Origin of the sequence: Streptomyces sp. NPDC006235 (assembly GCF_040613735.1) — a bacterium.
GTDB lineage: Bacteria > Actinomycetota > Actinomycetes > Streptomycetales > Streptomycetaceae > Streptomyces.
Genome location: NZ_JBEXSR010000046.1, coordinates 1 through 54,689 on the forward strand (window position 1 = coordinate 1; position 54,689 = coordinate 54,689).

The 54,689-nt window shown below is 68.6% G+C and carries 59 protein-coding genes, 1 tRNA gene, 3 pseudogenes and 1 riboswitch (1 of these 64 running past the window's edge); of the genes and pseudogenes, 34 read left to right on the plus strand and 29 right to left on the minus strand.

The window, feature by feature from the left end; translation table 11 throughout:
• Positions 1–91 precede the first annotated feature (91 nt).
• A pseudogene (locus ABZ192_RS36030) lies at positions 92–841 on the plus strand (RDD family protein); the annotation flags it as partial.
• Between the two features lie 118 nt (positions 842–959).
• A complete protein-coding gene (locus ABZ192_RS36035; protein WP_356928688.1) occupies positions 960–1,673 on the plus strand; it encodes an RDD family protein in 714 nt (237 codons plus the stop codon).
• A gap of 50 nt (positions 1,674–1,723) precedes the next feature.
• Here the strand turns inward: ABZ192_RS36035 and ABZ192_RS36040 are convergent, their stop codons facing one another.
• Positions 1,724–2,002 carry a hypothetical protein gene (locus tag ABZ192_RS36040; RefSeq protein WP_356928754.1) on the minus strand — a complete coding sequence of 93 codons (279 nt, stop codon included), beginning with the start codon at positions 2,000–2,002 and terminating at the stop codon, positions 1,724–1,726.
• Positions 2,003–2,439: 437 nt separating this feature from the next.
• Here ABZ192_RS36040 and ABZ192_RS36045 point away from each other — a divergent pair, with 437 nt between their 5' ends.
• Entirely contained in the window at positions 2,440–4,797 is a 2,358-nt protein-coding gene (locus ABZ192_RS36045; protein ID WP_356928689.1) for an immune inhibitor A domain-containing protein, read from the plus strand.
• A 134-nt stretch (positions 4,798–4,931) separates the two neighbouring features.
• Positions 4,932–5,276 (plus strand): hypothetical protein, encoded by a 345-nt coding sequence (locus ABZ192_RS36050; RefSeq protein ID WP_356928690.1) that lies wholly within the window; start codon positions 4,932–4,934, stop codon positions 5,274–5,276.
• 42 nt (positions 5,277–5,318) lie between these two features.
• Here ABZ192_RS36050 and ABZ192_RS36055 read toward each other — a convergent pair whose 3' ends face one another.
• Together ABZ192_RS36055 and ABZ192_RS36060 are read right to left on the minus strand one after the other, a co-directional pair.
• Positions 5,319–5,909, minus strand: coding sequence for an isochorismatase family protein (locus ABZ192_RS36055; RefSeq protein WP_356928691.1), 591 nt, complete (start codon positions 5,907–5,909; stop codon positions 5,319–5,321).
• 115 nt (positions 5,910–6,024) lie between these two features.
• Positions 6,025–7,371, minus strand: a complete 1,347-nt coding sequence (locus ABZ192_RS36060) for a nicotinate phosphoribosyltransferase (protein ID WP_356928692.1) — start codon at positions 7,369–7,371, stop codon at positions 6,025–6,027.
• Between the two features lie 98 nt (positions 7,372–7,469).
• Between ABZ192_RS36060 and clpS the strand changes: the two genes are divergently transcribed.
• The 7 genes from clpS (at position 7,470) to ABZ192_RS36095 (ending at position 12,324) form a co-directional block, all read left to right on the plus strand.
• Complete coding sequence (gene clpS / locus ABZ192_RS36065; protein ID WP_020270284.1) at positions 7,470–7,787, plus strand: ATP-dependent Clp protease adapter ClpS; 318 nt, start codon at positions 7,470–7,472, stop codon at positions 7,785–7,787.
• A gap of 32 nt (positions 7,788–7,819) precedes the next feature.
• Positions 7,820–8,428: a DUF2017 domain-containing protein gene (locus ABZ192_RS36070; protein WP_356928693.1), complete on the plus strand. Its 609-nt coding sequence runs from the start codon at positions 7,820–7,822 to the stop codon at positions 8,426–8,428.
• Positions 8,429–8,769: 341 nt separating this feature from the next.
• The gene (locus ABZ192_RS36075; protein ID WP_356928694.1) at positions 8,770–10,194 is read left to right on the plus strand and encodes an amino acid permease; all 1,425 of its coding nucleotides are present in this window, start codon (positions 8,770–8,772) and stop codon (positions 10,192–10,194) included.
• Between the two features lie 153 nt (positions 10,195–10,347).
• Positions 10,348–10,770 carry a M67 family metallopeptidase gene (locus ABZ192_RS36080; RefSeq protein ID WP_010039980.1) on the plus strand — a complete coding sequence of 141 codons (423 nt, stop codon included), beginning with the start codon at positions 10,348–10,350 and terminating at the stop codon, positions 10,768–10,770.
• Positions 10,771–10,878: 108 nt separating this feature from the next.
• Entirely contained in the window at positions 10,879–10,974 is a 96-nt protein-coding gene (locus ABZ192_RS36085; protein ID WP_356928695.1) for a putative leader peptide, read from the plus strand.
• 114 nt (positions 10,975–11,088) lie between these two features.
• Positions 11,089–11,367 carry a MoaD/ThiS family protein gene (locus tag ABZ192_RS36090; protein ID WP_193505787.1) on the plus strand — a complete coding sequence of 93 codons (279 nt, stop codon included), beginning with the start codon at positions 11,089–11,091 and terminating at the stop codon, positions 11,365–11,367.
• A 6-nt stretch (positions 11,368–11,373) separates the two neighbouring features.
• Entirely contained in the window at positions 11,374–12,324 is a 951-nt protein-coding gene (locus ABZ192_RS36095) for a cysteine synthase (RefSeq protein WP_356928696.1), read from the plus strand.
• An 829-nt stretch (positions 12,325–13,153) separates the two neighbouring features.
• Here ABZ192_RS36095 and ABZ192_RS36100 read toward each other — a convergent pair.
• Positions 13,154–13,597 carry a type II toxin-antitoxin system PemK/MazF family toxin gene (locus ABZ192_RS36100; RefSeq protein ID WP_356928697.1) on the minus strand — a complete coding sequence of 148 codons (444 nt, stop codon included), beginning with the start codon at positions 13,595–13,597 and terminating at the stop codon, positions 13,154–13,156.
• Positions 13,598–13,809: 212 nt separating this feature from the next.
• Between ABZ192_RS36100 and ABZ192_RS36105 the strand changes: the two genes are divergently transcribed.
• The gene (locus tag ABZ192_RS36105; protein WP_356928698.1) at positions 13,810–14,562 is read left to right on the plus strand and encodes an MBL fold metallo-hydrolase; all 753 of its coding nucleotides are present in this window, start codon (positions 13,810–13,812) and stop codon (positions 14,560–14,562) included.
• 88 nt (positions 14,563–14,650) lie between these two features.
• Here ABZ192_RS36105 and ABZ192_RS36110 read toward each other — a convergent pair whose 3' ends face one another.
• Together ABZ192_RS36110 and ABZ192_RS36115 are read right to left on the minus strand one after the other, a co-directional pair.
• Positions 14,651–15,913 carry a PTS transporter subunit EIIC gene (locus ABZ192_RS36110; RefSeq protein WP_356928699.1) on the minus strand — a complete coding sequence of 421 codons (1,263 nt, stop codon included), beginning with the start codon at positions 15,911–15,913 and terminating at the stop codon, positions 14,651–14,653.
• Between the two features lie 179 nt (positions 15,914–16,092).
• Positions 16,093–17,022: pseudogene (locus ABZ192_RS36115) on the minus strand (PTS transporter subunit EIIC).
• A gap of 164 nt (positions 17,023–17,186) precedes the next feature.
• Between ABZ192_RS36115 and ABZ192_RS36120 the strand changes: the two are divergent.
• The 4 genes from ABZ192_RS36120 to rdgB all read left to right on the plus strand — a co-directional run bounded on the left by ABZ192_RS36120 (position 17,187) and on the right by rdgB (position 19,546).
• Positions 17,187–17,420 carry a PTS glucose/sucrose transporter subunit IIB gene (locus ABZ192_RS36120; protein WP_020270294.1) on the plus strand — a complete coding sequence of 78 codons (234 nt, stop codon included), beginning with the start codon at positions 17,187–17,189 and terminating at the stop codon, positions 17,418–17,420.
• A 113-nt stretch (positions 17,421–17,533) separates the two neighbouring features.
• Positions 17,534–18,271, plus strand: a complete 738-nt coding sequence (rph, locus tag ABZ192_RS36125) for a ribonuclease PH (RefSeq protein WP_356928700.1) — start codon at positions 17,534–17,536, stop codon at positions 18,269–18,271.
• 142 nt (positions 18,272–18,413) lie between these two features.
• Entirely contained in the window at positions 18,414–18,815 is a 402-nt protein-coding gene (locus tag ABZ192_RS36130) for a hypothetical protein (protein ID WP_356928701.1), read from the plus strand.
• Between the two features lie 128 nt (positions 18,816–18,943).
• The gene (rdgB, locus tag ABZ192_RS36135) at positions 18,944–19,546 is read left to right on the plus strand and encodes an RdgB/HAM1 family non-canonical purine NTP pyrophosphatase (protein ID WP_356928702.1); all 603 of its coding nucleotides are present in this window, start codon (positions 18,944–18,946) and stop codon (positions 19,544–19,546) included.
• A 46-nt stretch (positions 19,547–19,592) separates the two neighbouring features.
• Here rdgB and ABZ192_RS36140 read toward each other — a convergent pair.
• The 4 genes and pseudogenes from ABZ192_RS36140 to bcp all read right to left on the minus strand — a co-directional run bounded on the left by ABZ192_RS36140 (position 19,593) and on the right by bcp (position 21,230).
• Positions 19,593–19,667 (minus strand) — tRNA-Leu (locus ABZ192_RS36140).
• Between the two features lie 15 nt (positions 19,668–19,682).
• Positions 19,683–20,058, minus strand: a pseudogene (locus tag ABZ192_RS36145) (HNH endonuclease); the annotation flags it as partial.
• A gap of 4 nt (positions 20,059–20,062) precedes the next feature.
• A complete protein-coding gene (locus tag ABZ192_RS36150) occupies positions 20,063–20,665 on the minus strand; it encodes an HNH endonuclease (protein WP_356928703.1) in 603 nt (200 codons plus the stop codon).
• Positions 20,666–20,762: 97 nt separating this feature from the next.
• Positions 20,763–21,230 carry a thioredoxin-dependent thiol peroxidase gene (bcp, locus tag ABZ192_RS36155; protein WP_037669081.1) on the minus strand — a complete coding sequence of 156 codons (468 nt, stop codon included), beginning with the start codon at positions 21,228–21,230 and terminating at the stop codon, positions 20,763–20,765.
• A gap of 95 nt (positions 21,231–21,325) precedes the next feature.
• Between bcp and ABZ192_RS36160 the strand changes: the two genes are divergently transcribed.
• The 3 genes from ABZ192_RS36160 to ABZ192_RS36170 all read left to right on the plus strand — a co-directional run bounded on the left by ABZ192_RS36160 (position 21,326) and on the right by ABZ192_RS36170 (position 22,545).
• A complete protein-coding gene (locus tag ABZ192_RS36160) occupies positions 21,326–21,655 on the plus strand; it encodes a DUF3618 domain-containing protein (protein WP_356928704.1) in 330 nt (109 codons plus the stop codon).
• Positions 21,656–21,699: 44 nt separating this feature from the next.
• The gene (locus ABZ192_RS36165; RefSeq protein ID WP_010040015.1) at positions 21,700–22,056 is read left to right on the plus strand and encodes a co-chaperone GroES; all 357 of its coding nucleotides are present in this window, start codon (positions 21,700–21,702) and stop codon (positions 22,054–22,056) included.
• Positions 22,057–22,123: 67 nt separating this feature from the next.
• A riboswitch (guanidine-III (ykkC-III) riboswitch) is annotated at positions 22,124–22,191 on the plus strand.
• Positions 22,192–22,224: 33 nt separating this feature from the next.
• Positions 22,225–22,545, plus strand: coding sequence for a multidrug efflux SMR transporter (locus ABZ192_RS36170; protein WP_031140108.1), 321 nt, complete (start codon positions 22,225–22,227; stop codon positions 22,543–22,545).
• A gap of 24 nt (positions 22,546–22,569) precedes the next feature.
• Here ABZ192_RS36170 and ABZ192_RS36175 read toward each other — a convergent pair whose 3' ends face one another.
• Entirely contained in the window at positions 22,570–24,975 is a 2,406-nt protein-coding gene (locus tag ABZ192_RS36175; protein ID WP_356928705.1) for a transglycosylase domain-containing protein, read from the minus strand.
• A gap of 435 nt (positions 24,976–25,410) precedes the next feature.
• Between ABZ192_RS36175 and ABZ192_RS36180 the strand changes: the two genes are divergently transcribed.
• From ABZ192_RS36180 to ABZ192_RS36195, 4 genes are read left to right on the plus strand one after another with little or no spacing between them, the layout of a single operon-like run.
• Positions 25,411–26,211 (plus strand): ABC-2 family transporter protein, encoded by an 801-nt coding sequence (locus ABZ192_RS36180; protein ID WP_356928706.1) that lies wholly within the window; start codon positions 25,411–25,413, stop codon positions 26,209–26,211.
• Positions 26,204–27,025, plus strand: a complete 822-nt coding sequence (locus ABZ192_RS36185) for an ABC transporter permease (protein ID WP_356928707.1) — start codon at positions 26,204–26,206, stop codon at positions 27,023–27,025. The genes ABZ192_RS36180 and ABZ192_RS36185 overlap by 8 nt, the downstream gene beginning before the upstream one ends.
• Before the next feature lie 35 nt (positions 27,026–27,060).
• Positions 27,061–28,047 (plus strand): ATP-binding cassette domain-containing protein, encoded by a 987-nt coding sequence (locus ABZ192_RS36190; RefSeq protein WP_356928755.1) that lies wholly within the window; start codon positions 27,061–27,063, stop codon positions 28,045–28,047.
• Positions 28,048–28,080: 33 nt separating this feature from the next.
• Entirely contained in the window at positions 28,081–28,755 is a 675-nt protein-coding gene (locus tag ABZ192_RS36195) for a DUF1707 domain-containing protein (RefSeq protein WP_356928708.1), read from the plus strand.
• A 77-nt stretch (positions 28,756–28,832) separates the two neighbouring features.
• Here ABZ192_RS36195 and ABZ192_RS36200 read toward each other — a convergent pair whose 3' ends face one another.
• Positions 28,833–30,167 (minus strand): SGNH/GDSL hydrolase family protein, encoded by a 1,335-nt coding sequence (locus tag ABZ192_RS36200; protein WP_356928709.1) that lies wholly within the window; start codon positions 30,165–30,167, stop codon positions 28,833–28,835.
• A gap of 165 nt (positions 30,168–30,332) precedes the next feature.
• Here ABZ192_RS36200 and ABZ192_RS36205 point away from each other — a divergent pair, with 165 nt between their 5' ends.
• Together ABZ192_RS36205 and ABZ192_RS36210 are read left to right on the plus strand one after the other, a co-directional pair.
• Positions 30,333–31,703 (plus strand): DUF445 domain-containing protein, encoded by a 1,371-nt coding sequence (locus ABZ192_RS36205; RefSeq protein ID WP_356928710.1) that lies wholly within the window; start codon positions 30,333–30,335, stop codon positions 31,701–31,703.
• Positions 31,704–31,835: 132 nt separating this feature from the next.
• On the plus strand, positions 31,836–33,356 hold the full coding sequence (locus ABZ192_RS36210; RefSeq protein WP_356928711.1) for an MFS transporter: 1,521 nt from the start codon (positions 31,836–31,838) through the stop codon (positions 33,354–33,356).
• Between the two features lie 296 nt (positions 33,357–33,652).
• On the opposite strand, the gene ABZ192_RS36215 is transcribed toward ABZ192_RS36210, so the two are convergent.
• Together ABZ192_RS36215 and ABZ192_RS36220 are read right to left on the minus strand one after the other, a co-directional pair.
• Positions 33,653–35,131, minus strand: a complete 1,479-nt coding sequence (locus ABZ192_RS36215) for an alginate lyase family protein (RefSeq protein WP_356928756.1) — start codon at positions 35,129–35,131, stop codon at positions 33,653–33,655.
• 298 nt (positions 35,132–35,429) lie between these two features.
• Positions 35,430–35,732: a hypothetical protein gene (locus ABZ192_RS36220; RefSeq protein WP_356928712.1), complete on the minus strand. Its 303-nt coding sequence runs from the start codon at positions 35,730–35,732 to the stop codon at positions 35,430–35,432.
• Positions 35,733–35,931: 199 nt separating this feature from the next.
• On the opposite strand from ABZ192_RS36220, the gene ABZ192_RS36225 reads away from it, so the two are divergent.
• The 4 genes from ABZ192_RS36225 to ABZ192_RS36240 all read left to right on the plus strand — a co-directional run bounded on the left by ABZ192_RS36225 (position 35,932) and on the right by ABZ192_RS36240 (position 38,440).
• A complete protein-coding gene (locus ABZ192_RS36225) occupies positions 35,932–36,354 on the plus strand; it encodes an Hsp20/alpha crystallin family protein (protein WP_356928713.1) in 423 nt (140 codons plus the stop codon).
• Between the two features lie 163 nt (positions 36,355–36,517).
• Positions 36,518–37,015 (plus strand): DUF2267 domain-containing protein, encoded by a 498-nt coding sequence (locus ABZ192_RS36230; RefSeq protein ID WP_356928714.1) that lies wholly within the window; start codon positions 36,518–36,520, stop codon positions 37,013–37,015.
• 120 nt (positions 37,016–37,135) lie between these two features.
• Positions 37,136–37,933 (plus strand): alpha/beta hydrolase, encoded by a 798-nt coding sequence (locus tag ABZ192_RS36235; RefSeq protein ID WP_356928715.1) that lies wholly within the window; start codon positions 37,136–37,138, stop codon positions 37,931–37,933.
• 96 nt (positions 37,934–38,029) lie between these two features.
• Entirely contained in the window at positions 38,030–38,440 is a 411-nt protein-coding gene (locus ABZ192_RS36240; RefSeq protein ID WP_356928716.1) for a VOC family protein, read from the plus strand.
• Between the two features lie 143 nt (positions 38,441–38,583).
• Here ABZ192_RS36240 and ABZ192_RS36245 read toward each other — a convergent pair whose 3' ends face one another.
• The 4 genes from ABZ192_RS36245 to ABZ192_RS36260 form a co-directional block, all read right to left on the minus strand.
• Positions 38,584–39,018, minus strand: coding sequence for a VOC family protein (locus tag ABZ192_RS36245; protein WP_356928717.1), 435 nt, complete (start codon positions 39,016–39,018; stop codon positions 38,584–38,586).
• Positions 39,019–39,048: 30 nt separating this feature from the next.
• Complete coding sequence (locus ABZ192_RS36250; RefSeq protein WP_356928718.1) at positions 39,049–39,489, minus strand: hypothetical protein; 441 nt, start codon at positions 39,487–39,489, stop codon at positions 39,049–39,051.
• A 217-nt stretch (positions 39,490–39,706) separates the two neighbouring features.
• Complete coding sequence (locus tag ABZ192_RS36255; protein ID WP_356928719.1) at positions 39,707–39,940, minus strand: DUF397 domain-containing protein; 234 nt, start codon at positions 39,938–39,940, stop codon at positions 39,707–39,709.
• Positions 39,941–40,786, minus strand: coding sequence for a helix-turn-helix transcriptional regulator (locus ABZ192_RS36260; protein ID WP_356928720.1), 846 nt, complete (start codon positions 40,784–40,786; stop codon positions 39,941–39,943).
• Between the two features lie 219 nt (positions 40,787–41,005).
• Here ABZ192_RS36260 and ABZ192_RS36265 point away from each other — a divergent pair, with 219 nt between their 5' ends.
• The gene (locus ABZ192_RS36265) at positions 41,006–41,638 is read left to right on the plus strand and encodes an ATP-binding protein (protein WP_356928721.1); all 633 of its coding nucleotides are present in this window, start codon (positions 41,006–41,008) and stop codon (positions 41,636–41,638) included.
• On the opposite strand, the gene ABZ192_RS36270 is transcribed toward ABZ192_RS36265, so the two are convergent.
• The gene (locus ABZ192_RS36270) at positions 41,611–42,384 is read right to left on the minus strand and encodes an HNH endonuclease (RefSeq protein ID WP_356928722.1); all 774 of its coding nucleotides are present in this window, start codon (positions 42,382–42,384) and stop codon (positions 41,611–41,613) included. The genes ABZ192_RS36265 and ABZ192_RS36270 overlap by 28 nt on opposite strands.
• Positions 42,385–42,545: 161 nt before the next feature.
• Here ABZ192_RS36270 and dcm point away from each other — a divergent pair, with 161 nt between their 5' ends.
• On the plus strand, positions 42,546–43,604 hold the full coding sequence (dcm, locus tag ABZ192_RS36275; RefSeq protein ID WP_356928723.1) for a DNA (cytosine-5-)-methyltransferase: 1,059 nt from the start codon (positions 42,546–42,548) through the stop codon (positions 43,602–43,604).
• Positions 43,605–43,613: 9 nt separating this feature from the next.
• On the opposite strand, the gene ABZ192_RS36280 is transcribed toward dcm, so the two are convergent.
• The 8 genes from ABZ192_RS36280 to ABZ192_RS36315 all read right to left on the minus strand — a co-directional run bounded on the left by ABZ192_RS36280 (position 43,614) and on the right by ABZ192_RS36315 (position 51,045).
• Entirely contained in the window at positions 43,614–44,069 is a 456-nt protein-coding gene (locus ABZ192_RS36280) for a very short patch repair endonuclease (protein ID WP_356928724.1), read from the minus strand.
• On the minus strand, positions 44,062–44,661 hold the full coding sequence (locus ABZ192_RS36285) for a hypothetical protein (RefSeq protein ID WP_356928725.1): 600 nt from the start codon (positions 44,659–44,661) through the stop codon (positions 44,062–44,064). The genes ABZ192_RS36280 and ABZ192_RS36285 overlap by 8 nt, the downstream gene beginning before the upstream one ends.
• 42 nt (positions 44,662–44,703) lie before the next feature.
• Complete coding sequence (locus ABZ192_RS36290; protein ID WP_356928726.1) at positions 44,704–45,987, minus strand: PIN-like domain-containing protein; 1,284 nt, start codon at positions 45,985–45,987, stop codon at positions 44,704–44,706.
• A 157-nt stretch (positions 45,988–46,144) separates the two neighbouring features.
• Complete coding sequence (locus ABZ192_RS36295) at positions 46,145–47,119, minus strand: NaeI family type II restriction endonuclease (protein WP_356928727.1); 975 nt, start codon at positions 47,117–47,119, stop codon at positions 46,145–46,147.
• 509 nt (positions 47,120–47,628) lie between these two features.
• Entirely contained in the window at positions 47,629–48,087 is a 459-nt protein-coding gene (locus tag ABZ192_RS36300; RefSeq protein WP_356928728.1) for a DUF3592 domain-containing protein, read from the minus strand.
• A 121-nt stretch (positions 48,088–48,208) separates the two neighbouring features.
• Entirely contained in the window at positions 48,209–48,391 is a 183-nt protein-coding gene (locus tag ABZ192_RS36305; RefSeq protein WP_356928757.1) for a DUF5988 family protein, read from the minus strand.
• Between the two features lie 15 nt (positions 48,392–48,406).
• Complete coding sequence (locus ABZ192_RS36310) at positions 48,407–49,423, minus strand: SEC-C domain-containing protein (protein WP_356928729.1); 1,017 nt, start codon at positions 49,421–49,423, stop codon at positions 48,407–48,409.
• A 146-nt stretch (positions 49,424–49,569) separates the two neighbouring features.
• Entirely contained in the window at positions 49,570–51,045 is a 1,476-nt protein-coding gene (locus ABZ192_RS36315; protein ID WP_356928730.1) for a beta-1,6-galactanase, read from the minus strand.
• Between the two features lie 252 nt (positions 51,046–51,297).
• Here ABZ192_RS36315 and ABZ192_RS36320 point away from each other — a divergent pair, with 252 nt between their 5' ends.
• The 3 genes from ABZ192_RS36320 to ABZ192_RS36330 all read left to right on the plus strand — a co-directional run bounded on the left by ABZ192_RS36320 (position 51,298) and on the right by ABZ192_RS36330 (position 53,397).
• Positions 51,298–51,594, plus strand: coding sequence for a DUF6412 domain-containing protein (locus ABZ192_RS36320; protein WP_356928731.1), 297 nt, complete (start codon positions 51,298–51,300; stop codon positions 51,592–51,594).
• Between the two features lie 90 nt (positions 51,595–51,684).
• Complete coding sequence (locus ABZ192_RS36325; protein WP_356928732.1) at positions 51,685–52,392, plus strand: YidC/Oxa1 family membrane protein insertase; 708 nt, start codon at positions 51,685–51,687, stop codon at positions 52,390–52,392.
• Positions 52,393–52,539: 147 nt separating this feature from the next.
• Complete coding sequence (locus tag ABZ192_RS36330; protein ID WP_356928733.1) at positions 52,540–53,397, plus strand: fumarylacetoacetate hydrolase family protein; 858 nt, start codon at positions 52,540–52,542, stop codon at positions 53,395–53,397.
• Positions 53,398–53,474: 77 nt separating this feature from the next.
• On the opposite strand, the gene ABZ192_RS36335 is transcribed toward ABZ192_RS36330, so the two are convergent.
• Together ABZ192_RS36335 and ABZ192_RS36340 are read right to left on the minus strand one after the other, a co-directional pair.
• Positions 53,475–54,344: an LLM class F420-dependent oxidoreductase gene (locus ABZ192_RS36335; RefSeq protein ID WP_356928734.1), complete on the minus strand. Its 870-nt coding sequence runs from the start codon at positions 54,342–54,344 to the stop codon at positions 53,475–53,477.
• 110 nt (positions 54,345–54,454) lie between these two features.
• Positions 54,455–54,689 carry the 3' portion of a heme-degrading domain-containing protein gene (locus ABZ192_RS36340; RefSeq protein WP_356928735.1) on the minus strand. 287 nt of this gene lie beyond the right edge of the window, so only the last 235 of its 522 coding nucleotides appear in the window; its start codon lies off the right edge, out of view; its stop codon occupies positions 54,455–54,457.

Genomic DNA, 54,689 nt, shown 5'->3' on the forward strand with positions numbered 1-54,689 from the left:
TACACCACCCTGCGCTCGTCCTTCATGCACGAGGCCGACTCCATCATCGGCTTCCAGATGCTGAACGACCCGGACTACGTCGGCCCGGGCCGCGGCGCAGGCAGAACCGGCCTCCGCGGCCGCTCCGACGGCGCTGTCCGGGCCGCAGGCGGTGCCCACCGTCCCTCCGCAGTCCGGCGGGCCCCAGCCAGGCCCCGCCGCCTCCGCCACGCCCCTCAGCGCCGGCCCCGGCGGCGGCCAGTCCTCCTGGGCGCAGCAGGTGCACCGGCTCGCCGGAGCGGGCGGCGACGAGCAGCCCGTCGCGCCCTGGAAGCCGCCGACCGAGGACATCTTCCAGGCGGCCGCGCGGCGCCAGGCGTCGGCCCGCCCCGCGGGGCTCGGCAAGCGGCTGGCCGCCCGGCTGCTGGACACCCTCGTCCTCGCCGCTCTCACCGCCGGGGCCGCCGTACCGCTCGGCATCAAGGCGGTCGACCACGTCAACGACAAGATCGAGGAGGCCAAGCTCTCCGGCGAGACCGTCACGGTCTGGCTGCTCGACGGCACCACGTCGGCGTACCTCGGCATCGTCCTGGCCGTCCTGCTGCTCGTCGGCGTCGTCTCCGAGGTGCTGCCCACCGCCAAGTGGGGCCGCACCCTCGGCAAGAAGCTGATGGGTCTCGACGTGCGGGACATCGAGGGCCACGACACCCCGGAGTTCGGCGCGGCCCTGCGCCGCTGGCTGGTCTACAGCGTGCCCGGACTCCTCGTCGTCGGGATCATCGGCATCGCCTGGTGCCTGTTCGACAAGCCGTGGCGCCAGTGCTGGCACGACAAGGCCGCGCACACGTTCGTGGCCGGCTGAGCAGCACGGCTACGTCCGGCACGCGACGGCCGCGTACTGCCGCGGCATCAGGTGAATCCGTACCTCGGACGGCCGCCTGCCGGATGCGGAGCCGGGGGGTTCGGGGTCGACTCGGGCCATGAGCAGTGAACCGCCCCCCGGCTCCGGTCAGCAGCCCCCGGAAGACGATCCGTTCAGGAAGCGGCCCCCGGGCGAGCAGCCCGGCGAGGGCGCGGGCTCGCCCTACGACCCGCGCTACCCGGCCGGCGGCCCCGGCGGCGGCCAGGGCCCATACGAGGGACCTCCCAGCGGCGGCCAGGGCCCTTACGAAGGCCCGCCCGGCGGCGGTCCCTACGGCGGTTCCCCCTACGGCGGCGGCTCCTACCCCACCGACCCCCTCGCCGGCATGCCCCCGCTCGCCGACAGCGGCAAGCGCACGCTCGCCCGCATCATCGACATGATCCTGGTGGGTGTCGTCGTCTGGCTGCTCACCTGGGGCTTCGGCGTCAACGAGTACGACGTGGACAGCGACCGCATCGAGGTCGGCAAGTCCTTCTGGCAGTCGGGGGTCGCCGCCGTCCTCTACATCGCCTACGACACCCTCCTGACCGCGCGGACCGGCCAGACCCTCGGCAAGAAGCTGCTGCACATGCGCGTGGCCAACCTCGACGACGGCGCCACGCCCTCCGCGCAGAACGCGCTGATGCGCGCGGCGGTGCTGTGGATCCCGTTCGCCTTCTGCTGCGCCTGCGTCTGGACCGCGATCTCGGGCGGCTGGAGCTTCTTCGACCGGCCCTACAAGCAGGGCCTGCACGACAAGGCGGCCAAAACGGTCGTGGTCAGCACCAATTGAGGCACGGACGCATCAACCGGAGGTAAGGAAAAGGAAGGATCAGGGGGCGGTCAGGAAACCGCCCGCTCCCGCACCGGCTCCGGAGCCGGTGCGGCGACCGAGGCCCGTACGGGTTCCTCGGGCGCGGGCTGTTCCACCGCGGACGGGCGCTTCCCGGGCAGCGGCACCGTCATGGCGACCAGCAGCCCGAGGGCGAGCGCCGCGACGGCGATGATCGCGATCCCCACGCCCGAACTCGTCTGTGACAGCAGCAGCATGGCAAGGGTGGAGAGGATCACGGTGCAGGAACCGTAGGCGAGCTGTGCGGCAGTCGGACGGGGCATGGCCATCATGTCCTCGAAAGTGGGGGTCCACGGGGGTGTCGGCCTGGCATTCCGCCGGCTTCCGGGCGTTCCGCCAAGCGACTCTAACCGGCAGGGTGCCCGACTGGAACGAGCGGTAAGCGTGACCTAATCAACAGGGCCGGAGCACAGGGGGCGCACGGAGTCATGACGTCCAGGTAGTGGACATATGCGCGCGCCCACCGGACGGTGGCACGTGCCTGCCGGGCGGTGGGCATCGCCTGCCGGGCAACGGATCGGTTGTCCGTTAAATGAACGTCGACTCCGCATAGTGCAATTGACCTGTCCAAGTCAAGGTCTGTCTTTTCTTCTAAACCTCTAGTCAAATGTCGTCACTTGACTACACGCGTTGATCACGCGCGCGCGGACCTTCCACGACCACGACCCCTTCCTTCCGCGCGCTCGAACGCGGGGGAGGAATTCAAGTGACCAGTAGACCCTGGACGTTCAGAGCCGCCGCCATAGGCGTGGCGCTCGCGGCGGCCACAGCCACCGTCTCCGCATACGGCGTGGCCCAGGCCGACGACACCTCCGCTCCCAGGTCCACCACCGTGGACCGGCACGACCCGGCGGACCGCCACCACGGCGAGCACGACCTCGAAGGCCCGCTGAGCAAGACCCAGGAGGCCCAGCGGCAGGAGGCCCTGGAGCAGGTCATCTCCGGCAAGTCCACGGTGAAGAACCGTGACGGCTCGAAGGTCGTCCAGCTCAAGAGCAAGAAGGGCGACAGCAAGTACGTCGAGCTCGGCCGCGAGAAGACCGACAAGATCTTCACCATCCTGGTCGAGTTCGGCGACAAGACCAGCGAGTTCGGCGGCACGCCCGGCCCGCTGCACAACCAGATAGCCAAGCCGGACCGCAAGAAGGACAACTCCACGGCCTGGCGGGCGGACTACGACCAGAAGTACTTCGAGAACCTCTACTTCGGCACCGGCAAGAACACCGAGTCGGTGAAGAAGTACTACGAGAAGCAGTCCTCCGGCCGCTACTCGGTCGAGGGCGAGGTCTCCGACTGGGTCAAGGTCCCCTACAACGAGGCCCGTTACGGCAACAACGCGTGCGGTGACACCAACTGCCCGAGCGTGTGGAACGTCGTCAGCGACGGTCTGAACGCGTGGGTCTCCCAGCAGAAGGCGGCTGGGAAGACCGACGCCGAGATCAAGGCGGACGTCAAGCAGTACGACCAGTGGGACCGCTACGACTTCGACGGCGACGGCGACTTCAACGAGTCGGACGGCTACATCGACCACTTCCAGGTCGTGCACGCCGGTGAGGACGAGTCCGCGGGCGGCGGCGCGCAGGGCGAGGACGCGATCTGGGCCCACCGCTGGTACGCCTTCGGCACCGACGCCGGCGCCACCGGCCCCGAGGACAACAAGCTCGGCGGCGCGAAGATCGGTGACACCGGCATCTGGGTCGGCGACTACACCGTCCAGCCGGAGAACGGCGGACTCGGCGTCTACGCCCACGAGTACGGCCACGACCTCGGCCTGCCGGACCACTACGACACCAGCGGCGGCGGCGACAACTCCACCGGCTTCTGGACCCTGATGTCCTCCGGCTCCTGGCTGGGCACCGGCAAGAACGAGATCGGTGACCTGCCCGGCGACATGACCGCCTGGGACAAGCTCCAGCTGGGCTGGCTCAAGTACGACACCGCGAAGGCCGCGACGAACTCGTGGCACAAGCTGGGCGTGGCCGAGTACAACACGAAGCACAAGCAGGGCCTCGTGGTCGAGCTGCCCAAGAAGAAGGTCACCACCGAGATCGTGGCCCCCGCGCAGGGCGCGCACCAGTGGTGGAGCGGCAGCGGCGACAACCTCAAGAACACGATGGCCCGTTCGGTCGACCTCACCGGCAGGAAGTCGGCGTCCCTGACGCTCGACGGCTGGTACGACATCGAGGCCAACTACGACTACCTCTACACCGAGGTGTCGACCGACGGCGGCGCCAACTGGACCCCGCTCGAGGGCACGGTGGACGGCCAGCCGCTCCCGCGTGACGGCAGCGACAAGCCGGTCCTGACCGGCACGTCCGGCGCGTACAAGAAGCTGGCGTTCCCGCTGGACGCCTACGCGGGCAAGAAGATCGACCTGCGCTTCCGCTACCAGACCGACGGCGGCGTGGCCCAGAAGGGCTTCACGGCCGACCGCATCACCGTGACCGCCGACGGCGCCCCGGTCTTCTCCGACGACGCCGAGTCCGCGGACGCGGCCTGGAAGGCCAATGGCTTCGCCCGCATGGGGGCGTCCTTCACGAAGGACTACGCGCAGTACTACATCGCGGAGAACCGCCAGTACGTGTCGTACGACAAGACCCTCGAGGTCGGCCCGTACAACTTCGGCTTCTCCAAGACCCGTCCGGACTGGGTGGAGCACTACCCGTACCAGAACGGCCTGTTGATCTGGAAGTGGGACACCTCCCAGGCGGACAACAACACCAGCGTCCACCCGGGAACGGGTCTGCTGCTGCCGGTCGACTCGCACCCGAAGGCGCTGAAGTGGGCCGACGGCACGCTGATGCGCAACCGCATCCAGGCCTACGACTCGCCGTTCAGCCGTTACCGCACGGACGGCGTCACGCTGCACAACGCGGACGTCGCGACGCGCATCCCGTCGTCGAAGGGGGTGCCGGTCTTCAACGACCGGGTGAACACCTACTACGACGAGTCGAACAAGACCGGTGGCGTCAAGATCACTGACACCAACACCAAGATCAAGATCATCAAGGAGGCCAAGGACGGCTCGACGATCGAGCTCGAAGTAGGCCCCGCAGCGAAGTAAAGCACGTTTTCCCAGGTCAGAGCATGATCGGCGGTGACCCCCTGGCGGGTCGCCGCCGATCCGTGTTTAGGTGCGTCCTGTGGTTCTCTTATTGACACCGACCGACGCACCGACCGACACGGGGGTATGACCGCATGGCCGCAGGAGGCTTCTGCAAGCTGCCGAACGGCACCGTGGTGGTGGCGCTGAACCTGCCCAGCCCCGCCGCCGACGGCCCCGGCTCCGTCCGCGTACTCGTCCACGCGGCGAACCGCGCCCGGGCCCTGACCAGGCTCCGCAACCTCGGCATGCGCTCGGTCTACCTGCGCGGCAACGCCGCCCCGCCGTCCCCCGACGAGATCACGGCCGTCCTGCACCACCCCGACGGCCTGATATGGCGTACGGCCCCTGACAACGGTGTCGTGGGGAGCCCGGACCTCGCCTTCGAACTGTGGCGTCCGATCAGAGCCCTGCTGCGCCGCCCGACGGCCCAGACCTGACCCTCGGGCGCTACCGGGCGACCGGGCTGCCGGGTTACCGGGTCAATGGACGACCGGCTTGCCCGACAGCTCCACGCCCGCCTCGCGCAGCTCCTCCAGGGCCCGCTCGGTGGTCTCCTGGGCCACGCCCGCCGTGAGGTCGAGCAGGACGTGGGTGCGGAAGCCCTCCTTCGCGGCGTCCAGGGCCGTGGCGCGCACGCAGTGGTCCGTGGCGATACCGACCACGTCGACCTCGGTGACGTGCCGCGAGCGGAGCCAGTCGGCCAGGGGCGTGCCGTTCTCGTCCGCGCCCTCGAAGCCGCTGTACGCCGCCGCGTACGCCCCCTTGTCGAAGACGGCGTCGATGGAGCCGGAGGCGACGGCGGGGGCGAAGTTCGGGTGGAAGCCGACGCCCTCGGTGCCGGCGACGCAGTGCGCGGGCCAGGAGCGGACGAAGTCGGGGTTGGTGGAGAAGTGGCCGCCGGGGGCGATGTGGTGGTCGCGGGTGGCCACGACGTGCTGGTAGCCGGACCCGGCCGCCTGGCCGATCAGCTCGGTGACGGCGGCAGCCACGTCGGCACCGCCGGCCACCGCGAGGCTGCCCCCCTCGCAGAAGTCGTTCTGCACGTCTACGACGATCAAGGCGCGGCGCATGGTCGGTGTCCTTCGGCTATGAGGTCGGCAAGCCCGGCCGGTGAACTTCCGAGCCTATTGACATGGGGGAGGAGACGGGAGGGGGCACGGCTCGGCGCATCGCGGCACACCGCAATTAGCTACCCGAGGCCTCGTGCAGGTACTCCGTCGGAATGACCGGTTCCCCGCGCGAGAGCTGCGTCGCCGACATCGGGAGCCCCGCGCGCGCCGCCGCGTGCCGGTCACGCGCCGCGTCCAGCGGCTCCCGGGCGACGACCTCGCCGCCCTTGACCAGCTCCACGAGCAGCTGCCGGTCCGCGAGCTCCGCCGGCACCGGCCCGGTGCCGACCACCTCGGCCTCGGCGACGCCGTAGGAGTCCAGCCGCCGCGCGGCCCACTTGCGTCCGCCCACGGACGTCTTGCCCCCGCTGGACTTCTTCGCCACCGGCACCAGCGGCGCGTCCGGCTCCGCCGACTCGGCCCGCGCGACCAGCTTGTAGACCATCGAGGACGTCGGGTGCCCGGAGCCGGTCACCAGCTGCGTACCGACGCCGTACGCGTCCACGGGTGCCGCCGCAAGCGAGGCGATCGCGTACTCGTCCAGGTCCGAGGTCACGATGATCTTCGTGTCGGTCGCGCCCAGCTCGTCCAGCTGCTGCCGCACCCGGTGCGCCACCAGCAGCAGGTCGCCGGAGTCGATCCGCACGGCCCCGAGCCCGGGTCCGGCGATCTCCACGGCGGTGCGGACCGCCTCCGCGACGTCGTACGTGTCCACCAGCAGCGTGGTGCCCCGCCCCAGCGTGTTCACCTGGGCCTGGAAGGCGTCCCGCTCGCTGTCGTGGAGCAGGGTGAAGGCGTGGGCGGAAGTGCCGACGGTGGGGATGCCGTAGCGGAATCCGGCGGCCAGGTCCGAGGTCGTCGCGAAGCCGCCCACGTACGCCGCCCGGGACGCCGCCACCGCCGCCAGCTCGTGCGTGCGCCGGGCGCCCATCTCGATCAGCGGCCGGTCCCCGGCGGCCGACGCCATGCGCGAGGCCGCCGCGGCGATCGCCGAGTCGTGGTTGAGGATCGACAGGATCACGGTCTCCAGCAGCACGCACTCGGCGAAGGTGCCCTCGACCCGCATGATCGGCGAGCCGGGGAAGTACACCTCGCCCTCGGGGTAGCCCCAGATGTCCCCGCTGAAGCGATAGCCGGCGAGCCATTCGAGGGTCTGACCGCCGACGATCTCCCGCTCGCGCAGGAAGTCCAGGACGCCCGCGTCGAAACGGAAGTTCTCCACCGCGTCCAGCACCCGTCCGGTGCCCGCCACGACGCCGTAGCGGCGCCCGTTCGGCAGGCGCCGGGTGAAGACCTCGAACACGCTGCGCCGCTCGGCCGTGCCCGCCTCCAGGGCGGCCCGCAGCATCGTCAGCTCGTACTGGTCCGTGAAGAGCGCCGTCGAGGGAACATCCACCGGCAGCCCAAGGTCCGCTGTGTCCATGGTGTGAGAGCGTACCCCCATTTCGTCAGTTTGACGATTTGCAGCAAGGTCCCCGTCTTCCAGGCCCATTTGTGCGACTACCCCCCTCGGGTGGCAGCATGGGCAGTGTGACGTCACCCGCGCCCCTGGAGATCGAACGGACCGAGTCGGCGGAGGAGGTCTTCGCCGTACCGGAGCCGGACCTCCCCTGGGTCACCATCGTCCACAACGACCCGGTCAACCTCATGAGCTATGTGACGTACGTCTTCCAGACGTACTTCGGCTACTCCAAGGACAAGGCCACCAAGCTCATGCTCGACGTCCACCACAAGGGCCGGGCGGTCGTCTCCAGCGGCAGCCGCGAGGAGATGGAACGCGACGTGCAGGCCATGCACGGCTACGGCCTGTGGGCCACCCTCCAGCAGGACCGCAAGTAGCCAGCTCCCCGCCCAGCAGCGAAAAGGCGTTCATGCCCGGAACCTTCGAACCGCTCCCCGGCGGCGGCGCTGCCGTCGCCCTCGACGACGTCGAGATCTCCATCATCCGGTCGCTGGCCGTCCAGCTCCTGGAACTCATCGGTCCCGGCCCCGCCGAGGACGCCTCCGACGACCCGCTCGCCGAGCTGTTCGCGGAAGGCCCGAGCGAGCCGCCCGCCGATCCGGTGCTCAAACGCCTCTTCCCGGACGCCTACAGCGACCCCGAGCAGCCCGCCTCGCCCCACGACGCCGAGGAACAGCGGGCGTACTCCGCCGAGTTCCGCCGCTACACGGAGAACGACCTGCGGGCCGGCAAGCGGGACAACGCCCTCGCGGTGATCCGCTCCCTGGACGCGCTCTCCTCGGCCTCGGCCGGCGAGGGCGGCGCGGTGCTGAAGCTGTCGGCGGAGGAGTCCCAGCGGTGGCTGTCGGCCCTGAACGACCTGCGGCTCGCGATCGGCTCGCGGCTGGAGATCACCCAGGAGGAGGACACCGACCTCCTCTACCGGCTCCCGGACGACGACCCGCGCAAGCCGATGGTGATGGCCTACCTGTGGCTGGGTGGACTCCAGGAGACGCTGGTCGGAACCCTTATGCCCTGATCCGTGCAGGTTCTGTGACCGCGGGATGACCGATTCGTGTTCGCTCAGAGGACACTCAAATCCGGATAACGATCCCGTCACCGCACCCGCCTCCTATGGCCTCTTTCGGGTGCGCTCTGTCCGGTTTCTCTGTGCGGTGCGCCACATCGCGCCCGTGTGATCAGTGTGGCCACCGTGATAAATCTTCACGATCGCCCGGCCGACACCACCCGAATGTCCGGCCGGGTGCGCCACCGAGCCGGCAACCGCCGGCCAGGCACCACTCCAGCAATCCGGGGGGATCGAGACCCGATCCGAGGCCGATGAAGGTCCGGGTCGGCATGGAGAAAGGCGCACCACACATGACCTCTGCGCAGGTCGACACGGAAAACGTGCCCGAAGAGGGGTACGAGCGCGGCCTCGGCAGTCGCCAGGTCCAGATGATCGCGATCGGCGGCGCCATCGGCGTCGGCCTGTTCATGGGTGCCGGAGCGAACATCGCCAAGGCGGGACCCAGCATCATCCTCATGTACGCCCTCGCGGGCGTCGTGATCTTCTTCATCATGCGGGCGCTGGGCGAACTGCTCCTCTACCGGCCCGTCTCCGGCTCCTTCGCCGAGTACGCCCGCGAGTTCCTCGGCCCGTTCTTCGGGTTCGTCACGGGCTGGACGTACTGGCTCATGTGGGTCGTCACCGGCATGGCCGAGCTCACGGCCGCCGCGATCTACATCCACTTCTGGTTCCCGGAGATCCCGCAGTGGGTCAGCGCCCTGGTGTTCCTGGTGGTGCTCTTCGGCGTCAACCTGATCTCCGTCAAGATCTTCGGCGAGGTCGAGTTCTGGTTCTCGATGATCAAGGTCACGGCCATCATCGGCATGATCGTCATCGGTCTCGGCGTGCTCACCCTCGGCTTCTCCGACGCCGGTGACACCGCCACCGTCTCCAACCTCTGGTCGCACGACGGCTTCTTCCCGAACGGCATCGGCTCCAGCCTGATGACGCTCCAGGGCGTCATGTTCGCCTACCTCGCCGTCGAGCTCGTCGGCGTCACCGCGGGCGAGTCCGAGAACCCCGAGAAGACCCTGCCCAAGGCCATCAACACCCTGCCCTGGCGCATCATCGTCTTCTACGTCGGCGCCCTGCTGGTGATCCTCTCCGTCGTCAAGTGGACCGAGTTCTCCGCTGGCGAGAGCCCCTTCGTCCACGCCTTCGGCGAGATCGGCATCCCGCTCGCCGCGGGCATCGTCAACTTCGTCGTGCTCACCGCGGCCCTGTCGTCCTGCAACTCGGGCATGTACTCCACCGGCCGGATGCTGCGCGACCTGGCCGCCAACAGCGAGGCGCCACAGGCGTTCGGCAAGCTCAACGCCCGCAAGACGCCCGCCGTCGGCATCACCGTCTCCGTGGCGCTCATGGGCATCGGCGTCGTCCTGAACTACGTCGTCCCGGAGAAGGCGTTCCTCTACGTCACCTCCGTCGCCACCGCGGCCGGCATCTGGACCTGGATGATGATCCTCGTCAGCCACATCCGCTACCGCGCCGCGGTCGACGCGGGCCGGCTGCGCGCCTCGTCCTTCCCCGCCCCGGGCGGAGCGCTCTTCAGCTGGGTCGCGCTCCTCTTCCTCATCGGCGTGACCTGCATGATCGCGTACGACAAGGACGCGCGGATCTGCCTGTACGTCGCGGCCGGCTGGGCCGTCGCCCTCGGTGTCGGCTGGGCGATCCTCAAGAGCCGCAACCCGCAGATCGCCGAGCGCCGTGACGCGGAGTTCGAGAAGGTCGGCTGAGTTCCGGAAAGACCGGCCACGAACCAGCCAGGACGTCCAGCCGCAGGGAGTACTCGTGGCACCCCCTGCGGCTGCCGCTCAGGGCGTCCGGCATGTGGGCCGTTCCGTACCAGCCATCGGTACGGAACGGCCCTTCTGCTTATCCTGACGAACATGCTGACCATCACCCAGGCCCTCGTCGACCAGATCGTCGCCCACGCGCGCAAGGACCACCCCGACGAGGCGTGCGGCGTGATCGCGGGCCCCGCGGGCTCGGACCGCCCCGAGCGCTTCATCCCGATGCTGAACGCGGCCATGTCCCCCACGTTCTACGAGTTCGACTCCGGCGACCTGCTCAAGCTCTACCGTGAGATGGACGACCGTGACGAGGAGCCGGTGGTGATCTACCACTCCCACACGGCGACCGAGGCCTACCCCTCCCGCACCGACATCTCGTACGCGAACGAGCCCGGCGCGCACTACGTCCTCGTCTCCACGGCCGACACCGACGGGGCCGGCGAGTTCCAGTTCCGCTCGTTCCGGATCGTCGAGGGCGAGGTCACGGAGGAAGAGGTCGAGATCGTCGAGGCGTACTGAGCTGGTCTGGACGGGGCTGAACAGGGCGGTCTCACTCTCCGGCCGGAAACCGTCCGCGATGTGGGATCACATTCCAGAACCCGGACCGGGAATCGATACGATGAGCGCATGGTTTTCCACGACGTGAGCGACAAGACGCCGGGCACGATGCTCGTGGCGCGGCTGCACGTCGACCTGTGCAGGCTCGCCAGCGCCATCTGTTGACGCCGACCCCTGCCGCCGTACGGCCGTGAGCCGCGGCGCTGCACACACGCACCACCCCGCTGTTTCTGCGCTGCCGCGCGCCCGACTGACTACTCCCGACAGGAGCCCTGAGCCATGGCCATCGAGGTCCGCATCCCGACCATCCTCCGCCAGTACACCGACGGTCAGAAGGCGGTGGAGGGCAGCGGTGACACCCTCGCCGAGCTGTTCGCCGACCTCGAGTCGCGGCACACCGGCATCCAGGCCCGCATCGTGGACGGCGACCAGCTGCGCCGCTTCGTCAACGTCTACCTGAACGACGAGGACGTGCGCTTCCTCGACGGCATCAACACCAAGCTGACGGACGGCGACAACGTCACGATCCTGCCGGCCGTGGCCGGCGGCATGGTCTGATCACCGATGCGATACGACTCACCCCTGGCCGCGGTCGGCAACACCCCCCTGGTGCGCCTGCCGCGGCTGTCGCCGTCCGCCGACGTCCGTATCTGGGCGAAGCTGGAGGACCGCAACCCGACCGGGTCGGTCAAGGACCGCCCGGCCCTGCACATGATCGAGCAGGCGGAGAAGGACGGCCGCCTGACCCCGGGCTGCACGATCCTCGAGCCCACGTCCGGCAACACCGGCATCTCCCTGGCCATGGCGGCGAAGCTCAAGGGCTACCGCATCGTCTGCGTGATGCCGGAGAACACCTCGCGGGAACGGCGCGACCTGCTGGCCATGTGGGGCGCTGAGATCATCTCCTCCCCGGCCGCGGGCGGCTCCAACACCGCCGTGCGCGTCGCCAAGGAACTCTCGGCCGAGCACCCGGACTGGGTGATGCTCTACCAGTACGGCAACCCGGACAACGCGGGCGCCCACTACGCGACGACGGGCCCCGAGATCCTCGCGGACCTGCCCTCCGTCACCCACTTCGTGGCGGGCCTCGGCACGACCGGCACGCTCATGGGAGTGGGCCGCTTCCTGCGCGAGCACAAGCCGGACGTCCAGATCGTCGCCGCCGAACCGCGCTACGACGACCTGGTCTACGGCCTGCGCAACCTCGACGAGGGCTTCGTCCCCGAGCTGTACGACGCGTCGGTCCTCACCAGCCGCTTCTCGGTCGGCTCGGCGGACGCGGTCACCCGCACCCGCGAACTGCTCCAGCAGGAGGGCATCTTCGCCGGCGTCTCCACGGGCGCCGCGCTGCACGCCGCGATCGGCGTCGGCAAGAAGGCCGTCAAGGCCGGCGAGCCGGCCGACATCGTCTTCGTCGTCGCCGACGGCGGCTGGAAGTACCTGTCGACGGGCGTCTACACGGCGGCCACGACGGAGGAGGCCATCGAAACGCTCCAGGGCCAGCTCTGGGCGTGACCCGACGGCGGACCACAGGACCAGACGCAGCAGGGCCGGAGTGAGAACTCCGGCCCTTTTGCGCTTCCACCCCGCGGTCACGGCCGCACCCCGGGCGCGGGCCGCTGCCCGGTCTGGTCCGGCTTGCCGGACCGACCACCCCTGCGGCCGGGGCCCCCGCCGGACGCCGACCGCGGCCATCGCTGCCGCGCAGGTGCCGCACCTGCTGCTCCCACGACCGTGACGACAGTGGCGGCAGACGGCCCGGAACTCGGCCCGGGCGGCACGGTCGTCGCACCGGCTGCTCACGCGCGGCTGCTCGCGCGCGGCCGCCGTGCCCTGCCGAGACCCTTGCCGTCGCGTCCGCTCTGCGGCATGTCCCCGCGGGGACGCCGGACAGAAGCGCCAGGAGCCCTGGCCGGCAACCGGCCAGGTGCCGGGCGGTCACCCGCTGCCGCGCCGGTGCCGCACCTGCTATTTCCCCTGGCTGCGGTGAGGGCGGCGGCCGACGGCCGGGACCACCGCCCGGGGCGCGGTGTGAGGCGGCGAGGTCGTCGCGCGCGGCTGATTGCGCTCGGCTGGCCTGCTTGGGTCCGGTCGTCGCGCGCGGCCACCCGTCCGTGGCGCGGTGTGAGGCGGCGAGGTCGTCGCGCGCGGCTGCTTGCGCTCGGCTGGCCTGCCTGAGTCCCGGTCGTCGTGCCCGGGCACCCGCCCGGGTCCGGCTGTTGTGCCCCGGGGCGACCCGCCCGGGGCACCGGTCGTCGCGGTCGGCCGTCGCGTCAGGTCCGGCGGCACGTTCCCGCAGGGACGCCGCGCAGAGAAGCCCGGCTTCGGCCGGCCAAGTACCGCTCTAGCCGGCCAGGTACCGCACCTGATCCCACAGCGCCGGGTCCACCACCCCGATCCGTCGCCGGAAGCCCCACACCGGGACCTCCCGCAGTTCGTGCGTCTCCAGGAAACTCGCGCGGCCCTGGGTGTCGCCGACCGAGCCCGGGGGGAGGGGGATCACGCCGGTGCGCTCGTGCCGGAACCGGGTGGTGATCTTCGCGACGGTCGCCCGCTCCCCGCGCACCGCCAGGACCAGGCACGGTCGGTCCTTCGTGCGGGCCTCGTCCTCGTAGGGGACGTCCGCCCACCAGATCTCCGCCGGCTGCGGCAGCCCCGCCACCGCGGCTCTCCCTGCCGCCGCCCGGCCCCGCCGCGCCGACGACCGCCGCCCCCAGCCGTCGACGAGCGTGGCGACGAGCGCGAGCAGTACCACCGCGGCGAGCGCCAGCCACCAGGACGTGTCCATACTGAGACGTTACCGGCGCCATCCCTCCCCCGCGCCCTTCTCCCGAGGATCACCCCCGGCGCTGCCAGCCGAACCGGTGACACCACAGGTGAGTTCGCCCACAACAGCCCTTGGCGGAGGAGCGACCGGAGGTTTTGCGCCTTACGCTCGACGCACCGCACGACCCCCGACGCCCCTCTCAGACTTATCCCGCCAGCGGAGGTTTCTGCTTCATGAAGCTCACCGTCGTCGGCTGCTCGGGGTCGTTCCCGTCCGCGGAATCGGCCTGCTCGAGCTACCTCGTCGAGGCCGACGGCTTCCGGCTGCTTCTCGACATGGGCAACGGTGCCCTGGGCGAGTTGCAGCGCCACTGCGGTCTCTACGACCTCGACGCGATCTTCCTCAGCCACCTGCACGCCGACCACTGCATCGACATGTGCGCGTACTTCGTCGCGCGCTACTACCGCCACGACGGCGGCCGCTGCGATCCGCTCCCCGTCTTCGGACCGGAAGGCACGGAACACCGGCTGACCACCGCCTACGCGGACACCCCTTCCGCCTCCTCGATGAGCGAGGTCTTCGACTTCCACACGGTCAAGCCGTCCACCTTCGAGATCGGCCCGTTCACGGTGCACACCGAGCGCGTGGCCCACCCCGTGGAGGCGTACGGCATCCGCGTCGAACACGAAGGCAAGGTCCTGACGTACTCCGGCGACACCGGCGTGAGCCCCGCCCTGGACGAACTCGCCCGGGACGCCGACCTGTTCCTGTGCGAGGCGGCGTTCACGCACGGCAAGGAGAACATCCCCGACCTGCACCTCAACGGCCGCGAGGCGGGCGAGACGGCGGCCCGGGCAGGTGCCCGGCGCCTGGTCCTCACGCACATCCCGCCGTGGACGGACCCGCAGGCCAACCTGGCCGACGCCCGCGCGGTGTACGACGGTCCGGTGGACCTCGCGGCGCCGCGGCAGACGTACGACGTATGAGCACCTGAGCACCCGAGTACCCGAGTACGAAGAGGCCCCGGAACCGAAGCGGTTCCGGGGCCTTCAGCGTGTGCGGGGGGGGGGCGGACTACTTCGCCTCCGCCTTCTGCAGCTCGGCGAGTTCCTCGTCGGACTCGCGCCCCGGCGTCGGCAGGTTGAACTTCGTGATCGCGAAGCGGAAGACCACGTAGTAGACCGCCGCGAAGCACAGGCCCACCAGCGCCAGGCCCCACGGGTTGGTCGCGATGCCCAGGTTCAGAGCGAAGTCGATCGCGCCTGCCGAGAAGCCGAAGCCGTCCCTCATCCCCAGCGCCCAGGTCAGCGCCAACGAGACACCCGTGAGCACGGCGTGGATCGCGTACAGCACCGGGGCGATGAACATGAACGTGAACTCGATCGGCTCGGTGACACCGGTGACGAAGGAGGTCAGCGCGAGGGAGAACATCATGCCGCCGATGACCTTGCGGCGCTCGGGCCGGGCGCAGTGCACGATGGCGAGGCAGGCGGCCGGCAGGGCGAACATCATGATCGGGAAGAAGCCGGTCATGAACTGCCCGGCGTTCGGGTCACCGGCCAGGAAGCGTGCGATGTCGCCGCTCTTGCCCTCGTAGGAGCCGGCCTGGAGCCAGGGGAAGGAGTTCAGCAGGTGGTGCATGCCCACCGGGATCAGTGCCCGGTTGGCGACGCCGAAGATGCCCGCGCCGACGGCTCCGGAGCCGACCAGCCACTCACCGAAGTTGTGCAGGGCCGTACCGAGGACCGGCCATATGTAACCGAAGACGATGCCGATGGCCAGGCCCGCGAAGGCGGACAGGATCGGCACCAGGCGGCGACCGCCGAAGAAGCCCGCCCAGTCGGGCAGCTTGGTGCGGTAGAAGCGCTGATAGAGCAGGGCGACGACGAGGCCCATCACCACACCGCCGAGCACCTTGGCGTCGGCCGGGGCGTCCACCATCACGGCCTTGCCGTCGACCTCCGCCGCCACCTGCGGCAGGGTCGGGTCGGTGAACGTGGCCAGGACGCCCTTGAAGACCAGGTAACCGACGACGGCGGCGAGAGCTGTCGAGCCGTCCGACTTCTTCGCGAAGCCGATCGCGATGCCCACGGCGAACAGCAGCGGCATGTTGTCGAGGATCGCGTTGCCGCCCGCGCTCATGAAGCCCGCGATCTTGGTGATGAACTCCGGGAACGACTCCCGCCCGAGCATGTCGGTGTTGCCGAGGCGGACCAGGAGCGCGGCGGCCGGCAGCACGGCGACGGGCAGCATGAGGCTGCGGCCGATACGCTGCAGGACCGCCATCACCGCAGAGCCCTTCTTCGGGCTCGCGGGCGCGGCTGTGGCTGTGGACATGAACTTCCTCCATGGGGCACGGCGCCGCCCAGGAAGAGTTCGACGGGGGACGGCGGCGTCTCAAAAGGGGAACGCGGTTCACAAGGGCACCGCGCGACCTCCACCAGTGAGTGGTGTAGACCAGTTGTAGCACGGTAGGCCGAACGAGTGGAACCCGCGAATTCCGCCCACTGCGACGATCACGCCTTGGCGCTGTCCTCGACGTCCTCCTCGGGCTCACGCCCCGGAGTCCTCGGGTCGAGCGTCGTGATCGCGAACCGGAAGATCATGTAGTAGAGGAGCGCGAAGCCCACGCCGACCGGGACGATCAGCCACGGTCTGGCCGCCAGATTCCAGTTGATGACGTAGTCGATCAGCCCCGCCGAGAAGCTGAACCCGTCCTTCACGCCCAGCCCCCAGGTCACCGCCGTCGACACACCCGTCAACAGCGCGTGCACCGCGTACAGCGCCGGCGCGACGAAGCGGAACGAGTACTCGATCGGCTCGGTGATGCCCATGACGAACGACGTCGGCGCCACCGGCAGCATCAGACGGCCGATCTCCTTGCGCCGGTGCGGCTTCGCACGGTGAGAACCCCGTGGTGAACTGCCCGGCGTCCGGATCCCCCGCCAGGAACATGTTGATGTCGCCGTGCACCACCGTGCCGTCCGGCTTGGTGTACGAACCGAACTGGAACCAGATGGGCACGTTCAGGAACTGGTGCAGCCCGATCACCAGCAGCGCCCGGTTCGCCACCCGGGGAAGACACCCGCGCCCCACGCCCACCGCCGCCAGCGCCGTCGAACCGCCCGACTTCCTCGCCCTCCCGATCGCAACGCCCACACAGAACAGCAACGGCAGCCCCAGCGAACTGTCCAGCAGCGCCCCGCCCGCCCCCACCATCACCTTCGAGACGTTCGTCCAGCCCAGCCCAGCCCAGCCCAGCCCAGCCCCTCGTCCCCGAACACATCAGGCTGCCCCAGCCGGTTGAGGATGCCCGCCGCCGGCAGCACCGCGATCGGCAGCTGAAGGCTGCGTCCCATCTTCTGAAGCCCCTGGAGCAGCTGGTTCCAGCGAGCGCGGGCAGGACTCACGGCGGCCTCGGTGCAGGCGGGGCTGTCGGCACTCATTCCCGGTCCCTTTGTCGAGAGGCAGGCTCGTGGTGTAGACCAGTCGAACGGACGGTCGCACACTGACGTGACGCCATCCTTCGGCACGCACGACATGACCGCTCGCAAAGTTGGGTCAACTGTGGGTTACTGCGACAAAGCGGTTCGGATCAGGGAGAACGAACATGGCCACCAAGGCTGAGAAGATCGTTGCCGGGCTCGGCGGCATCGACAACATCGAAGAGGTCGAAGGCTGCATCACCCGCCTCCGCACCGAGGTCGTGGACCCCGCCAAGGTCGACGAGGCCGCCCTGAAAGCCGCCGGCGCCCACGGCGTCGTCAAGATGGGCACCGCGATCCAGGTCGTCATCGGCACCGACGCCGACCCCATCGCCGCGGAGATCGAAGACCTGATGTGAAGAGCGGGGATCGTCCCGGGCTTCACCCCCTGACAGACCCCGAAGGTCAGTCGTGAGGGCCCCTCCCCACCGCGGGAGGGGCCCCTTCCGTATGTACGGATAGGCTCAGCGGCATGTCTCGAATCGACGGCCGCACCCCCCAGCAACTCCGCCCGATCACCATCGAACGCGGCTGGAGCAAGCACGCCGAAGGCTCCGTCCTCATCGCCTTCGGCGACACCAAGGTCTTCTGCACCGCCTCCGTCACCGAAGGCGTCCCGCGCTGGCGCAAGGGCAGCGGTGAAGGCTGGGTCACCGCCGAATACTCCATGCTGCCCCGCTCCACCAACACCCGCGGCGACCGCGAGTCCGTCAGGGGCCGCATCGGCGGCCGCACCCACGAGATCAGTCGCCTCATCGGCCGCTCCCTGCGTGCCGTCATCGACTACAAAGCCCTCGGCGAGAACACCATCGTCCTCGACTGCGACGTCCTCCAGGCCGACGGCGGCACCCGCACCGCCGCCATCACCGGTGCCTACGTGGCACTGGCCGACGCCGTCGCCTGGGCCCAGCGCAAGAAGCTCATCAAGGCCGGCCGCCAGCCCCTCACCGGCACCGTCAGCGCCGTCTCCGTCGGCATCGTCGGCGGCGTCCCCCTCCTCGACCTCTGCTACGAGGAAGACGTCAAGGCCGACACCGACATGAACGTCGTCTGCACCGGCGACGGCCGCTTCGTCGAGGTCCAGGGCACCGCCGAAGCCGAACCCTTCGCCCGCGACGAACTCAACGCCCTCCTCGACCTCGCCGTCGCCGGCTGCACGGAACTCGCCGCCCACCAGCGCACCGCGCTTGATACCGTCCTCGAAAAGTAAAGGGCGCGCCAAGACAGGTGCTCGGCCCGGGCAACCGCGCCGAGCACACTCGCGTCTGAAGGAGTACGGGCGCACGGCTCATCCCTGTGCGTCCGGCCAGCCACACGGGCCGCCCGGCCCGACCGACGAGAGGGACCGTTCCATGGCCGCGAGCCGCCGCCGACGCCGCACCGCCGCCGTCGCCGCCACCCTGGCGGCCGTCGCGCTGACCGCCGGACTCACCACCGGCTGCGCCGCCGTCGACAAGGCGCTGGACTGCGTCCAGACCGCCGACGCCATCGCCGACAGCGTCACGGAACTCCAGCAGGCCGTGGACAACGCCGCGAACGACCCGACGCAGCTCGACGAGTCCCTCGACTCCATCGACAAGAACCTGACCAAGATCGGCGACAAGACCGACAACGCGGACGTCAACAAGGCGGTCGACGACCTCAACAAGGCCGTCGGCAACGTCCGTACGGCGGTCAAGAACGGCGACGAGACCCCCGACATCAGCCCGGTTACGGACGCGGCGGGCGAACTGACGAAGGTCTGCACGCCCTGACGTTGCGCTCGCTGGGCAGGGCTTCTCGTCTGCCGGGATGTGTCGGTGGGTGGGTGCGGGTCCGTGGTGGCTGGTCGCGCAGTTCCCCGCGCCCCTGACGGGGCGCGGCTGCGGCGATACTGGGGGCCATGAGTCGTCTGATCCTCGCCACCCGCAACGCCGGAAAGATCACCGAACTGCGCGCGATCCTCGCCGAAGCCGGGCTGCCCCATGAGCTCGTCGGGGCCGACGCCTACCCCGACATCCCCGACGTCAAGGAAACCGGCGTCACCTTCGCGGAGAACGCCCTGCTGAAGGCCCACGCCCTGGCCTCGGCGACAGGCCTCCCGGCCGTCGCCGACGACTCGGGCCTGTGCGTCGACGTCCTGAACGGTGCCCCCGGCATCTTCTCCGCCCGCTGGTCCGGCCGCCACGGCGACGACAAGGCCAACCTGGACCTCCTCCTCGCCCAGCTCTCCGACATCGCCGAAGAACACCGCGGCGCCCACTTCGCCTGCGCGGCGGCCCTGGCCCTGCCGGACGGCACGGAGCGGGTGGTGGAAGGCCAACTGCGGGGCGTCCTGCGCCACGAGCCGACAGGTACGGGCGGCTTCGGCTACGACCCGATCCTCCAGCCGGAGGGCGAGACACGGACGTGCGCGCAGCTGACTCCACAGGAGAAGAACGCGATCAGCCATCGGGGGAAGGCGTTTCGGGCATTGGTGCCGGTGGTGCGGGAACTGCTCGGCTGACGGCATGGAAGAAGGGCGCCCCACTGAGTGGTGCGCCCTTCGTGGATGAGCCCGGTGGGACTCGAACCCACGACACACCGGACCTAAACCGGCGCCCTCTTGCCAGCTGGGGTACGGGCCCACAGCGCTGCCTACTCTACTTGGCCTGGTGGACCGCTCGGCGGCCTCCTCGGCACCACGTCCTGGTGATCGCGTGGCAATTCGGGCACAGCAGCCGCAGGTTCTCGCGCCGGTCGTCGCTCCAGTCCCGTTGATGTGATCGACCTCCAGCGTCATGGGCCTGCCGAGCCGCTCGGGGCCGATGCCACACCGCGCGCACGCTTGCCGTCGTGCCGGACCAAAATCACCTCGGGGCGCTTGGCCGGGATCGTTCCCGGTTTGCCCCGGTTGTGTGCCTGTCCCAGAAAATGCGCCGTGTCGATGCGCTGCTGGCTGATCCACTGGCGCAACATCGCCCGCTGCCCGCCGTTGTCCGGCCGCCCAAGGTGGCGCAGCACCTTTGCGAGGGAGACGTGCTCATGAGGCACGGTCCCGCGCGCATCCTTTGCCGCGCCCTCGGTAACTGTCCGTCGTCGAGTGACAGTTGGGGCAGAGGAACCGAACATTCTCGACCCGGTTGTTCCGCCAGTCGCCGTCGATGTGGTCGACCTCCAAGGGCAGCGTTTTCCCCAGCCAGACCGCTTCGAGGCCGCACAGAGCGCAGCGCTCCTCGATGCCCAGTTCGCGCATCGCCCTATTGAGTCGGGCACTCGGGACCCGTCTGGCATGCGTCGACGTGTCCTTGACGAGGATTTCGTCAGCGGCCCGACGACGCTGGTTGTGCCTCATCCTCTCCGTGCGGACCACAGGCACGAAATGCGATGTGTCGATGCCGTAGGCCTTGATGCGGCGACTGATGTGCGTGTGATGTCCCCCGACCAGCTCGAGCCCGAGATGACGCAGCACATCATTCGTGCTGGCCGAGGCGGACACAGCTGCTTGCAGGATCTCCCTGGTCCACTTGCTCCCCTCCCGCACGAAGTGAGAGGTGTCCACCCCCAGCTTCTTCATCCGCTGCCTGAGGTAGTCCCGCGTGGCGCTCCCCGGATCCACCCCCAACCGCACCAACGCCTCTCGCACGGAGTAACGAACCGTTTATCGGACAGTCACGCCGGACATGCGGAACGGCTCGTGCCGGAGCATTCCGGTACGAGCCGTTCCAGAAAGCTGAGACGCTTCAGATCCCCAGATCCTTGATGATCTTCGCCACGTGCCCCGTCGCCCGGACGTTGTACAGCGCGCGCTCGACCTTGCCCTCCTCGTCCACGACGATCGTGGAGCGGATGACGCCCATGTAGGTCTTGCCGTAGTTCTTCTTCTCACCGAAGGCGCCGTAGGCGTCCAGGACCTGCTTGTCCGGGTCGGCCAGCAGCGTGACCTTCAGGGACTCCTTGTCGCGGAACTTGGCCAGCTTCTCGGGCTTGTCGGGGGAGATGCCGATCACCTCGTAGCCCGCGCCGGCCAGCAGCTCCAGGTTGTCCGTGAAGTCGCAGGCCTGCTTGGTGCAGCCGGGGGTGAGGGCGGCCGGGTAGAAGTACACGATGACCTTGCGGCCCTTGTGGTCCGACAGGGACACCTCGGTGCCGTCGGCGTCGGGAAGGGTGAAGGCGGGGGCCACGTCCCCCGGCTGGAGTCGCTCGCTCATCGGACCAGGGTAACCGGGGGTCCTGACAGTGCGATGAGCCGTGGAGCTGACAGACTGTCCGGCACAGGCTTCATACCGACTTCGGAGGCGACACGGTGGCGGACACGGCGGACACCAGGACCCCGGCGCAGATCGAGGCGGACATCAGGCGCCGCCGCGCGACCCTGGCCGAGACCCTCGACGAGATCGGGGTGCGGGTGCACCCGAAGACCATCGTCGGGGACGCCAAGGCCAAGGTCGCGTCCAACATCGATCACACCCTCGGGCGGGCGTACGTGGAGGTCAACCGGGCCGTCACGGACGTGCGCGCCCGGTTCGTGGACGAGGACGGGGCGCCGCGGCTGGAGCGGGTCGTGCCCGTCGCGCTCGTCGTCGTCGGCGTGGTCGGGCTGCTCGCCGTCGGCACGCGGCGTCGCAAAGGCTGACCCGACCGCGTACGTCCCCGGGGAAGACAGGTAGGTTTCAGGGCGTGAGCGCCAAGAGAAACGAGCACAGCACCCATCCTGACAAGCTGCCGATCCGGATGCTGCACGACCGCGTACTCGTGCGGCAGGACACCAGCGAGGGCGAGCGGCGTTCCGGCGGCGGCATCCTGATCCCCGCCACGGCGGCGGTCGGCCGGCGGCTGGCCTGGGCCGAGGTCGTGGCGGTGGGGCAGAACGTACGGACCGTGGAGCCGGGCGACCGGGTTCTGTTCGACCCGGAGGACCGCGCCGAGGTCGAGGTGCGCGGTATCGCGTACGTGCTCATGCGCGAGCGTGATCTGCACGCCGTGGCCGCGGACCGGTTCGAGGGCTCGGAGGACTCGACGGGCCTCTATCTGTAGTCCGGCTGCAGTCCGGACAGCGACGGCGAAGGGGCCGGTGACGGGAGTCACCGGCCCCTTCGCCGTCGCTTTGCTACGTTGGAGGGACCCCCGACGAGACGCGCCGTACCGGGACGAAGGCAAAGACGACGCACCCCACCGTCAGCCCGTTTCCCGGAGGTGCCCGTCATGGCCTGGGTTCTGCTCGTCGTCGCCGGTCTGCTCGAAGTCGGGTGGTCCGTCGGTATGAAGTACACCGACGGCTTCACGCGCCCGCTCCCCAGCGTTCTCACCGGCGCCGGCATCGTCGCCAGCATGCTGCTGCTGTCCCAGGCGGCCAAGACCCTGCCCATCGGTACCGCCTACGGCGTGTGGGTGGGTATCGGGGCGGCCGGGGCGGCGGTGTTCGGCATGGCCGTGCTGGGGGAGCCGGCGACCGCCGCCCGGATCTTCTTCGTGTGCCTGCTGCTGGTCGCCGTGGTGGGTCTGAAGGCGACCAGCGGTCACTGATCCAGGCGACCAGCGGTCACTGATCTATTCGCGGCGGGCGCCCTGCGGGACCACGCCCCAGCCGGGGCCGGTCGGGCCGCCCGTGTTCCCGCCGTCGGTCTCGTCGCCGCCGCCCTCCGTCGTGCCGCCGTCGGTCGTGCCGCCGTCGGTGGCGGTGCCGCCGTCGCCGGTGCCGCCGTCCGCGGTGCCGCCGCCGGTCGGGGACTCGCCGCCGGTGCCGCCGTCGGTGGTGCCGCCGTCACTCTGGCCCTCGGTCTGGCCCTCGGGCGCGCTCGGGGACTGGCCGGGCGTCTCGGTGCCGGTCTCCTGGCCGCCGCTGGAGGTGCTGCCGCCGTCGGTGGTGCCGCCCGTGGTCGGGTCGGCCGGGGGCTCGGTGCCGGGGGCCTGGGAGACGTCGGCGCCGGGCTGGAGCCTGAGGTCGAAGTCGGTGACCGGCTTGTTCTTCAGGGCGTCCCGGGTGAACTGGGCCCAGATCTCGGCCGGCGGCCCGCCGCCGTTGACGCGGTCCAGGCCCATCGCGTTGTACAGCGACTTGTGGGCGGCGGTGACCGGGTCCTGGCCCATGACGGCGACGACCGTGGCGAGGTCGGGGGTGTAGCCCGCGAACCAGGCCGCGGTGTCCTCCTCGGCGGTGCCGGTCTTGCCGGCGGCGGGGCGGCCCGCGGCCTGCGCGGCGGAGGCCGTGCCGTTCTGGACGACGCTGCGCAGGACCGAGGTGGTGGTGTCGGCGGCCTCGCGGCTCACGGCCTGCCGGGTGCGCCGCTCGGGCAGGTCGATCGGCGAGCCCTCCTTGGTGACCTTCTTGACCATCGTGTACGTGCCGTGCCGGCCGTGGTTGGCGAGCGTGGCGTACGCCTCCGCCATGTCGAGGACGCTGGCGGTGGCCGTGCCGAGCGCGATGGCGGGGCCGTCGGCGAGGTCGGGGGTGTTCTCGGGGACGCCGAGGTCGATCGCGGTCTGCTTGACCTTCTGGGGGCCGACGTCGGCGGCCATCTGCGCGTACACCGAGTTCACGGACTTGTCGGTGGCCTCGGTGACGGTGACGTCGCCGTAGGAGACCTGGTCCTCGTTCTCCGGGGCGTACGGGTCGCCGGTCCAGCCCTGGACGGGGCGCTTGTTGGTGCCGTCGTAGATGGTGTTCGGGGTGATCACGCGGCCGTCCTGGGTCTCCGAGTGGTTCTCGACGGCCGCGGTGAACACGAACGGCTTGAAGGTGGAGCCGACCTGGAAGTCCCTGCGGGTGGCGTTGGGGGTGTACTGCTTGACGTAGTCGATGCCGTTGTACATCGCCACGACCTCGCCGTTCTTCGGGTCGACGGCGGCGCCGCCCGCGCGAACGTAGGTGTCGACCTTGTTCTTCTTGTCGAGCTTGTCCATCAGCTTGTCGTTGACGGCCTTCACGAACGCGTCCTGCCGGGGCTTCTGGAGCGTCGTGGTGATGCGGTAGCCGCCGGCGTCGAGCCGGCTCTCGTCGATGATCTTGTTCTGGGTGAGGTAGTCCTTGACCGTCCGCACGATGTAGCCGCGCTGCCCGGACATGCCGGTGGACAGGGTGGACTCCTTCGGCACCGGGAACTTCATGCCGGCCCGCTTGGACTCGGTGAGCCAGCCCTTCTTGACCATGCCGTCCAGGACGTAGTTCCAGCGGGACTCGGCGGCCTTGCGGTTCTCGGGGTGGGCGACGACGTCGTACTGGCTGGGCGCGTTGACGAGCGCGGCGAGGTAGGCGGCGCGGGCCGGGTCGAGGTCCGAGGCGTCCATGCCGTAGTACGCCTGGGCGGCGGCCTGGATGCCGTAGGCGTTGCGGCCGAAGTAGCTGGTGTTGAGGTAGCCCTCGAGGATGTGGTCCTTGCTGACCTCGCGGTCCAGCTTGATCGCGATGAAGAATTCCTTGGCCTTGCGCGTGAGGGTCTGGTCCTGGCGCAGGTAGTAGTTCTTCACGTACTGCTGCGTGATCGTGGAGCCGGACTGCTTGCCCTTGCCGAGGGCCGTGTTCCAGGCCGCGCGGAGCATGGCCTTGGGGTCGACGGCGGACTCGGTGTAGAAGTCGCGGTCCTCGGCGGCCAGGATCGCGTGCTGGGCGTCCTTGGAGATCCGCGGGAGTGTGACGTTCTCCCGGTTGATCTCACCGTCGCGGGCGATCACCGAGCCGTCCGCGTACAGGTAGACGTTGGCCTGCTTGGTGGCGAGCGCGTTGGCCGGCGGGATCTTCACCAGCGAGTAGCCGAGGAAGAAGCCGCCGACCAGCAGCAGGGCGACGATGAGGAAGGCGCCGAGCGTCATGCGCCACGTCGGGATGATCCGGCGCCAGCCGGTGCGCTTCGGTTTCCCGGCCGGCCGGGCCTGCGGCGTGGCCGGGTCGCCGTCCGCCTGCGGCTCTCTCGGTGCCCAGCCCGGTGTCGGCTGCTGCGGCTGCGGCTCGTCACTCATGTCGTGCACGGACTCCTGTTTCGCGTCGTACGTCGTTCCCGTACGTCTCTGCTCGCTCTTGCGCCCCTGTGATGAAGACTGTCCCATCCGGCGATCAGTTCCCTGACCGAGGGCCGTGTCGTGAGCCGGGCGGCGGGACGGGCCTGTGCGGGCGAGCGCCCAGCCGGACGCAGGAAGAAGTGAGCCATCCTGCGCGCCTGTTCGTATCGCGATCCCGCGTGCACGAGATTCGCCTGAAGGGGGACACGACGATGCGACTGCTCGCCCTGGCCACGGGCGCCTCGGCCCACGCGGACGCAACGGATCGTACCGTCTGGGCCGGTGCGCACTCGCCCCGCGGCGCCTGAACCGCTCCTCGAAATTGCGTGGCACGCGTGATCGCCGCTCCACTAGGCTCCTGCGCTTCGGTGCCCGGCGGCGAGGAGGGCTGTGGATGTGGGCTCGGGACGGTTGTACCTGGCCGTCGCGGCTGGGGGCTTCAGGCGGTACGCGACATATCGGGCGGCCACGGTGGCCGGGGTGTTCACCAACACGGTCTTCGGCGTCATCCTCGTCTACACGTACCTGGCGCTGTGGGACGAGAAGCCGCATCTGGGAGGGTACGACCAGGCGCAGGCCGTGACCTATGTGTGGCTGGGACAGTGCCTGTACGCGACCCTCGCCATCCAGGGCGGCGGCGCCGAGAAGGACCTGATGGAGCGCATCCGCACCGGTGAGATCGCCGTCGACCTGTACCGGCCGGCCGATCTCCAGCTGTGGTGGCTGGCGGGCGATGTGGGGCGGGCGCTGTTCCAGATGCTGGGGCGGGGCGTCGTCCCCTTCGTGTTCGGCGCGGTGTTCTTCCCCATGGCGCTGCCGACGTCGGTCACCCCCTGGGCAGCCTTCGTGGTCACGCTGCTGCTGGCGGCGGTGGTGAGCTTCGCGCTCCGCTTCCTGGTGGCCTTGAGCGCGTTCTGGCTGATGGACGGCATGGGCGTCAACCAGGTGCTGATGATCACGGGCATCTTCTTCTCCGGCATGGTGCTGCCGCTGAACGCCTTCCCGGGCGTGTTCGGCGACATCGTGCGAGTGCTGCCGTGGGCGGCGCAGATCCAGATGCCGGCGGATGTGCTGATGGGGGAGACCGACCCGCTCGGGGCGTTCGCCTTCCAGGCGGCGTGGGCGGTGGCGCTGCTGGCGGCGGGGCGGCTGCTGCAGTCGGCCGCGACGCGGCGGGTGGTGGTGCAGGGTGGGTGAGCGGAGCGTCCTGCTGGAGGGGCTGCGGGCCTACCGGTTGATCGCCGGGATGTGGGTGCGCTCCAGCATGACCTACCGCACCTCCTTCGTCGTGACGGTGTTCGGCAACCTGGCGGTGACCGGCCTGGACTTCGTGGGGATCCTGCTGATGTTCTCGCAGGTCGACTCGCTGGGCGGCTGGTCACTGCCCGAGATCGCCTTCCTGTACGGGCTGTCGGTGACGGCGTTCGGGATCGCCGACCTGGTGCTCGGCTCGATGGACGTCCTGGGTTCCCGGATCCGCGACGGCTCGTTCGACATCCTGCTGGTGCGTCCCGCGCCGGTGCTCGCCCAGGTCGGCGCCGACCTTTTCGCGCTGCGCCGCCTGGGGCGGATCACTCAGGGCGCGGTGGTCCTGGGCTGGGCGCTGGTCTCGGTCGACGTCGACTGGAGCGCGCCGAAGGTGCTGCTGGTGCCGGTGATGGTGATCAGCGGCGCGGCGATCTTCTCGGCGGTGTTCGTGGCGGGCGCGACCTTCCAGATCGTCGCCCAGGACGCCGCCGAGGTGCAGAACGCGTTCACGTACGGCGGGACCACGCTGCTGCAGTATCCGCCGACCGTGTTCGGCAAGGACCTGGTGCGCGGCGTGACCTTCATGCTGCCGCTCGCCTTCGTCAACTGGGTCCCCGCCACCTATGTGCTGGGCCGGCCGTACCCGATCGCGCTGCCGCAGTGGACGGCCTTCGCATCGCCCCTGGTGGCGGTGGCGTGCTGTGTGCTGGCGGGGCTGGTGTGGCGGGTGGGGCTTCGTTCCTACCGGAGTACAGGGAGTTGACGGTGTCGGACGGCTTGGACGGTGTGGACGGCGGCATGGACGGTGTGGACGGCGGGTTCATCGAACTCGACGGCGTCGAGAAGGTCTTCGACGTGCGCAAGAAGACCGGCTTCATGAAACGGGAACGGCGGCAGGTGAGGGCCGTCGACTCGATCTCCTTCCGCGTGCAACGCGGCGAGATGGTCGGCTACATCGGCCCGAACGGCGCCGGCAAGTCGACCACGATCAAGATGCTGACCGGCATCCTCACCCCGAGCGCCGGCCGGCTCCGGGTCGCCGGCATCGACCCCTCCCGCGAACGCACCCGGCTCGCGCACCGCATCGGCGTGGTGTTCGGGCAGCGGACGACGCTGTGGTGGGACCTGCCGCTGGTCGACTCCTACCGGCTGATGCACCGCATGTACCGGATCCCGGACGCCCGTTACCGCGAGAACCTCGGCCGTCTGGTCGAACTCCTCGACCTGGGCGACCTGCTGGACGTGCCGGTACGGCAGCTCTCGCTCGGGCAGCGCATGCGCGGCGACATCGCGGCGGCCCTGCTGCACGACCCGGAGGTGCTGTACCTCGACGAGCCGACCATCGGCCTAGACGTCGTGTCCAAGTCCAAGGTGCGGGAGTTCCTGCGGGAGTTGAACGCCGAGCGGGGCACGACGGTGCTGCTGACCACGCACGACCTCCAGGACATCGAGCAGTTGTGCAAGCGGGTGATGGTCATCGACCACGGGCGCCTGATGTACGACGGCCCGCTGGCCGGGCTGCACGAGGCGGGGGAGAGCGAGCGGACCCTGGTGGTGGACCTGGAGCGGGAACTGCCGCCGATCGACGCCCCGGCACCCGCCCGGGTCGTCCGGGTGGACGGTCCGCGCCAGTGGCTGGCGTTCCCGGCTTCGGAGTCGGCGGCACCGCTCGTCGCGCGGATCGCCGCGCAGTACCCGCTGGTGGACCTGTCGGTGCGGGAGCCGGACATCGAGGCGGTGATCGCCAAGATGTACGCCGAACAGGCCGAGCGGGCGATCTCGTAGCCCCCGGTGGGGCGAACTCGTAATCTGCTGTGTATGACCGACGACTCAGTCCCGGACCTCCGCGCCTCCGACGCCGACCGTGAACGGGTCGCCGAGATCCTGCGGGACGCCCTGGCGGAGGGCCGTCTCGACATGGCGGAGTTCGAGGAGCGGCTGGACGCGACGTACCAGGCACGGACGTACGGCGAACTGGCGCCGATCACCCGGGACCTGCCGGCCGCGGGCGTCACGGCGCCCTCCGTGTCCCTGGCCAAGGAGCCCGCCGCCGGCCCGGACGGCTCGCACTGGTCCGGGCGGATCGTCGGCGGGGAGGGTTCCTCGTCGTGGGCCGTGGCCGTGATGTCCGGCTTCCAGCGCAAGGGGCGCTGGACGATGCCCCGGCGGTTCACCTGCCTCGCCCTCTGCGGTGGCGGGGAGATCGACCTGCGCGAGGCGAACTTCGCGGACCGCGAGGTCGAGATCAACGCGATCGCGATCATGGGCGGGGTGGATGTCATCGTCCCGCCCGGCGTCGAGGTCGTCGTCCGCGGCATCGGCATCATGGGCGGCTTCGACCACCGCGAGGAGGGCGTCCCCCGCGCCCCCGGCGCACCCCGCGTCGTCATCACCGGCTTCGCCTTCTGGGGCGGCGTCGGGGTGCAGCGAAAACTGACCCGGGCGGAGAAACAACGCCTCCGCGAGGAACGCCGCCGCCAGCTGGACGGCTAGCCGCCGCCGGCTGCGGGCAGCAGGCGGCACCCCGCCACGCCGGGCTGCGCACCCCCCGGCACCAACCGACCTCAGCCTTACAGCTCCGCCGGTACCGACCCCTTGAGACTCTCCAGGTCGAACGCCTCAGCCATCCGCGCATACCCCTTGTCACTGGGATGCAGATGATCGCCAGAGTCGTAGTCGGCCCGCAGCCGCCGCGGATCGTAAGGATCACGCAGCGCCTCGTCGAAGTCGACCACCGCGTCGAACACCCGCCCCGCACGAATCTCCGCATTGATCTGCTGCCGCACGGCTTCCCGCGTCTCCGAGTACCCCCGGTGCCCACCGAACGGCATCAGCGTCGCCCCCACGACCTTCAGTCCCCGCGCATGCGCCTGCTCGACCATCGTGCGCAGCCCGCCGACGATCGCGTCCGGATCCGCGAGCCGCCGACTGCGCAGGATGTCGTTGACCCCGAGGTCGATGACGACGACCTTGACGTTCGTCCGCTCCAGCACGTCCCGCCCGAAGCGGTTCAGCCCGCTGGGGTTGTCCGCCGGCCGGCCCAGCCCGTCCGTCAGGACGCGGTTCCCGCTGATGCCCTGGTTGACGACGCTGTAGCGGGGCAGGTCCCGCCCGGCGGCGATCTCCGCGCGTAGCCTGTCGGACAGGACGTCGGTCCACCTGTTGTTGGCACCGGCGGTGGAGGTGATCCCGTCGGTGAGCGAGTCGCCGAGGACGACGACCGTCCCGTCGGACTCGTTGCTCAGCACGTCCAGCGCGGTCAGGTACCGCCAGTACATGCTCTGCTCGGTGTACGGCGAGCCCGTCGCGTCGGCCGTGTGGTCGCCCTGGGCGACGTAGGAGATCTGCCGGGCATGCGGGTGGTACGTCACCGAGCCGGAGCTGGTCGGCGTGTACGTGGTGATCAGGACGTCCGCGTCGTGCGGGATGACGATGCGCACGGCGTCGCTCATCACCTGCCGGCCGGGCGGGATGACGACCGTCGGCCCGCCGTTGAAGGTCAGCTGCCGCAGGGTGTCCGGGAGCGCTGCGGCCGTGCCGCTGCCGGCGGCGACGGCGATCGAGGCGCCCGTGATGCTCAGCGGCGCCTGACCGTAGAGATTGGACAGCGTCACGCGGGCACTCGTACCGCCGACGCTGGTGTGGACGACGTTGCGCACCGAACGGTCCGCCATGCCCGTCGTCTCCGTGCCCGGCTCGGCCGCGGCCGGGGAGGTGGACCAGGTGCCGACCCAGGTGCCGGTGGAGGCGGGGGCGGCGGAGTTGTTCGGGAGGCGGTCGTCGGCGAGAGCGTTGCGCGCCGGCGTACCTCTGTCGGACGCCACGCCGACGTATATGGCGGTGGAAAGGGCCACGATCGCTGCGACAACGACGGCCAATAGGGCGTAACCACGACCCCGGGTCATGCTGTGTAGTTCTCCTCGGGCGATGGGAGCCCAAGGCTCCGATCTGATATGCCCATGATGCGTCATGGGCCGGGGGAAGCTCACACGGACCCCGTGGCACTACCCCCTCCCGACAGACGCCGGGAACTCCTGATCCGTTCCAGGAGTCGGTCAGGAAGGGACAATGTGTGCGGGATCACCGAGCGGGTGGAGCGGATGGAACGGACGAAAGCAGAAGAAAAGGGCGACGTCGGAGGGCAGCATGCCCGCCCCGTCGTCACCACGAACCGTGCGATGGCCACCTTCAGCCCCGCGGACGAGGAGAAGCAGCGCGGCGTACGCCGCATGAAACTCACCGCCACCGGGCTGCTGCTGTTCGTGGCCGTGGTCTACATCCTCGCCAAGTGGGCCCAGAACTCCGGCGCGGGACCCTGGGCGGGCTACGTCGCCGCGGCCGCCGAGGCGGGCATGGTCGGCGCGCTCGCCGACTGGTTCGCCGTCACCGCCCTCTTCCGTCACCCCCTCGGCATCCCCATCCCGCACACCGCGATCATCCCCACCAAGAAGGACCAGCTCGGCGTCTCCCTCGGCGAGTTCGTCGGTGAGAACTTCCTCTCCGAGGACGTCGTACGGCAGCGGCTGCGTGCCGTCGGCATCGGCAGCCGCCTCGGCGCCTGGCTCGCCGTCCCCGAACACGCCGACCGGGTCACGGCGGAGCTGTCCACCGCCCTGCGCGGCGCCCTGACGGTCCTGCGCGACTCCGACGTCCAGGCCGTGGTCGGCGAGGCGATCACGCGCCGGGCCAACGCCCAGGAGATCGGACCCGGCATCGGCAAGATGCTGGAGAAGGTGGTCGCCGACGGCGGCCACAAGCGGGTCGTCGACCTCGTCGTCACCCGCGCGCACGACTGGCTGGTGCTGCACCGCGACGAGGTGATGGACGCCGTGGAGGGCGGCGCCCCCGGCTGGACGCCGAGGTTCGTCGACCGCAAGGTCGGCGAGCGCGTCTACAAGGAACTGCTGCGCTTCGCCACCGAGATGCGCGACATGCCCGCCCACCCCGCGCGCGGCGCCCTGGACCGCTTCCTCACCGACTTCGCCTCCGACCTGCAGTCCGACACCGACACCCGCGCCCGCATCGAGCGCCTCAAGGGCGAGGTGCTGGGCCGCGGCGAGGTCCAGGACCTCATCGCCAGCGCCTGGACGGCCGTACGGTCCATGATCGTCGCGGCGGCGGAGGACGAGCGCAGCGAGCTGCGGCTGCGCGTGCGGGCCTCCCTGCTGTCGCTCGGCTCCCGGATGGCGCGCGAGCGCAAGGTGCAGGACAAGGTCGACAAGTGGGTGGAGGACGCGGCCGTCTACGTCGTCACCACCTACCGCAAGGAGATCACCTCCCTGATCACGGACACGGTGGCGAGCTGGGACGCCGAGCACACCACGAAGAAGATCGAGGCGAACATCGGCCGCGACCTGCAGTTCATCCGGATCAACGGCACGGTGGTCGGCTCGCTCGCCGGCCTGCTGATCTACACGGTGTCGCACGCGCTGGGTGCGTGAGCGGCCGGGTGCGTGAGCGGTCGGGGACGTGACGCGCCGGGGACGTGACGCGCCGGTGGCGTCAGGTATCAGGGCGTAAGCGATTCCGCTCAGGGCACTCGACCCGGGTTCTTCTCGATGGGGAGGGAGCCCATGACCACCGCACAGGCCGGGACCGGCCGTACCGTGACCACCGACATCCCCGCCCGCCTCGACCGCCTCCCGTGGTCACGCTGGCACTGGACGATCGTCATCGGGCTCGGCACCGTGTGGATCCTCGACGGTCTCGAAGTCACCGTCGTAGGCAACATCGCAAGCCGCCTGTCGGAACCCGGCAGTGGCCTGCCCATCACCTCCGGCGAGGTCACCGGCCTCGCGGCAGCCCTCTACGTGGCGGGAGCCTGCTCCGGCGCCCTCTTCTGGGGCCGGCTGACCGACAAGTGGGGCCGTAAAAAACTCTTCATGATCACGCTGGCGGTCTACCTCGGCGCCACCGCCCTGACCGCGATCGCCTTCGACACCTGGTGGTTCTTCCTCTTCCGCTTCCTCACCGGCTTCGGCATCGGCGGCGAGTACGCGGCCATCAACTCCGCGATCGACGAGCTGATCCCCAAGGAGTACCGCGGCCGCGTCGACCTGATGATCAACGGCAGCTTCTGGCTGGGCGCGGTCTTCGGCTCCCTCCTGTCGATCGTCGCGCTCGACACGGACATCTTCGCGGCGAACGTCGGCTGGCGCCTCACCTTCGCGCTCGGCGCGGTCCTGGCCCTGGTGATCCTCCTGGTCCGCAGGCACGTCCCGGAGAGCCCCCGCTGGCTGCTGATCCACGGCCGCGACGACGAAGCGGAACGCATCGTCTCCTCGATCGAACGGAAGGTCGAGCAGGAGAACGCCGAACCGCTGCCGCGCCCCGAGGGCGAGATCACCATCCACCAGCGCCGTAGCGTCACGTTCCTGGAGATCGGCCGCACGGTCTTCTCCGACTACCGCCGCCGCGCCGTCCTCGGCTTCTCCCTGTTCATCGGCCAGGCGTTCCTCTACAACGCCATCACCTTCGGCTTCGGCGCGATCCTGACGACGTTCTTCGACGTCCCGAGCGGCAGCACCGGCTACTACTTCGCGGTCATCGCACTCGGCAACTTCTGCGGCCCGCTGCTGTTGGGCAAGCTCTTCGACACGGTCGGCCGGCGCGTGATGATCTCCGGCACGTACCTGCTGTCCGGCCTGCTCCTCTTCGGCACGGCCTGGCTCTTCGACCAGGGCTCGCTGAGCGCGAGCACGCTGACGGCCTGCTGGTGCGCGGTCCTCTTCTTCGCCTCGGCGGGCGCGTCCAGCGCCTACCTGACGGTCTCCGAGGTCTTCCCGATGGAGACCCGCGCCATGTCCATCGCCTTCTTCTACGCCATCGGCACAGCGGCCGGTGGCATCAGCGGCCCGCTCCTCTTCGCCGACCTCACCGGCACGGGCAAGGTCGGCGACACGGTCCTCGCCTTCCAGATCGGCGCGACCCTGATGTGCCTGGCCGGCCTGACAGCGGCGCTCCTCGCGGTGCGGGCGGAACGCCGCTCCCTGGAGGACATCGCCACACCACTGACGGCGACGGAGGAGGGCAAGCCAGACGGCGACTCCACGACGACCTCCGGCTCGACGGGGTCCAGGACGGCGACGGCGTAGTGCTCGCCTGACTGCAGCCGCCGCGACGGCCGCAGCCGGCGCAGCTACGGCCAGCCGCCCCAGCCGCGGGCGGCCGCAGCGTGCTTGGCTGCGGCCAGCCGCCCCAGCTGCGGGTGGCCGCAGCGTGCTTGGCTGCGGGCAGTCGCCCCAGCCGCGGGCGGCCGCAGCCGGCTCAGCTGCGGGCAGTCGTGCCGCTTGGGGCGGCACGGGTGGGCGCAGCGGCACCCCGCCAGCGCGGGCGAGCGACCCGACCCGTGCCCAGGCCACAACGCCAGGGCCCCGCAACGTGCCGGACGCTACTCGGCCGCACCCTGCCGCACCCGACCCCGCCGCCGCAGCAACAGCAACCCACCCGCGACGGCGGTGACTCCCGCAGCGGCAGCCCACCCGACGACCTCCTCAGAACCGGTGGCGGCAAGGTCCCTCCCCGAGGCAGGCGAGGCAGGCGAGGCAGGCGAGGCAGGCGAGCCAGCGACCGACGGACTGGCACCCGCATGAGCCCGGGCACCGGACGCCGCAGGAGACGAGGCAGGCGCCGACGCCGGCGCCGCTGCATCCATCGCCTTGTCCCGCGTAAAGGCCAACGTTCCGAAGCCCAGCTGGTCGTACCCCCCACTGTTCGGCCCGTAATCCCCACCCCCACCCTCCGGCGCGGCCTTGGCCGCCGCACGCGTCACATACGACGCCGACATCCCCCGCCGCTTGGTGTAGTGGTTGGCGATCATCGCCCAGACGGGACGCGTCATGGCCGGGTCCACACCCGCGGCCTCCGTCGCGGTCTCACTCCCCGACCACCCCCCGATCGCCCCCTTCTTCCGCGTATTGGCCGTGTACGGCACATCTCCGCCCAGGCTCCACTTCGCCACGTACTGCGCCCCCTTGAGGAAGCGGCTGTCGTCATAGCCGTAGAGATCGATGCCCTGGTTCCACGCCATCTCGCAGACCGTGCCCATCAGCCCGACCCCGAGCAGTGAATGCCCCTGGTCCCGCCCGGACTCGACCCACTCGGCGAGCCCGTCCTCGTGCACGACGGGAATCGCGTGCTTGACGGACCCCATGCCGTCGCCGTGCTTGAAGTACTCGACGGCCCGGTCCACCACGGCACGGTCGTCGCAGAAGATGCCCGTGGCGAGCGCACAGGCGATGGCCGTCAGGTCCCAGTTGGGCCAGTAGTTGGTGATGACGGCACCGTTGTGATCGCTCAGGAAACTGTCGCTGAGCGGATAGAAGACGTTCCGCATCACCTCCTGCGCCCGCCCGAGCGCGAAGTCACCGTGCCCGCGTACGAGTTCGGCGGCGTTGGCGAACTGGTAGCCGTACAGCCCCGCGGCCAGGAACCGGTCGGCCGAGCCCTGGATCGACGTCAGCTTCCCCGACCAGGCGTTGAGGATCGCCACCGCGGTGTCGGCGTGCGCGGTCTCGCCGCTGACGTGGTACCGCAGGGCGTTCTGGTAGGCGGCGTGGATGTCGTTGTAGAGGACCGCGTAGTTCTGCGGCGACCCCGCCCCCCGGTACACCGTCGCCTGCGGATTGGCCCGCCAGCCGCTCTGCGCGTGCCGGTTGGCGGTGAGCTTGGCGAACCCGGCCGTATAGGGTCTGGCGCCCGCCTTCACCTTGGCCGCCATGCGGTCCAGGTCGGTACGGGTGTGCAGCAGCCCGGGGTGGGCGAAGGCGGAGCCGGCGGCGAGTGCCGGGCTCGCGAGAGCGGTCGTACCGACACCGGCGCCGACGCCGATACCGGCGGCTCCGGCTGCCGCACCCGTGGCCTTCAGCATGCTCCGGCGGCTGATCTGTCGTGTCACGTTGTCGTACCTCAACGTCGTAAGTCGCGTTCCTGCGGGGGACGGTGAGGAGACGGCCGGACGGCGAAGGCGATAACAAAAACTGCGCTATAGTTGATCTGCGTCCAGTCGCCGGAACTCCTAGCTCCGGTCACACGGACAATGCGTTGGTGGTCCAAGGAAAGACGCCCCACTTCCTGTGGGGAGATGCAGGTGCAAGGCCTGCCCGGCGCTCCAGACGAGAACCCCGGCCCTGGGTTTCAGGGCCGGGGTTCTCTGCTGTGCGCTCTGCTCAGCCGCGCCGGTCGGCGACCACCCAGGACGCCACGGCCACGGCCCCCGCCACCCCGAACACGGCAGGCCAGGCACCCACCTTCTTGGCCAGCGGATGAGACCCGGCGAAGGCGGCGACATACGCGGCCGACAACGCCCCCGCGGCCACCGCGCCGGCCTGCTGACGCCACTGCCGCGCGGCCGCGGCCCCGGCGACGGCGAGCACGGCCCCGCCGAGCGGCCGCTGCCTGGTCCAGCGGGCCACGCCGTAGCCGCCCACGAGCCCGCTCGCGGCGATCACCGCACTGGGAACCTTCGCCATACCTGCCTCCTGCTTCAGCTCTGCTGGGCTCTGGGCCTGCTGCTCCTGCCCCGCTCGCGATCACTGAGGCTAGCTCCCCAGCTCGGGTCACACGCGAACATGAGTCGAGGCTTGTCAAGTTTCCGGCTCCGAGCTATATAAGAAGGCGAAGAACGTAGGGCATCGCACCGGCAGCGCCTGAAGAGAGGAGTGACCAGTGATGCTCATGCGCACGGACCCCTTCCGTGAACTCGACCGGCTCACCCAGCAGGTCCTCGGCCCCGCCACGCGCCCCTCGGCGATGGCGATGGATGCCTACCGCTCGGGGGACGAGTTCTTCGTCCACTTCGACCTCCCCGGCATCGACCCCGAGACGATCGAGCTGGACGTCGAACGCAACGTCCTGAACGTCCGAGCCGAACGCAGGTCCCCCGCCCCCGAGGACGCGGAGCTGCTCGTCGCCGAACGGCCCACGGGCACCTTCACCCGCCAGCTCTTCCTCGGCGACACGCTGGACACGGAGCGCATCGACGCCTCCTACGGGGCCGGCGTCCTGACCCTGCGCATCCCGGTGGCCGAGCAGGCCAAGCCGCGCCGCATCCAGATCACGGGCGGCGACAAGCCCAAGCAGCTCAGCGGCTGACGGCACGGCACTCACGTACCCACACACCCACGCAGAACCCACGAGGGCTGTCCCGAGGACGTCCCACCCACGGGACAGCCCCCGCCCCCCACACCCACCCCGCGCCGCCGGAGTCCCAGCCCGGCGGCGCGACGCAGGACCGGATCCGGAGGAAGACCCACACATGAGCGTGACGACGGTGCCCAGTGTGACGACTGCTCTCACGACCCCGAAGACCCTGATCCCCGCCCCGCAGCGCAACCACGACACCCGAGGCGACGACAACGCCTGGACCCGGCTGATCGAAGCGGTGCGGGAATCGGGCCAGTACACCACCAGGTCGGAGGCGGAGCGGGTCACCCGTATCGTCCTGTCCGCCCTCGGCGGTCATGTGATCGGCGACGAACGGGTCGACCTCGCCCGCGCCCTGCCCGAGGAGGCCGCCAGGGTCATCGCCTCCCAGATCCCGGCCACGCGCCGGCTGACCGCCGCCGAGTTCGTCGACTCCGTCGCGGCACGGATCGAGGGAGCGACCCCCGCCACGGCCCGCTGGGACGTCAGCTCGGTCCTCAGCGTGCTGCCGCCCCTCGTCGGCGACGACCTGATCACCCGCATCCTGGCCCAGCTCCCCACCGGCTACGCCCTCCTGTTCGGCCGAGTGGACCTGAGCCCGGCGTCGTAGGGCTCGGCTCGTAGGACCGGACCGGGCGTCATAGGCTCCTGAACCGCGCGACGGCCACCTCTTGGACGGACGGGAGGTGGCCGTCGGACAGACGGCCAAGCCACCGACAGGAGCCGACACTTGACCCGCACGAGGTCCGCGACCCTCACCACCCCCGACGGCACGCACCTCACCCACAGGGACCACCAGCCCCCTGGGGAACCCGCGGCCACGTTCCTCCTCCTGCACGGCCTGGCGGGCCACCAGGGCGAGTGGGACACCCTCGCCGCGCAACTGCAGGCCGACGGCCACCGCGTGGTGACGTACGACGCCCGTGGCCACGGCGCCAGCACCCGCACCCCCGCGACCACGACCCGCGCGGCCCACGTCCAGGACGCCATCACCCTGATCGAGGAACTGGACCTGGCCTCCGTCATCCTGCTGGGCCAGTCCCTCGGCGGCCACACGGCCATGCTCCTGGCCGCGTCCCACCCCCACCTGGTGAAGTCCCTGATCCTGATCGAAGCGGGCCCGGCCGGCCCCACCCCGGACGTCCCCGCCCAGATAGCGATCTGGCTGGACAGCTGGCCGACCCCCTTCAAGTCCCTCGACGAGGCGGAGGCCTTCCTCGGCCAGGAGGCCTGGGCGAGGGGCCTGGAGAAACGGGAAGACGGCTGGCACCCCGCCTTCGACCGCACCACGATCATCGACACGATCGCGGAACTGGCGACCACGGCCTACTGGCCCGAGTGGTCCCGCATCACCTGCCCCACCCTCCTCATCCAGGGCGAACACGGCACGATGCGCCCCGACGAACCGGCGCAGATGCTCACCCACCGCCCGCACACCCACCACATCCGCATCCCCGACGCGGCCCACGACGTCCACCTGGACCAGCCGGACCGCCTCTACGAGGCGATCAGGACCTTCATCTCCTGACCCAGCAAATAGTTCGACAGGGGCCCGTCTCCCCGCCCATCCTGCGGTGGCGCACCGGCGCACCGGCGCGCCCGACCCGCCCGAGGGAGACGACCGTTGAAGCCCCGCATCCGCCACATCACCTTCGACTGCACGGGAGAGCCCTACGAACTCGCACGCTTCTGGTCGGAGTTGCTGGGCCACCCGATCTCCGACGAGGACAAGCCCGGCGACCCCGAGGTACTGATCGAGTTCCCGAACGGCGCCCCCGGCCTGCTCTTCGTCAGCGTCGAGGAAGGCAAGACAACCAAGAACCGCATCCACTTCGACCTCCAGCCCACAGGCCGCACCCGCTCCGAAGAGGTCGAACGCGCGGTGAGCCTCGGCGCCCGCGTCCTGACGGACCGGACCCTCCCGAACGGCAGAGGGTGGGTCGTCATGGCCGACCCCGAGGGCAACGAGTTCTGCGTCGAACGGGGAGAACTGGATCCGGTGCGGGATCCGGTGCAGGACCGGGTGGAGGACTGACGGTTCCCGGTGTACGACCACGACGGCGGCCGGACGAGACGAGGACGCTCAGCCCAGACCAAGCACCTGCCGGTCAGGGTCACTCGGCGGGCACCTCCACCGCCCAAGGGAGACGGCCCTCACCTCGCCGTCCCGGAGGATGCTCAGTCGAGACAGAACTCGTTGCCCTCGATGTCCTGCATCACGATGCACGACTCGTTGTCGTCATCTGCAGGCAGCAGTCGCACGCGTACCGCGCCGAGCGCGACCAGTCGTGCGCATTCGGCCTCAAGCGTGGCCAAGCGCTCTGCCCCCACGAGTCCGGTGCCGACCCGCACGTCGAGATGCAGCCGATTCTTGGCGACCTTGCCTTCGGGAACGCGCTGGAAGAACAGTCGCGGGCCCACACCTGAGGGATCAGCGCAGGCGAACCATGAACCCTGATCCTCAGGCGGCAGCGAGCGATTGAAATCGTCCCAAGTGGCAAAACCCTCCGGTGGCGGCGGTACGACGTACCCCAACACCTCGCACCAAAAGCGAGCGACGCGCTCAGGTTCTGCGCAGTCGAAGGTGACCTGGAACTGCTTGACCGATGCCATCGGTCCAACATAGCAAGGCGACTCTCTTGCTCAATTGCCCGAGCACATCGGCACGTTGACGGGACACGACTTGGCCCTGGCGCGTAGCCATGTTTCACCCAGTCTCTTCACCGGCGGCTGTGCGCCAGATCTGGACCAGGCAGTACTGATCTGCTCCGCCCAGTTTCTCTTCGGGCCCCCGGCATGGGCAAAGGTTCCCTGCGTCCCGCCAAGGGAGAGGTGAAAGGCCCACTCGCGCGATTGAATGTCCATTGCCATCGCATCCGGTACAACCCGGACGAGGGCCGGACCAAGGGGACTTCTTTCCGCCCCCCGGTCGATGGTCTCCAGTGCGAGGCCGCCGCCGGGAAGCTCCACTTCCACGTCCTCCGCACCGGACCACTGGGCATCGCTTGCCGGAGGGACGGTCGACCAGCACTCCAACCGCACGGACGCCCGGATCACTTGGGGCGGCACCTGCAGATAGACCATGCCAGGGGCGGAAAGAAGCCAAGTCGTGCGATCCGCGTCTGGTGCATAGGTATCGACGCTGTGTCAACCAGCCCAAAAATGCGGTAACTGGGAGTAATCACAGTCTCGAAATCATCCAGCAGCCTGTTCAAGGGCGCCTCGCACGTCATCAGTGAGTCGCGAGCAGCATCATGTCCTCAGAGGCAGGACCCGCCCGACGCGGCCAGAGCCGAGTGCCCTACGGCTTAGCGGAACCAGCCTGATCCTGGGCGCTGCTCAATGCACTGATAAAGCGCGACCACGCCTCGCTACCGACGGAAACGATGGGCCCCCGTTGGTGGTAATGCTTGGAGTCGCGTATGAGCGCACCGTGTGCGACGTAGGCACACTCCAGGCATTCGGTGGTGTTGCCGCCGCTGTACGACGACTTGAACCACCGTGGCTCGGAGGCGATCAGGGGGCTAGCGGGCATTCAGAGCTCCTTGCGGGCGCGATGGATCAGGGCGGAGGAAGCCTCCATGTCCAACGCTTGTGCGCGCAGGTACTCGAACGCAAGTCTGTATCGCTCTAGTTCCTCTTCCTTCTCCAGGAAGAGGGAGCCTGCGTGGAAGTCGACGTACACGACGTCGAGGGCCGGTTCAGGGCCCCCGATGATGACGAAGCTGCCCAGGGCGGCAGCGTGGGCGCCCTTGGAGAACGGCAGGACCTGGAGAGTGATGTGAGGGGACTCGTTGGCTTCGAGGAGCCGGTCGAGCTGCTCCTTCATGACCGCCGGCGAGCCGACCACGCGCCGGACCACCGATTCATCGAGGATCGCCCACAGGTGCAACGGTTTCGGGCGGGTCAGGATCTCCTGCCGCTTCATGCGGATGTCGACGAGCCGCTCGATCTCTGCCGACTCCAGGGGCACTTCGTTCGCCTTCTGCAGCGCTGTGCTGTAGTCGCGTGTCTGTAGGAGTCCAGGGACGTAGACGCAGCAGAAGTGGTTCTCACGGACCGCCTCGTCCTCAAGGGTGAGCAGCAGGTTCATGCTCTCCGGGATGGAATCGGCGAAAGAACTCCACCAGCCCTGCTCCTTGGCGCTCTTGGCGAGGTTGACCACTGCTCGCCGCTCAGCGTCAGTTGCTCCGTACTCCCGGCAGAGCGCGTCGACGACGATCCACTTGACCGGTCCGGCCGTGGTCTCGTACCGGCTGACGGTCGCTTTCGATACGCCGACCAGGCGCCCGGCTTCCTCAAGCGTCAACCCGGTGCGGGAGCGCAACTTGCGCATGGTGGCGCCCAGTTGGCGGCGTCGTGTCGTGCTCCGTTCGGGCATGAGGCTCCTTCGCCATGTGCCGGGCATCAGCCCGGAGGACGCCCATCAGGCTAGGCAGCGGTGAAGCGGGCTCACCACCAGGTTCACTCGATAGATTCCCATGAGAAGTTACACAGTGAGATTTCTCTGTGCCATGCTCGTTACCGGTCGCTACGCAGCGCAGTCGTACGGATACGGCGTGATCAAGCGCGTTGCGTGGCCAGGGAGGGAGGACAGGTCATGCCTGGCTACGAGGTCACGGAGTCGCGACTGCGCTGCGTACTGCCCTTCGAAGCAGCGCCGGCGGAGGTGCGCCTGCTGAGGAGAGCGGCCGTGCAGCAACTCAGCCGGTGGGGCATGCCGGTCGCCCCTGACGACGCAGAACTTCTTGTTGCGGAGCTGGCCACCAATGTCGTCAAGCACGTTGGTGAAGGGACGTCGGCGGCCCTGATCTTGGAGAGGAGGGCGGAGTGCGTACGTCTCGAAGTTCACGACAAGAGTCCGGTCATGCCCATCGTCAGGGAGGCGGCATGCGGTGATGAGTGCGGCCGTGGCCTGCATCTGCTCGCGGCGATGGCAGTGGACTGGGGCACTGTTTTGACCGCGGCAGGCAAGGCCGTCTGGTGCGAGATTCCCCTCAACAGCGGGCGTAGCTCCCACCGTTTCGACCGAGCTGTGGAGGCGCTCGAGAACTACGAGGGTGCTGGGCGCGGGCTAGGCCGGCATGGGAGAGGTCGAGAGGTGAGCCTCGTCGAGTCGGCTGTCGAGCTGATCGCTGATCTGCTCCACTGGACTAGCGCCCGAGGGCATGATCCGGACGACATCCTCGACCGCGCCCAGATGCACTACGAGGCTGAAGCGGACGCGGCGTAGTGGACGGCTGTCTGAACCGACTTGCGCATCTCCTCCCTGAGAAGCGCCGGCGTCCGCCAGGATTCTCCGGGACGGCTCCTGTGGCACATGCGGTGGCAGTTGGCGCACAAGCATGCCAAGTCGTTGAGCCTGGTCTCTCGCGCTCCAGAAACGGGGAGGGGGGTGACGTGATGGACCTCGATGTAGCCCTCGACCAAGTCTCCGTAAGCGCGGCCGAAGTCGAAGTCGCAGACTTCACACTGGAGCGCGCCGCCGCGTCGGCGTACTTGCTCAATCTTCAGCGAGCGGAGCTTCGGATCCCGTTCGCGGGCGAGTGCGCGGCGGACAAGAAGGCGTCCCTCGATGGCCGTGACACCAGCCTCATCGACCTCGTCAGGTTGCGGTGCTATGCGATGAAAGTCGCCAGAGCCGATGCCTTCTTCGATCGCCCTTGCAGCTTGGAGCATCTCAGTCTCATGCGCAGTGAAGGCCTCAATCATGAGGAGCGTGGGTTTCCCACATCGTGTGGCTTTGCCCGCGTACAGCTCGTGATTCGTCATGAAGTCGGTGGTCTTGCGGCTGACGCTGTTCGGGGACCGGAAGCTAGGCAAGGCACGAGCCGCGGGTTCGTGGATCGGCAGCGACCTAAGCAGCTCCGAGAGCTCGTGTACCTCAGGGTCCGCAGTCCGCAGCTCGCGCCAGCCGTTCTTCACGACGAGAGCGCCGGCCAGCACAAGCTCGTCCTCAGTCCCAGCAGGGGTCCGCATAGATCATATCGTATGAGTGTTCGGCACGGCGGAGGGTGCGTGCAGGGAGCCGCGGAGGGTGCTGCACACTTGGGTAGGTCTCGTTGTCAGTGGGGTCTGTCACCCTCAGTGATGGTGGATCGCAAGGTGCGTCTGCCGCTGCACGACTGTAAGGAGGGGGCATGACCCGCGTGAACGCACTTAAGTACACCTCAGTGGAGATCTGCGCCGGAGCTGGAGGGCAGGCGTTGGGCCTCCACAACGCTGGCTTCAAGCACGCGGCCCTTATTGAGATCGATAAGGACGCATGCCAGACCCTCAGGGACAACATCAGAGAGAAGCCGGAGTGGAGCGGCTGCAAGGTCATTGAGGCTGACCTGAGGGGGTTCGACGCGGTCGAGTTGGGGCTGGACCCCGGCGAGCTCGATCTCCTGGCGGGAGGAGTCCCGTGCCCTCCGTTTTCGGCAGCGGGCAAGCAACTTGGGCGTGACGACGAGCGTGACCTCTTCCCGACCATGCTTGCACTCGTTGATGACTTGGAACCCAAGGCTGTAATGATCGAAAACGTACGCGGCCTTCTGGACCCGAAGTTCGCCGAGTACCGCGAAGAGATCATCAAGGGCCTGGAGTCCATGGACTACGAGGTGTGCTACTGGGACGTCCTGGAAGCCAAGAACTACGGTGTTCCGCAGCTGCGCCCGCGCGCCATCCTGGTTGCCATGAAGCCGGAATATGCTCAGTACTTCGAACACAAGAAGCCGGCGGAAACCAAGCAGCTAAGCGTGGGCGAGGCATTGCACGACTCAATGCGGGCCCGATATGACGCCGTTGCCGACGACCCCCGGGCCGAAAGGGCATTCAAGAGGTGGTACGAGAAGGCGCTGGAGGGCGTCGCGCCCACCGTCGTCGGCGGCTCCAAGAAGCACGGCGGTGCGGATCTGGGGCCGACACGAGCCAAGCGCGCGTGGGCCGATCTTGGAGTCTGCGGGCTGGGCGTCGCTAACGAACCTCATGAGATGAAGGACGCAGATCGCGACCTATTCGCCTCGGCGGGACCAAAACTCACGGTCAGTCAGGCTGCCATCATCCAGGGATTCGACGAAGACTGGCATTTCTCAGGGCGTAAGACCGCCGCATATCGCCAGGTTGGTAATGCCTTCCCGCCGCCTGTTGCACAGGCTGTCGGAGAGCAGATCTACGCAGCCTTTGAGGCTGCTGAGAAGGCAGCTAGCGACGGATAAGCCTGCATCTCACTGACTGCGGTTCCTTAGACGACTGACTGTGGCCGCGATCTTGATCGCACAATCTTCGGCTGGATCGTGCTCCCAAAAACGGAGCACAGTCCAGCCGGCGGCCCTGAGTTGTTCATCCGTGTCCCGGTCGCGGGCAATGTTCCGCGCCACCTTGCCTGACCAGTAGCCAGAGTTAGTCCTCGGCGGTACGTAATGCTCAGGGCAGCCGTGCCAGTAGCAACCGTCAATGAACACGGCCAGCTTTGCTGATCGAAAAACGATATCCGCCGTTCGGCGAAGGTCAGGGAGAGGCTTGGCTGCCACTCGATAACGCAGTCCTTGAGCGTGGAGCAGGCTCCTCACCAACCGCTCTGGCTTGGTGTCGCGGCTACGGATCGCCTGCATGTTCCGTCGGCGGGCCGCTGATGATGCCCATGACCCCTCCGGCGGTTCCCAGTCGGTCTCGTCACTCATTCGTTGGGATGCCCGCATTCTGCAGCAGCCGTTTCTGCTCAGGCTTGGATTTCGTCTTCTTTCGCACGATAGTCCGAACGAGAGAAGGGAGGACTTCGAAATTCAATTCGAAGGACTTTAGCACATAGAAGTCAATCCCGTCCTCCTTGTACCAGTCGACATCCATTCCGAGCTCACGAAGTTCTCGCGTGCGGCGTTCTGTGTGGACCCCGTCTGCTGTGACGATGCGCAGTTTTGCTGCCTCTATCGGTTCTGCCAGATTTTCTTGAAGCAGTGAGAAGAGGTGCTCATGAAGCTGATCCCCGTAGGGGGCTTTGAGGTACCCCTCAGGAAAGTATTGACTGTATCGCGTATCTAGCTCTGCTTGGACCCGAGTGTAGAGTTCTCTGAATTTCGGATTCTCGTCCGGTAGATGCATAAGCATGCGAGCCTTCAAAGCATCAGCCGTCACTCGCTTGGCGTACGTGTAGGCTTCAAATAGCTCCTGGGCCTTCGCCTGCTTATCAATCTGGGAAAGCAAAGTTTGGAGGGCGTGCTCAGCGTCGGACTTGATGTTTTTCCACTCATTCTCAGGTGAATCTTTAGCAGTCACTGACTATCTCTCATTCTGTGGTCAATGCGGCGAGTACTGACTCTAATCGGAAAGCGTAAAGTCCAATTGCTGTGCGGCCAGACGTTGAAGGATTCTTCTATCATTTGGGGGTGAGCTGTTGACGATCTGGGCGAACCACGGAGCGATCCAGGAAGAGCTCTGATAGGGCCATTCGCCGAGTCGTAGACAGTTGCCTGGAAGCCATTCTGGATCCGGCGGTTCCACTGACCGTGTGGCAGCAGTCATTGATACCCGTGGCTCGTCCGTGGAAGGGGTTCGGCGTCCCAACTGTGCAGTTACCCCGATCAGCCACCAGTCTAGAACGCGGAGAAGATGCGGGAGTTCACGGGGCAGTGAAGCACTGTGCAAGCCAGCGGCCCTGTGCGCGGTGAGCGCCAACTCGCTGGGCGGCTCTGTGTGACCTGCCTCCCGTTCAGTGATGGTGATCACATCAGCGGCTTCGGCAGCTCGGTCGATCTCTTCGTACGTCTCATCGGTAATCTCTGCATGCAAGAAGCGATTCACGCCTCGATAAAACTGTCCTGGTGTCTCGATTCGCAGCTCTGCTCCGGCTCGCATCCTCAGCTCGCTTGCCAGCGAAGGCCAAGGGCGTCGGCCTCGACCTAGTTCTTCTGGCTCGTACCAGTCTTCCTTAGTGTCGCGAGAAACAAAGAGCAATCGCTTGCGTTCTTGCGAGGAGGCGATGAACCGGACCACTTCTTCCCAGAGTAGGAAATCCCCGGCAGCTGATAGTGGAGTGCCTTTCCCAGCGTCGGCGAATCCAGGAGGGATCCGATTTGGGAACCTGTATGAGGATGCCTCGCCCACACGGCGCTGGATCTCTTCGGCATCAGGTGGTTCTGCGATGTTGGACCCAAAAAGTTCCGCGACCTGTGGAAGCACGGGATCATGTGCGTCCACCGATGCGGGCGCGAGGTCGTGATCTTTGAGACCCTTGACGAGGTCAATAAGTTCTTTCTTCCAGTCACTCAACAGGTTATCGACTGCTTGACTGGATATCTTAGATGCCAGAGATTCGCTCGCCTCGGTATCCCTGGCATACTTGATTAGTAGATCTTGGACGAATTCCCGCGCCCCTATGATTGCCTTGTTGGCGTCGCCGAGTTTGCGGTTGAGGAGACCGGGGGCATCTTTGAGGGCTTTTGTCCTCTCGGCAATCACACGATGGCGTCCGCGCACGAATTCCAACCCGACCTGGTGGGGGAGCCAAAGGCGGTTCTGAACGCTCTTGAGGGCGTTGAGAACCTGCTCGCGAGCGGCAGGCGTGTATTCGTAGAGACTGAGCAGGACATTCGTGTCGAGCACGACGATTCCCTGCTTGAAGAACTCCGGTCGTTCCGGACTGTCTTCAGGTGGGCTTCCTTGCAGCCAGTCCCTGTATTGCCTGATCAGGGGGAGTTCGTTCCCGGGACCTTGCACTGCCCACTCCTTCACTGAAACCGGGACTTGATTTCTCTTCTGGTTAGTGCGAGGAAGTGTGTTTAGGAAGGAGTGGCCCCGGCTCTTTTGGGTCGTCTGGGGTTGCAATCCTCCACCAGGCGCCCTCGAGTTCGATTTTCGGTTGAGGAAGTCCTACATCAGCTTGAGCTTTGGTAACCCGTACGCTAACGAACTCCCCTTCGCGTGGAACAGGCACCTCTAGCTTCGCAGCGATGGCCTGATGGCTGGCATAATCCCCCATGATAAGAATGCCCTCCTTTCGCAGCGCGGATCGGGCGCCCCCATTGCCTCTTACCCTTTTCATGTAGTCTTTCTGCTGGGCAACGGTGCGCACGACATTACGTCCAATGCGGCGAGACTGGACCAGCCTGAACAACTCATTGAGTCGAGCCTGTCCGGATTTATGTGAGAACACCTGCTGTCGATCTCTCGGGTTCATATGAAGCAGAACATTCTCAGGTAGCTCTGCCTTGTCCCAGAGCCAAAGAATCTTGTTGCGATGTTCAGCCTTTATCGTGAGTTTGAGATCCCGATTGTTGCCGCCATTGAGCCACTCTCGCCGTATGCGGAGCAGCCCTGCGCTCCAGAGGCTCTTCGAGTCGTCGGCCCAGACGAGCAAGCACAGGTGTCCGATGGCTTCCGGAGGGATCATCCATCCACCGAACTGCTGTGAGTACTTGCAGTCCACATCGACACCGGCTATTCGATAGTCCATCTCGATGCCGTCATCAAATTCGAACTCGCGCTGCAAGTTGATCTCGACGAGTGTTCCCGCATGCGTCTTCTCAGTCTTGAAGAGCGTCTTCCAGTCATATCGACCAGTCGCTTCGCCATTGAGCAACTGGTCAATCGTGTCCCGCAGTACGGTCGCGAAGCGTCGGCCGGCTGGGTCGAGCCGTGCGATGCGATCGCGTACAGCGACGAGTTCGGGATCGTCTACGAGGGCCGCCTGAGCGCCGATGTTGATCGCTGCTGAGATGTCGTCCAGGGGGAGCACGATCCATTCCTTCTATAAGTTGGCGGCCTGGTGCAGGTGACCCTACATAAGGCGCTCAATGAAGACAGCACGTTAGACCCACATCGTGGATCTTGAACGTGCGGGCTCGAGGCGGTTAGAGGGGCAAGGGTGCCTCCAGGCCGACTTGGCGCTGGGTTTAAGCGGCCTGCTGGCAAGGGGCGCTGTCGCGAGGAGCCGTTTTGTAACAGGGTGGCCGCCCGCTTCCTGGCCAGTGTCGTGCCTCCACGCCCCGCCCCAAGGGCGCTTCACTCCGCTGCGCTGCGTTCCGCGTCGGCTGGCGCCGATGGCCCTGCGGGCCACCCTTGACCCGGGCCGCTCCAGCACGGGAGAGAAGCGAGCGGGCGGCCCGGAGAGGCGGGGGTCACGGGTGGGTAATGCAACTGGTCGGCTGTCCAGTCGACCGGCGTGGGCGAACGCGTCAGCAGTTCGGCGTACGCCGGGTCGGTTCGGCGGCGGGCCGCTGGTGGTGGGGCGAGGCGTCCGGGGCGTCACCAGAACGCGCCCGCTCCCATCCCCAGCCCGAGCAGCACACAAGAGACCCCCCAAGCCAGATGCGCCCCTGCCGAGTACGACACGTTCGCCGGCCTTCCGTCCTTCTGGTGTACGACCACCACCCGGCGTGGGTCCCTCGGGTCGTAGCGGAGGACGACCGGGACTCCGGCGTGGAGAGGGTGTTGCTCGTGATTGAGGGGGGTGCGGCGGTACGTCTGGTCGGCCGGGGCGTTGGGGCGGTCGACCGGTGGGGCTTTGTAGCGGACCTGGGGCGGGTGGAGGGTGGGGCCCTCTCGGCGGGGGCCACGGGCCACCTCGCCCCTGGTGCGGATGCCCCGGACACCGAGGCGGGAGAGGGCTCGGCGCTGGCGTTGGGCTATGCGTAGGTTCCAGATACCGAAGGCCGTCATGGCGGCGGCCATGATGAGTGCGATCGTGAGCCAGGGCTGGTCCATGTGACGTTCCCCCGGGAGCCGACGTCAGTCGTCAGTGTCTGTCGTCCGGGAAGACGGGGGTGGTGTCGTGGCAGTTCCGTGGGGCCGGCTGTCGGGCCGGCCCGGGCCGGCACCGCCCCGGCTACTCGGCGGTCTCCGTCCGTTCCCACCAGCGGTACACCGTTGCCTGGCCCTCCGGTGTCTCCTCGTGGCGGGTCGTGACTGTGTAGTGCCCGTGGCCGCCGCGGTGGGGCATCTTCAGTTCCTGGCAGGGTGGGACGACCGGCGCGATCTTGCTTGCCAGGTCGTCCGTGGTGGGCCGGATGACCCGGTGCTCTTGTCAGGCCGTGCGTCCGTGGCAGGCGCCGTACGGTTGCCCGGAGCCGCACCAGCAGGCCGCGGTGCTCTGTGGGGGCCAGGCCACCGCCCGCCCCCTGGCCGCCAGTGTCGTCGCGTACTGGGGGAGCAGGGTCGGGTCCGACGGGGAGGAGAGTTCCGACGCTGCGAAGGCCTCGTAGGACGGGACCGTGCCGGTGACGATGCCCAGGTTCGGGGTGCCGGAGGACGCGAGTTCCCGCAGGGCGGACTCTACGGTTGCGAGGTGGGTTTCGTGGGAGGGGTATTCCGAGGCCAGGTCGGGGTACGCCTCGAGGAGTTCTGAGAGTTCCGTCGCCGGCCAGTGGAGGATCGCCACCGGGAAGGGGCGGGAGAGGGCCTCGCGGTAGGCGCCCAGTTCCGCTCGGAGGCGGGTGATCTCCGCTTCCAGCTCTGCCGGGTTCTCCGAGCCCAGGGACCAGACCCGCTTGGGGTCGTGGAGTTCGTCCAGGGTGATCGGGAGGGAGTGGACCGTGTCCGCCAGCGCGTCCCACTCGTCGTGGGACTTGCCGAGCATGCGGCGGACCCTGTGGCGGCCGAAGAGGAGGGGGTGGGTCGGCTGCGGGGGTTCCGGGACGTCGGTCAGGAGGAGGCGTACGGCCGCCGTGAACGTGTCGTGCGCCGCTTCCAGCTCGTCGTGCGATTCCAGGGCCTCGGCGACGATCACCCAGGGGGCCGGGTCCCGCGGGGACGCCACCCGGACGCCCTCGATGATCGCCCTGGCCTCGGCCTCGTGGCCGTACTCCCAGAGGTTCGACGCCTTGAGCGCCCGTACCAGGTGGGGGTTCTCCAGGCCGTCCGTGGAGGACAGCAGACGGTCGTAGAGGGCCGTGGCCGTGGGGCGGTCGCCGGCGAGTTCCAGGTGGGCCGCGGCGCGCAGCAGCAGGGCCTCGGAGTCCTCGGGATACAGGCCGGCGGTCCGCTCCAGGCGTGCCGCCTCGGCGGTGTGGTCGACGTTTTCGGCAGGCGAGTCGGGGCGCATGGGGGACACCGTACTGCCGGGAGGTGACGAGCGTGAGAGATGCGCAGGCCAGACGCCTGGCCTGCGCGGGTTCCCCATGCTTGTCATCCCGGCTCTACAGATCGCCCCGAATCGACGCCATGGCAGCGGGCGGGCATGACAGCGGGCTAGAGGGTTACGCCGTCTATTTGTAGCGTTTGAACCGACTTTGCGGCGAAGGGGACGCTGACCGATTTGCCGGACAGGCGGATGTCCGAGCGCGGGGTGTAGAGGTCGCCGCCGCCCGTCGTCACCGTGTTCCAGCGGGGTACCGCGCCGTTCGTGCCGCCCGTCACCGTCGAGAAGCGGGAGAGGTCGAAGGTGAGGGTCTGGGCGGATGTGGACGTGTTCACCGCGACGATCACCAGGCGGCGGGACGACGCCGAGTACGCCGCGACCGCGTAGCTCACGCCCGTGTCCAGGATCGTCATGCCGGGGCGGATGTGGCGGCTGAACTGGGCCAGTACGTAGTGCTTCGTCTGGACCGTGGTCGGCTGGAGGGTGTTCGCGTCGTAGGCGATCATGGCCCAGCCCGTCGACGGGTCCATGACCTGCCAGTAGCACCACGCCGTGGGATGCAGCCAGCGGAAGTCGTAGCAGAGGTTCGACGCCATGGTCAGGCCCGTGCCGTCGCTGTCGCCCGTCTCGGAGTTCCACAGCTTCTTGCGGGACGTCGTCACCACGTCCGTGTAGAGGAGGTCGCGGCGGCCGCCCGAGCCCTGGTAACCGTGCACGTTGACCTGGGAGACCAGGGCCTTGGTGGACGAGTTGAAGGACGCCCAGGTGGAGCGGGCCGTGTCGTAGTTCGTTTCGTCCGACGCTGCGATGCGGAGGTTCGTCAGGCCGCGCTTGTCCAACTCGCTGCGCATGTACGGGAGTACGGCCGCCTGGACCGCGGGGTCCATGTGGCAGCCCTCCTGGGTGCCGGTCGCGGTCCACCAGGTGGAGGCCGGCTCGTTGAAGGGGTCGACCGTCGCGAAGTTCACGCCCCAGTTGTCGCGCGCGTACAGCGCCGTCGCCGCCAGGTGGGAGGCGTGCTGGCGGTAGTTCCAGGTCTGGAGGTTGTTGCCGCCGCCCGCCGCACCCGAGGGGTTGTGGTTGCTGCACATCCACCACATCGGCGAGTTGGCGAACAGCTCGGTGATCGCGCCCCGCTGGGTCGCCTTCACCAGCATCGCGCGCTGGTTGGCGTCCGCCGACCACTTCCAGGCCGAGGAGGCCGGGTCCTCGTTGTTCCAGTCCTGCCAGAAGCCCTCGATCTGCTTGAAGGCGGGGATGTTCGGCGACTTGACCATGGTTTCGCCGCCGACGCTGTTCCAGCTGCACGCGCCCAGGTTGTAGCGGGCGATGTTCAGGCCAAGGCCGGGGAGCGATCTGCCGTTGTACGTCACCGACTTGGTGGTGAAAAAGAGGTCCGCGAAGTCGTCCCGGGCGCCGAAGACGTTGGCCCACCAGGCGAGGGAGGTGCCCCAGCCCTCCCAGGTGCCGTACGTCGTCGAGGGGTTGACGGCGATGGTGGCGTCCGCGTGCGCGGTTCCTGTCGCCAGGGCGCTGCCGAGGAACGTACCGCCTGCTGCGGCCAGCAGGGATCTGCGTCGTATCACGGCTCCTCCGTAAAGGAATCGGGGCAGGCGCCGGTCCCCGGCCCGGCGTCGCGAGTGTTGTCCCGTTCATGGCGACGGGCTCATGGCATCGAGAAGCATCGGGTGCGGCGGGTGGGTTGTCGAGAGTTCTGACGAACCTTTCTCAAACCCGTGTACGAAGTCGCGGATTCGTTCGGCGGGGTGATGCTGTATAACGAACAGCAGGGCATACACACGTACGAGAGGAGGGGCAGCCGGATGAACGGTGGTCGGGTGACTCTGCGTCCCGCTCTCGCGCTGCTCTTCCTGCTCCTCGAGGTGGCGCTGCTCGACACCGGCAGCCTCTCCGCCACCGTCGCGCTCGCCGCGACCGCCGCGGCCTCCGCCGCCCTCGCGGTCTGCGCCGTCGTCGCCTCGCGCTGCGCGCCCACCGTGCCGCGCACCCGGGTGCGTACGGCCATCCGCGACCGGAATCGCCGCACGGCCTTCCTGCCCCAGCGCGATCCCGACGCCCGGGGGCGCACCCGGCCCCGCGCGCCTGGACACGCCCTCCGGGCGACCGTCGCGTAGGGACTCCACCGCTTTCCCGGTGACCCCGCGCGGGTCGTCATGCCGCCATGTCCCACTCCCGGCACGACGAGACCCCCGGAGGGCTCACCCATGTCCGTCTTCGCAAGCCTGGTCGAGCGACTCGCCGACCTCCTCCAGCCGCTGTTCGGCGCCTCCGCGGCCGCCGCCGCGATCGTCCTGTTCACCGCGCTCGTACGACTCCTCGTCCACCCCCTGTCCCGGGCCGCCGCGCGCGGCCAGAAGGCCCGCACCGCGCTCCAGCCGAAGATCGCCGAGCTGCGGAAGAAGCACGGGAAGAACCCCGAGAAGCTCCAGCGGGCCGTACTGGAGCTGCACGCCGAGGAGAAGGTGTCGCCGCTGGCCGGCTGCCTGCCCGGGCTGCTCCAGGTGCCCGCGTTCTTCCTGCTCTACCACCTGTTCTCCAGCGACACGATCGGCGGGCGGGCCAATGAGCTGCTCGACCACCAGCTGTTCGCCGCGCCGCTGGGGGAGCGGTGGGTGGACGCGCTGGACGGTGGTCTCCTCGGTGGGGCGGGGTTCGTGTACGCCGGGCTGTTCGTGGTCGTCGCCGGGGTCGCCGCGTTCAGCTACCGCCTCAGCAAGCGCATGATGGCCGCGAACCCGGCCCTCCCGGCCGGTGGCGAGCAGGTGGCGGGGCTCGGGGCGGTGACCAAGGTGATGCCCTTCATGTCCTTCTTCACGCTCGTCACCGTGGCGGTCGTGCCGCTGGCCGCCGCGCTGTACGTCGTGACCAGTACGACGTGGAGTGTCGTCGAGCGGGCTGTGCTGTACCGGTAGCCGGTCGGTGCGAGAGGTCCAGTACGTGAACTGGGTATTGCGGAGTGCACTCCCAGCTTGGAGGATCGACCAGTCCTCCGATGGCTGGCCCGCCGCATCCGGGTCGCAGGCCTCGGGCGGGCGCCCGCGATCGAGGGAGACGTGATCATGAAGCTGCTGCGAGTCGGTACGGCCGGGGCCGAGCGGCCCGCGCTGCTCGACGCCGACGGGACCCTGCGGGACCTGTCGGGCGTCGTGCCGGACATCGACGGTGCGCTGCTCGCGGACGACGCGGCGCTCGACCGCGTCCGTGCTGCCGCCGACGCCAGTGAGCTGCCCGCACTGGACGCCACCGGACTGCGGATCGGGCCGCCGCTGGGGCGGATCGGCAAGATCGTCTGCATCGGGCTGAACTACCACGACCACGCGCGCGAGACGGGTGCCGAGCCGCCCGGCGAGCCGGTCCTGTTCATGAAGGCGCCGGACACGGTGGTCGGGCCGAACGACACGGTGCTCGTGCCGCGCGCGTCCCGCAAGACCGACTGGGAGGTCGAGCTGGCCGTCGTCATCGGGCGTACGGCCAGGTACCTGGGGTCCGCGGAGGAGGGGCTCGCGCATGTCGCCGGGTACGCGGTCGCGCACGACGTGTCCGAGCGGGAGTTCCAGATCGAGCGGGGCGGGACCTGGGACAAGGGCAAGAACTGCGAGACGTTCAATCCGCTGGGGCCGTGGCTGGTGACGGCGGACGAGGTGCCGGATCCGCAGCGGCTGTCGCTGCGGCTGTGGGTCAACGGCGAGTTGAAGCAGGACGGGACGACGGCCGAGCAGATCTTCCCGGTGGGGGAGGTCGTGCGGTACCTCAGTCAGTTCATGACGCTGTACCCGGGCGATGTGATCAACACGGGGACGCCGGCGGGGGTGGCGCTGGGGGCGCCCGAGCCGAAGCCGTTCCTGCGGGCCGGGGATGTCGTGGAGCTGGAGATCGAGGGGCTCGGGCGGCAGCGGCAGGAGTTCAAAAACGCCTGAGGGGCGGAGAGCTGCGGAGCGTTCGCGACTGCGGGTTCGTCGTGGTTGTTCGCGCAGTTCCCCGCGCCCCTGAGGGGTCAGTCCAGCAGCACGGTTGCCAGGTCGCGCCACGCCTTCCTGGGCAGGGCGTCGCGCGGCTCGCCGTCCAGGACCTGGAGGGCGAGGTGGTCCGCTCCCGCCTCGAAGAAGGCGTCGATCTTGGCGCGGATCGCCGTCTCGTCGCCCCAGGCGAACAGGGCGTCGACGAGGCGGTCGCTGCCGCCGTCCGTCAGGTCGTCCTCGGTGAAGCCGTGCCGGAGGAAGTTGTTGGTGTAGTTCGGCAGCGGGAGGTAGATCTCGAGGAACTCGCGGGCCAGGGCGCGGGCGCGGGACGGGTCCGTCTCCGGGATGACGCCCAGCTCGGGGGCCAGCAGCGGGGCCTCTCCCAGGATCTCGCGGGCGTGCGCGGTGTGTTCCGGGGTGACCAGGTACGGGATCGAGCCCGCCGCCCGGTCGCGGGCCAGCCGCAGCGACTTCGGGCCCAGAGCGGCCAGGAGGCGGCGGTTGGCCGGCACTCCGGCGGCGTCCAGGCCGTCGAGGTGGGCGACGAGGGCCGAGTAGGGGCGGGAGTACTGCTCCACGCGCTTGGCGTGGCTCACCCCGAGGCCCAGCAGGAAACGCCCGGGGTGGGCCGCTTCCAGGTCCCCGAAGGCCGTGGCGGCGGCGTCCGGCTCGTGCTGCCAGATGCTCTGGATGCTCGTGCCGACGGTGAGCTTCGAGGTCGCCTCGATCAGCGGGGCGGCGTTGGCGGCGGAGCTGTTGCCGCCGAGCCACACGGCGCCGTAGCCGAGTTCCTCCAGTTCGGCGGCGGCCTCGGTGAGTTCGCCGCGCCGGTCCGGGTCCTCCGAGCGCAGGCCTACGCTCCAGATGCCGTACCGGCCGACGGTTTCCTTCAGGGCGGTGGTCATCGGTTGGGATCCCTCCGGTTGGGCGCCATGTTCGATCATGCGTACTGCAGGTGCCAACCGGAGGGGGCCGCCGATGATTCCGACAGCAACCAGCTGTCCAGGAACCGCAACTAGCCGTCCAGGAACCGCTCCAGGGCCTCGACGACGAACCGGTGGTCCTGGAGCTGCGGCAGCCCGGACACCGTCACCGCGCCGATCACGCCGACGCCCTCGACGGTGATCGGGAAGGAACCGCCGTGCGCCGCGTACGTGTCGGGGTCGAGGCGCGAGGACTCCTCGAACGTCGTGCCCTTGGCGCGGAAGCGGGCGCCCACCAGGTAGGAGGCGGAGCCGTAGCGCTCCACC

Coding starts and splice junctions, on each gene's coding strand:
- ABZ192_RS36035 (WP_356928688.1), top strand. CDS start 960: ATGAGCAGTGAACCGCCCCCCGGCTCCGGTCAGCAGCCCCCGGAAGAC.
- ABZ192_RS36040 (WP_356928754.1), bottom strand. CDS start 2,002: ATGGCCATGCCCCGTCCGACTGCCGCACAGCTCGCCTACGGTTCCTGC.
- ABZ192_RS36050 (WP_356928690.1), top strand. CDS start 4,932: ATGGCCGCAGGAGGCTTCTGCAAGCTGCCGAACGGCACCGTGGTGGTG.
- ABZ192_RS36055 (WP_356928691.1), bottom strand. CDS start 5,909: ATGCGCCGCGCCTTGATCGTCGTAGACGTGCAGAACGACTTCTGCGAG.
- ABZ192_RS36060 (WP_356928692.1), bottom strand. CDS start 7,371: ATGGACACAGCGGACCTTGGGCTGCCGGTGGATGTTCCCTCGACGGCG.
- clpS (WP_020270284.1), top strand. CDS start 7,470: ATGGGCAGTGTGACGTCACCCGCGCCCCTGGAGATCGAACGGACCGAG.
- ABZ192_RS36070 (WP_356928693.1), top strand. CDS start 7,820: ATGCCCGGAACCTTCGAACCGCTCCCCGGCGGCGGCGCTGCCGTCGCC.
- ABZ192_RS36075 (WP_356928694.1), top strand. CDS start 8,770: ATGACCTCTGCGCAGGTCGACACGGAAAACGTGCCCGAAGAGGGGTAC.
- ABZ192_RS36080 (WP_010039980.1), top strand. CDS start 10,348: ATGCTGACCATCACCCAGGCCCTCGTCGACCAGATCGTCGCCCACGCG.
- ABZ192_RS36085 (WP_356928695.1), top strand. CDS start 10,879: ATGGTTTTCCACGACGTGAGCGACAAGACGCCGGGCACGATGCTCGTG.
- ABZ192_RS36090 (WP_193505787.1), top strand. CDS start 11,089: ATGGCCATCGAGGTCCGCATCCCGACCATCCTCCGCCAGTACACCGAC.
- ABZ192_RS36095 (WP_356928696.1), top strand. CDS start 11,374: ATGCGATACGACTCACCCCTGGCCGCGGTCGGCAACACCCCCCTGGTG.
- ABZ192_RS36100 (WP_356928697.1), bottom strand. CDS start 13,597: ATGGACACGTCCTGGTGGCTGGCGCTCGCCGCGGTGGTACTGCTCGCG.
- ABZ192_RS36105 (WP_356928698.1), top strand. CDS start 13,810: ATGAAGCTCACCGTCGTCGGCTGCTCGGGGTCGTTCCCGTCCGCGGAA.
- ABZ192_RS36110 (WP_356928699.1), bottom strand. CDS start 15,913: ATGTCCACAGCCACAGCCGCGCCCGCGAGCCCGAAGAAGGGCTCTGCG.
- ABZ192_RS36120 (WP_020270294.1), top strand. CDS start 17,187: ATGGCCACCAAGGCTGAGAAGATCGTTGCCGGGCTCGGCGGCATCGAC.
- rph (WP_356928700.1), top strand. CDS start 17,534: ATGTCTCGAATCGACGGCCGCACCCCCCAGCAACTCCGCCCGATCACC.
- ABZ192_RS36130 (WP_356928701.1), top strand. CDS start 18,414: ATGGCCGCGAGCCGCCGCCGACGCCGCACCGCCGCCGTCGCCGCCACC.
- rdgB (WP_356928702.1), top strand. CDS start 18,944: ATGAGTCGTCTGATCCTCGCCACCCGCAACGCCGGAAAGATCACCGAA.
- bcp (WP_037669081.1), bottom strand. CDS start 21,230: ATGAGCGAGCGACTCCAGCCGGGGGACGTGGCCCCCGCCTTCACCCTT.
- ABZ192_RS36170 (WP_031140108.1), top strand. CDS start 22,225: ATGGCCTGGGTTCTGCTCGTCGTCGCCGGTCTGCTCGAAGTCGGGTGG.
- ABZ192_RS36175 (WP_356928705.1), bottom strand. CDS start 24,975: ATGAGTGACGAGCCGCAGCCGCAGCAGCCGACACCGGGCTGGGCACCG.
- ABZ192_RS36190 (WP_356928755.1), top strand. CDS start 27,061: ATGGACGGTGTGGACGGCGGGTTCATCGAACTCGACGGCGTCGAGAAG.
- ABZ192_RS36195 (WP_356928708.1), top strand. CDS start 28,081: ATGACCGACGACTCAGTCCCGGACCTCCGCGCCTCCGACGCCGACCGT.
- ABZ192_RS36200 (WP_356928709.1), bottom strand. CDS start 30,167: ATGACCCGGGGTCGTGGTTACGCCCTATTGGCCGTCGTTGTCGCAGCG.
- ABZ192_RS36210 (WP_356928711.1), top strand. CDS start 31,836: ATGACCACCGCACAGGCCGGGACCGGCCGTACCGTGACCACCGACATC.
- ABZ192_RS36215 (WP_356928756.1), bottom strand. CDS start 35,131: ATGCTGAAGGCCACGGGTGCGGCAGCCGGAGCCGCCGGTATCGGCGTC.
- ABZ192_RS36220 (WP_356928712.1), bottom strand. CDS start 35,732: ATGGCGAAGGTTCCCAGTGCGGTGATCGCCGCGAGCGGGCTCGTGGGC.
- ABZ192_RS36225 (WP_356928713.1), top strand. CDS start 35,932: ATGCTCATGCGCACGGACCCCTTCCGTGAACTCGACCGGCTCACCCAG.
- ABZ192_RS36230 (WP_356928714.1), top strand. CDS start 36,518: ATGAGCGTGACGACGGTGCCCAGTGTGACGACTGCTCTCACGACCCCG.
- ABZ192_RS36245 (WP_356928717.1), bottom strand. CDS start 39,018: ATGGCATCGGTCAAGCAGTTCCAGGTCACCTTCGACTGCGCAGAACCT.
- ABZ192_RS36250 (WP_356928718.1), bottom strand. CDS start 39,489: ATGGTCTATCTGCAGGTGCCGCCCCAAGTGATCCGGGCGTCCGTGCGG.
- ABZ192_RS36255 (WP_356928719.1), bottom strand. CDS start 39,940: ATGCCCGCTAGCCCCCTGATCGCCTCCGAGCCACGGTGGTTCAAGTCG.
- ABZ192_RS36260 (WP_356928720.1), bottom strand. CDS start 40,786: ATGCCCGAACGGAGCACGACACGACGCCGCCAACTGGGCGCCACCATG.
- ABZ192_RS36265 (WP_356928721.1), top strand. CDS start 41,006: ATGCCTGGCTACGAGGTCACGGAGTCGCGACTGCGCTGCGTACTGCCC.
- ABZ192_RS36270 (WP_356928722.1), bottom strand. CDS start 42,384: ATGCGGACCCCTGCTGGGACTGAGGACGAGCTTGTGCTGGCCGGCGCT.
- dcm (WP_356928723.1), top strand. CDS start 42,546: ATGACCCGCGTGAACGCACTTAAGTACACCTCAGTGGAGATCTGCGCC.
- ABZ192_RS36280 (WP_356928724.1), bottom strand. CDS start 44,069: ATGAGTGACGAGACCGACTGGGAACCGCCGGAGGGGTCATGGGCATCA.
- ABZ192_RS36300 (WP_356928728.1), bottom strand. CDS start 48,087: ATGGACCAGCCCTGGCTCACGATCGCACTCATCATGGCCGCCGCCATG.
- ABZ192_RS36310 (WP_356928729.1), bottom strand. CDS start 49,423: ATGCGCCCCGACTCGCCTGCCGAAAACGTCGACCACACCGCCGAGGCG.
- ABZ192_RS36325 (WP_356928732.1), top strand. CDS start 51,685: ATGTCCGTCTTCGCAAGCCTGGTCGAGCGACTCGCCGACCTCCTCCAG.
- ABZ192_RS36330 (WP_356928733.1), top strand. CDS start 52,540: ATGAAGCTGCTGCGAGTCGGTACGGCCGGGGCCGAGCGGCCCGCGCTG.
- ABZ192_RS36335 (WP_356928734.1), bottom strand. CDS start 54,344: ATGACCACCGCCCTGAAGGAAACCGTCGGCCGGTACGGCATCTGGAGC.